The organism is Brevundimonas sp. UBA5866 (assembly GCF_002432125.1).
In the GTDB taxonomy this organism is placed as follows: Bacteria; Pseudomonadota; Alphaproteobacteria; order Caulobacterales; family Caulobacteraceae; genus Brevundimonas.
Genome location: NZ_DJFS01000064.1, coordinates 1 through 43967, shown reverse-complemented (window position 1 = coordinate 43967; position 43967 = coordinate 1). Strand labels below are relative to the sequence as shown.

Here is a 43967-nt window from a genome sequence, read left to right as displayed (position 1 = left end):
GGCGGGAGCCTGGGCCGGTGCGGGCTGCTGCGTGGCAGGCTGTCCGCTGGCCGGCGCGTCAAAGGCGTTGGGTAGGGTCGCCGCCGCACCCGGATTCTGCGATGCGCTCTGTGCCACAGCGGAAGAAGCCAGCAAGCTGGCTGCAAAACCGATGGAAACTGCGATGTTCTTCATGGGGAGGGTCCTCGGCTGTGGTCCCTCGGGACCGTTGGTCAGCCCAGAAGATTGGGCCAAAGCGTCAAGATCAAGGCGGCCGCAGAAGCACATGCCGAGACAGTGGCCGTGACCACCACCCAGGTTGGCACCCGTGCGCGCTCGACAATCAACGTCTGGGACTGCGGAGGGTTCTGTGCGAGATTGGACAAAGCCTTCAGCGTGTCGCGCGCATCATCCAGCAATTCCTTGGCCTGTGCCTGAACGCCCAGCTCGCGGCGGATCCAGCGCTCCACAACAGGCTTGGCGGCTTCCCACAGGTCGTGATCGGGGTTCAGACGACGTGCCACACCCTCGACTGACACCATCGTCTTTTGCAGCAGCACCAGTTCGGGGCGCAGATGCATGTCGAACAGGGCGGTAATCTCGAACAGCTGGCCCAGCAGGCGGCCCATTGAAACCTGAGAGGCCGCACGGCCGATCACCGGCTCGCCCACGGCGCGAAGGGCCTGTGCGAACGTATCCACCGAATGGTGCGGCGGTACATAACCCGCCTCGAAGTGGATGCGGGAAATACGGTCGTAATCGCGGCTGATGAAGCCCCAGAGGATTTCCGCCAGATAGCGTCTCTCGGCGGGGCCAAGGCGCCCGACGATGCCGAAATCGATTGCCGTTACCTTGCGGCTGCCGTCTGCGAACAGATTGCCCTCGTGCAGGTCGGCGTGAAAGACACCATGATCCAGCGCCTGTACGAGGAAGGCACGTACCACCTTGTCAGCCAGCAGGTTGCGCTCTTGCTCCGACAACTGCGCCATCGCCGGATCTGTCATCGGCAGGCCGTCGGCCCATTCCAGCGTCAGCACCCGTTTGCCCACGCCATCCCAGATGACGCCGGGCGCGGACATATAGTCGTCCTTGCCCATGACCTCGGCCAGCTCCGAAGCCGCAGCGGCTTCCAGACGCATGTCCAGTTCCAGTTGCAGGGAACGGGCGATGATTTCGACAAAGGCGCGCGGTTCCAGACGGCGGGCCGGTTCGACCAGACGGTCGACCAGTCCCGCGCCCAGACGCATGGCATCCAAACCCTGATGGACCTTCTTCTCGATGCCGGGACGCAGAACCTTGACCGCGACCTTGCGGCCATCCGCCAGATAGGCCGGGTGGGCCTGTGCCAGGGAAGCGGCACCCACCGCAGGACCGAACTGGCTGTAAAGGCTGTCCAGCGGGCGACCGATCGACCGCTCGATCTCGCGCTTTGCTTCCTCCACCGAAAAGGGCGGCAGCTTGTCCTTCAGGTGGCCAAGGTCCTGTGCGAACTGCAAACCGAAAATATCGGCACGCGTCGCGAGGACCTGCCCCAGTTTGATGGCCACGGGGCCCAGTTTTTCACACGCGGCACCGACGCGCTGGCCGGGACGACCGGCGCGCAGCCTGCGGCTGGAAAAGGCTTGGACCAGACCCGCGAACGGACGGCTCCAAGCCGGTATCAGGCTGTTGGCCTCACGCGGGATCAGCGCGTCGTGACGCGCCAAAACCCACCCCCACTGCATCAGTCGAAAGGCTGAACGCAGGGGATGTTTGATCCTGACCGCTTCCGGTTTGGGCGGCGGAGTTCTGAAAGTCAGCCGGCTCAGATCGCCCACCCGTGGTGAATGGCGGCCACGCCGCCGGTCAGATTGGTCACGCTCACCCGGCTGAAGCCGGCGTCCTCGATCATGGCCTTGAAGGTGTTCTGGTCGGGGAAGCGGCGGATCGATTCCACCAGATATTGGTAGCTGTCGCGGTCCTTGGCGATCAGCTGGCCGATGCGCGGAATGGCGTTGAACGACCAGGCGTCATAGGCCTTGCGCATCACGGCCGTGGTCGGGCGCGAGAATTCCAGACACATGAAACGGCCGCCGGGCTTCAGCACACGGCGGGCTTCCTTCAGGGCGACGGGGATATCGGCCACGTTGCGGATGCCAAAGCTGATGGAATAGGCATCGACCGAGGCGTCCGGCAGCGGCAGGCTCATGGCGTCGCCGACGGTCCAGACCATTTCCGGCTCGCCGCCCTTGTGCACGCCCGCAAGGATCATCTCGGCGTTGTAGTCCAGCACGATGACCTGGGCGTCCTTGCCGCCGCGACGCTCCTGTGCCGAGCGGGCCATCTTGGAATAGCGGCGGGCCATGTCGCCGGTACCGCCAGCCACATCGAGGATAACCTCGCCGGGGCGGGCGTTGAGCTTGGCCGCTGCGGCATCCTTCCAGATGCGGTGCACGCCGCCGCTCATCAGATCGTTCATCAGATCATAGTTGGAGGCGACGGAGTCAAAGACACCACGCACCATCTTCACCTTTTCCCGCGCATCTACATCGCGGAAACCGAAGGACGAGGTCTTGCCCGACAGCTTGTCGGAAGGGTTGGCGGAGGACGCGTCGGAGGAGGTCATTCGCAAGGTTTAGCGCCTGTATTGCGCCGCGTCATCCGTCCATCGGCGAGAATGCGACAGGCTGCGACTTGTCGGCTGTGGGTAGGGCGGGTTACGCCTTGGGAAAATCATATAGGGAAGAGAAGTTTCATGGTGCAGACTCCGCAACAGATCGCGCTTGAAGCCGTGCTGGCGCAACTACCCGCCTGGCACAAGGCCGACGATTCCCGTCCGGCCATACGCCGGGTGCTGGAGTTTGCCGATTTTAACGCAGCCTTCGGTTTTATGAGCCGCGTGGCCATTCAGGCCGAAGCGGTACAGCACCATCCCGAATGGTCCAATGTCTGGAACCGCGTGGAAATCGTCCTGACCACCCACGATGCGGGCGGCGTGACCCAACGCGACATCGATCTGGCGCGCTTTATCGACAGCATTGCCGAGGGGCAGGTGAAATGAACCGTCAGGGCCGCGTAGAGGGGAAGGCGGCCCTCATCACGGGTGCGGCAGGCGGACTGGGGCAGGCTATGGCCCGCCGTCTTGTCGAGGAGGGGGCAAAGGTCGCTCTGACCGACCTTGATCTTGAAGGCGTACAGGCGCTGGCGGATGCGCTGAACGCCGCCCGACCGGGCTGCGCCTATGCCTATCGCCACGATGTCACATCGGAAGAGGACTGGGTGACTGTGGTCGCGCAGGCGGCCTCGGACCTTGGCGGGCTGTCGGTGCTGGTGAACAATGCCGGCATCGGCGGCAATCTGGTCTTTGCCGAACAGGATACGCTGGAAAACTGGCGCCGGGTCCAGGCGGTGAATATCGAGTCCGTCATGCTGGGCTGCAAGCATGCCATGCCGCATCTTAAAGCGGCTCCGGCCGCCAGCATCATCAACATATCCTCTATTGCCGGTCTGGCGGCGGCACCTGGAATGGGGGCCTATAACGCCACCAAGGCTGCGGTCTGGCTCTATACCAAAACCGTGGCGCTGGAATGCGCCAAGGCTGGCGGTACCGTGCGGGCGAATTCGGTCCATCCGGTCTTTATCAAGACGCCCATCCTCGATCCTTTCATCGCCATGTCCGGCGGCTCTGTAGAGGTGGCCCACGAAAAACTGGCGCGCGGCATACCTCTGAAACGCATAGGGGAGCCGGATGATGTGGCCTATTGCGTGCTCTATCTTGCCTCTGACGAAAGCCGTTTCGTGACCGGCTCGGAGTTCAAGATCGACGGCGGCATGACCGCTCAATAGGGCGCTTATGTACAGCTTCGGTGACGGCGCGCACGATCAGGGTTGAGGCCGTCACCGCCTTGCTGTAACACCCGCCTTTCCGGCCTCGCGCCGAAGCCGCACCCGTAGCTCAGCTGGATAGAGCGTTGCCCTCCGAAGGCAAAGGCCACAGGTTCGAATCCTGTCGGGTGCGCCAGTTTTTCCCAACATATTCAAATCGCTACGAAAAAACCGTCCTCGGGACCGTTCGTCGGGTTGCGCGGCCTGCTGCTCTTGTGCGCCTTCTGAACCGGAAGGCAGGGCGTTCTGACCCGGGATACGCCCGTACGACCATTTCGTCGGGAGCGTTTCTCCACTTGCGGAGTTAGTGTCCGGTAGGGCGTCCAGGTGCGGCGAAAACGCCGCCAAATCTCCAATTGCGCCTGAATTTCAATACTTAATAATACTCAAGCTTCAGCATATAATACTGATCCTGTACTCGCATGGTATTAGGGTCGAAAGAGATAGCATAACTTCTCCGCAAAAGCGGTATTTCGGAGAAATTTGTTAACTTGCAAACCTGCGAAAACTAGAAAGCTATCGCCTAGAAATTAGGAGTACCGGGAAAAATACAGTTAACTTTGGCGTAATAACTGTAAAATGTTGTCAGTGACATATTGCATTTTGCGAGGTCGTAAAAGGGTCCTGTCTAGGCCTCAATTACGGAACTCCCCTTATATTTGTTGAGGAAATCAAAAAGCTTGACCATAAGTATTGGTTTTCGTTTTGCCAATATTTGGTGCTGATTTTTTCAATCTGATATAGTTTCACCCATCGACCTTTGTCGAGGATTCGCGTTTGGGGACCTGATGTTCAGGGTTCCGAATGACGCCATGATTAACCGTATAAAGCTATACTGTATAGTAGCCTTTGCTATTGTACTGAACGTGTTCCTCCTCGGAGGAGCGCCTGCGCACGCGCAAACCAGTGTCAACAACAGAGCGACTGTGACGCTGCATCCTGCGCTGATTGATCCCACCCCCGGGAACAACAGCTCTACGGCGACAGCGAATGTTACGCCCTTGCCAAGAGTCACTTTCGGGAAGACGGCAGCGCCGCTCACACCCGTAAGGGTCGGCGAGCGCGTCACATTCACAGTGAGTGTGAACGTGACGCAGGCGGCAACGCTGAATGCGCTCACACTGACAGATACGCTAGGGCCTGGCCTTGGAGATTTGCAGGTCACGTCTGCCGGACAGTTCAACTGCTCCGGCACTTCGCCGTTGATCTGCGTGCTGCCGGCGGGAAGGGCAATCGGAACCTATACCCTGACCTATACGGCGCTTGTTCTGCCTTCGGCTGTTGGTACCGTAACCAATACGGTGGTCGGTACCGGTGGAGATAACCCGACCTGTGTCACCGCTGACGGTTGCCGCACGACCACCAGGGTCGCGGACCCCGCTGTAAGGTACAGCAAGACGGCCTCGCCTTCGGGTGCTGTCTCGGTCGGTGACCTGATCACCTATACCCTGACCGCTGAAGTCATTAACTCACAGACGATTGTGGCTGTGCCCCTGACCGATACCATGGGGCCGGGTCTGGCGTTTGTGTCGGTGACCAACCCGGGCATCTTCAACTGCGGAACGGGCAATCCCCTTACGTGTACCCTGCCGAGCGGAACGGTGCCGGGTACCTACAGCCTGACCTACCAGGCCCGTGTGACCCCTGAAGCGACCGGCAAGGTCCGCAACAATGTTGTCAGCACGGGTTCGAACACCAGCTGCTCGGGCATCTGCCAAACCGAGAATGACGTCCGGGCTCCGCGCGTCACCTACAACAAGCGTGTCAACGGCAACTCGCCGGCGGCGTCTGTTGGCGACACTCTGTCCTACACTCTGCGTGTTGTGGTCGAGAACTCGCGAACCACCGCCGTTGTGACCCTGACCGATACGATGGGCCCGGGCCTGACCTTCTCGCAGGTCACGGATGCAGGTGTGTTCACCTGTAATGCCGCCAATCCGCTGGAGTGTACGCTGCCGGCCGGTACGGTTCCGGGTGAGTACACCCTGACCTATGAGGCGAGCGTCAACCCCTCGGCTAGCGGACAGGTGCGTAATGCGGTGGTCGGTACCGGTGGTGACAACCCCCTCTGCGTGGGTGCCTGTACGACGGAAACGACCGTGCTGGCTCCGGCTGTAAACTATTCGAAGTCGGTGAATGCACCGGCCACTCAGCGTGAGGTCGGCGATATTCTGACCTATACGCTGACGGCTCGTGTTTCCAACTCACGTACGACCGCCGACCTGACCCTGACCGATACGCTGGGCACCGGTCTGGACTTCGTGGCGGTTACGGATGCGGGCATTTTCACCTGTAATGCCGCCAATCCGCTGGTGTGCGTCCTTCCGGCCCAAACCGTGCCGGGCACCTATCGCCTCACCTACACCGCACGTGTGAACAGCGAGGCAAGCGGTGATGTGCGTAACGTCGTTGTTGGCGGGGGCGGTGATAATCCGACCTGCGTCGGCAGCTGCGAAACCATCACCCCGATCCAGGATCCGGAAGTCGGCTATTCGAAGACGGTAAGCGGCCCGGCTCAGGCCGCGGTCGGAGACGTCCTGACCTATACGCTGAACGTTGCTGTCACGAAGTCTCAGACGACGGATATCGTCCGTCTCACCGATACGCTGGGCGCGGGCCTGGACTTCGTAGCGGTGACAAATGCGGGTGCCTTCACCTGTAATGCCACCAACCCGCTGGTCTGCACCCTGCCGGCCGGTACGGTTCCGGGCAACTATGCACTGACCTATACGGCGCGTGTGAATACCCAGGCGACGGGCAATCTCCGCAACGCCGTGGTCGGCACCGGTGGTGACAACCCCAGCTGCTCGGGCGTGTGCACGACCGATACGCCGCTTCGTCCCTCTGCCGTTGTCTACCGCAAGGCTGCTGTAAACCGTCCGGCTTCGGTCAAGGTCGGTGACGAGGTTCAGTTCGAGCTGCGCGTCTCGGTCCAGTATTCGCAAACCAGCGACGCTGTGACCCTGATCGACAACCCGGGTGTGGGTTACGAGCTGGTATCGTTCGATAACGTCGGCATCTTCAACTGCTCGGGTACCAATCCGCTGACCTGCGTTCTTCCGCGCGGCACCCTGCCGGGTCAGTATGATGTCCTCTACACCTTGCGTGTAACGCCAGAAGCTGTGGGTCGCGTCACCAATGCCGTTGTCGGCTCGGGCGGTGATAATCCAACCTGTACAGGTATCTGTACGATCGAGATTCCGCTGAGCGATCCGTCGGTGACCTACACCAAGTCTGCCAACACGGCAGGTCCGGTGAAGGTGGGTGACACCATCACCTATACGCTGACGGCTGAGGTCACGAACTCGCAGCTGACCCAGGTCTTCACCCTGACCGATACGCTGGGCACGGGTCTGGACTTCGGTGCGGTGACGAGCGCAGGTGCCTTCACCTGTAACGCCACCAACCCGCTGGTCTGTACGCTGCCGGCCGGTACGGTTCCGGGCACCTATGCCCTGAGCTACACCGCGACGGTGAACGCCCAGGCGACGGCCAATGTCCGCAACGCCGTGGTCGGCACCGGTGAGAACCCGGTCTGTACGGTGAACTGTGACGTGGTCGTGCCGGTCCTTGATCCGCGCATCGCGCTGAACAAGACGATCGACCTGGCTGCCAATGCAGTGGCACGCGTGGGTGACGTCCTGACCTATACGGTCACGGCGACGGTCACGAACTCGCAGCTGACGCAGGTCTTCACCCTGACCGATACCTTGGGTGCAGGTCTGGACTTCGGTTCGGTCGTGAATGCGGGTGCCTTCACCTGTAACGCCGCCAATCCGCTGGTCTGTACGCTTCCGGCGAACACGCCTCCTGGCCAGTACGCTGTCGTCTACACCGCAGTGGTGAATGCCACCGCCGCCAACACGGTCAAGAATGCCGTCGTCGGTACGGGTGGAGACGAGATCGTCTGCGAGGGTTCGTGCGAGGTGATCACCCCAATCGTCGATCCGACGATCAAGCTGGTGAAGACTTCGAACCCGCCTGCAGGCACCGAGGTCAAAGTGGGCCAGACCATTGACTACACGGTCACGGCCACGGTCGAAGGTGCGGCACTGTCGGCTCCGCTGACCCTGATCGATACACCGAGCCAGGGTCTGACCATCACGTCCACGCCGAACGGCTGTACGATGAATGGCCGCGAGTTGAGCTGTGTGCTGCCGGCTGGCACGACTGTGGGTAGCTACAGCTTCACCTATCAGGCTGTGGTCGGCGCGGATGCAGACGGTCGTGTTCGCAACCAGATCCGCGGTGAAACCCCGGCTGGCAACAAGCCCGAGTGCGTGACCTGTGAGGTCGAGCACAAGGTCGAGGATCCGCTGATCCGTCTGACCAAGGTGGCTGGCGTCAAGACGGTCAAGGTCGGCGATCTGGTTCGCTACACCCTGACGATCGAGAACCTGTCGGGTCCGAACCTGGTCAATGCGACCGTGATCGATACCCCGGCTGCCGGTTTCACCTATGTGGAAGGCTCTCTGGTGGTGGCTGATGCCGACAACTTCGGCTCCGTCACCGGCACCGGCCCGATCCGGATCGGCGGCATTGACGTCGCTTCGGGCGAGCGGGCCACGGTGAGCTACCTGATGCGTGTGGGTGCGGGTGTCCGTCAGGGGACCCACATCAACACCGCCATCGTCACGGACAAGGACGGCAAGGATATCTCCAACCCTGCGACCGCCGAGGTCTCTATGGATGGTGATCCGGTCTTTGATGACAGCCTGATCTTCGGCACGGTCTTCGACGACCGCGACGGCGACGGCTGGCAGGATGCGGCTTCGATGAGCGGCATCAAGGTCCAGGGCGGCTTTGCTCCGGAGGTCTATGTCGCCGGTTCGACGACGATGGACCGCGGCGCAGGTCCGGCACCGGTGGCAGATGCCTCCTCGCCGATGCTGCACGGCATCCAGATCGGTGACCTTGCCGGTCGCCAGTCTGAAGCCACGGCTCCGGCCACGGTCGTGATCCGTCAGCGCCTGACCGCGCCGACCTTCACGGACGACTTCGTCCTGACCAACCGCCAGGGTGTGACGGTCCGCATGGATGCGGCTGGCAACACCTCGGTCGAGAAGTCCGGCGATGCGGCCCGCGGTCTGAACGGTGCCGACCCGCAGGTCGAGCGTCGTATGACCCGAGACGGCGATGGCTATGTGGTGGATTACATCATCCGCAACATGGGCATCGATGAGCGCGGTATCCCGGGCGTCCGCATCGGTACGGTCGAAGGTCTCATCATCGAGACCGACCAGTTCGGTCGCTTCCACCTGACCGATATTCAGGGTGGCGATACGGGTCGCGGTCGCAACTTCATCATGAAGGTCGATCCCGCGTCCCTGCCGCACGGTGCGGAGTTCACCACGGAGAACCCGTTGGTCCGCCGCATCACTCCGGGTGTTCCGGTCCGCTTCGACTGGGGTGTCCGCTTCCCGTCGGCAGTGATCCCGGGTGGCCGTCAACTGATCGAGCTGGAGCTGGGTCAGGTGGCGTTCGCCCCGGGAGCGGCCAATGTCGCCCCCGAGCACGAAGGTCTGCTGGACCAGATGGCTGAGCGTGTCCGTGAATACCGCGGTGGCGAAATCGTCATCGTCGCCAACGGCGAGAGCGAGGGCCTGGCCCTGGCTCGCGCCCAGGGGGTGAAGGCGGCTCTCGAAGCCAAGCTGGCACCTTCGGAGCGTACCAACCTGACGGTCGCGGTACGCACCGAGGTCCGCGCGCCGAACCTGGTGTCCCTGTCGGGCGAGAGAGTTCGTCTGGGCACCGTGCTGTTCGACACGGACAAGGCGGATATCCGTCCCGAGCATAAGGGCCTGCTGGATACAATCGCTGACCAGTTGAAGGGGAACCTTCACCGTGAGGTGACCATTGTTGGTGGTGCCGATGTTCGTGGCGCGTCCGCCTACAATGCCGAACTGGGAATGCGACGCGCACAAGCCGTGTCCCGCGCCCTGTCGGAGCGTCTGCCTGCCAACACCAACGTGCGCGTAACAGTCGAAGATGTCGGGCTTCCCGCATCGTCCGGCCCGGCTGCCGGTCGCTAAGGGGAGATGAAAGTGAAGATGAAACGTTTTGATCTGACTTTGGCAACGCTGCTGGCCAGCGTTTCCCTTCCGGCACTTGCGGCAGCGCAAAGCCAGCCTGCACAAACGGTGCCTGCCGAATGTGCGGGCGAGGCCTGCACTGCCCGCGGCGAGGTGCTGTTGCGCCTGCGCAGCGTCGGTGACCAACAGCCGGTCACACGCGGCACGGACGAGCGTTCCAGCTCGTCCGAGCTGCAGGCCGACCGTCGCGCCGACATCTACGCACCGGCCCAGGCGCCTTCGGCTCCTGCCGAACCGGGACGGGCCGATGTCGCGGGCCGGTTCGGTATCGATCTGCCAAATGGCGGGCGTATCTGGGCGGTCGAGGATCCTAATCCCGGTGTACCGGAAATGGCGATCTCGGCCTCCGGACTTGTGCCCTTCGACGGCGAACGGGTGATCAAGCCGGTCACCTTCATGATCCGGACCAACTATCCGTCGTTTGTCGACCGGATGGAGATTTCCATCTATCGCGGCACCGATATCGATCTGGTGCGACCGCTGGCGGTATTGCCGGTGGAGCCCGCTGCGATAACGCAGGTCGATTGGGACGGGCAGATGTCGTCCGACCGCCTGCCGCGCGTGGGTGACGAGCTGATCTATGTCCTGCGTGCCTTCAGTGCCGACGGTGCGCGCGACGAAACCTACCGTGCCCGCCTGCAACTGGCGCGTCCGGAGGATGTGGATCGCCAGCTCAATGCCCTTCGCACGACCTATGAGCGCGCTACCGGTATTACCGGCACGGTCGAGCAGGCGCTTGGCCGCAGCCTGACCGACAATGTGTTCTCGGGTAACGGTCTGCGTCTGCAGAATATTCCGATCAACGCTTCGCGCGTGCGGATCATGGGCTCGGATGTTCCGACCGACCGTGCCGTGACGATCAATGGCGAAAACTATCCGGTCGACCAACAAGGCAAGCTGGCCGCAGAGTTCCTGATGCCGCTGGGCCGCCATACGTTCGATATCGGCATCGGCGGTCGCGGTCAGCCTCAGACCTACCGTCTGGATACCGACCTTGATGGCAAATACTTCTTCGCCGTCGCGATTGCCGATGTGACCATCCAGCAGAACGATGTCTCGACCTCGGGTCAGGCCTCGATCCAGCAGCGCGAGGACGACATCCTGACCGATGGCCGTCTGGCCTTCTATCTGAAGAGCCGGTTCAAGGAGCGCTACCTCCTGACCGCGCAGATGGATACGACCGAGCGTGAACTGGACCGCCTGTTCAATGATTTCGGTCGTGCGTACCCGTACGACATCTTCCGCCGTCTGGACCCGGATATGTACTATCCGACCTATGGCGATGACTCGACCGTCTATCGCGATGTCGACACGATGGGCCGTTTCTACCTGCGCATGGACTGGGACAAGAACCAGGCTGTGTGGGGGAACTATCAGACGGATCTGGAAGGCACGGAGTTCGCCCAGTACACTCGTTCGCTCTACGGCGGCGCACTGAGGTGGCGTTCGGAAGAGGCCAACCGCTGGGGCGAGGCCGTCACCCAGGTCCGCGCCTTCGGTTCCGAGGCACAGACCCTGCCGGGCCGCAACGAATTCCTCGGCACGGGCGGCAGCCTGTACTACCTGCGTAATACCGACATTCTGCCCGGCTCCGAGCAGGTTGTTGTCGAGGTGATCGATCCGGTTTCCGGCCGCAGCGAGGCGCGTGTGCCGCTGCTGCGTGGCGTGGACTACGAGATCGACCACTTCCAGGGCCGTCTGATCCTGACGCGCCCGCTGGCCCAGATCACCCGTGCCAACACCATCTCCATCTCGCGCAATACGCCGCTGGAAGGGATGACCCAGAAGCTGACCGTAGACTATGAGTGGGTCCCCAGCGGCTTCGATGCCGACGGTATGACCTGGGGTCTGCGCGGCAAACACTGGTTCGGCGACCATATCGGCGTCGGTGCCACCTATGTGGATGAAGACCGCGCGGGTCAGGACTATACGCTGTTTGGCGCGGACGTGACCTTGCGGGCAGGGGAAGGGACCTACCTCAAGGCCGAGTATGCCGAGACGGAATCCCTGTCCGCCCCGTCATTCTTCTCGAGCAATGGCGGACTGAGCTTCCAGCCTCTGGGTACCAACAACGCGCAAAGCGGCGATGCCAAGTCGGTTGAGGGTCGTGTGAACCTCAACGAGCTGGGTCTGACCTCGCTGAACTGGACCGCAGGGGCCTGGTGGCGCGAGACGACCAACGGCTACTCCACCTCACTGTATCCGAGCGGCGAGCCGCTGGAGCAATACGGTGCAGAGGTTTTGGGCGAGCTGTCGCCTTCGCTGGAACTGTACATGCGCTATGCGCGCAACCGTCTGGGCCAGGAAAGCCTGACACAGGCGCAGGCGCTGCTGGACTGGCGTCTGGACGTCGACAACAGTGTCACCGCCGAAGTACGCCGCGTCGAGGAGAAGACCCAATTCTCCAATGGCACGGGCGTACTGGGCGCACTGCGCTATACCCGCCGCCTGAAGCCGGGCCTTGAGGTCTTCGGTCAGGCCCAGTTGACGCTGGACGATGATGGCGGAGCCTATGCGGATAATGACCGCTACATGCTGGGTGCCCAGTATCAGTTCGGTGACCGTTCGACCGTAGGTGCCGAAGTCAGCACCGGTGACCGTGGCGATGCGGCGACGCTGAACGCCGAATATCGTCTGGGCAATGACCGTACGATCTACGGCTCTTACACCACGTCGCCTGACACTCTGGAATACCATCCGGTTCTCAACCCGGTATCCCAGAACGGTTGGACCATCGGCCAGCGTTCACGCCTGTCTAACCGCCTGAGCCTGTTCAACGAGAGCCAGTACATCAAGGAGCCGAACCGCTCGGGTCTGGCGCATACTGTGGGCCTGGACTTCTATCCGGGGCGCGGCTGGACTACTGGCCTGACCATTCAGGACGGTGAGCTCACCAATGAAGCGGGTGGCAAGGTCGATCGCTTTGCGATCAGTGGCCGCCTGGGCCATACCTCGCCGCGCACCGAATGGCAGAGCCGCATCGAATGGCGCCAGGACAAGGGTGCCGAACAGCGCGAGCAGTGGGTCACAACCAACCGCATCCACCACAAGATCAACGAAAGCTGGCGCGTGGCGGGCCGCTTCAACTACTCGGAAACCGAGGACCAGTTGAACCCGGCGCAGGGCGCGAAGTTCATCGAGGGCAATGCAGGCTTCGCCTACCGCCCTTGGGACAACAGCCGTTGGGGCGTCTTCGGTCGCTACTCCTACCTGCACGATATGGCCTCTGCTGGCCAGTTCGGCGGCGCACAGTACGACCAGAAGACCCAGATCCTGTCGATGGAAGGCGTCTACCAGTTCGACCAGCGCTGGGAAGTCGCCGCCAAGGCCGCCCGCCGTATTGGCGAGGTGCGCATGCAACGTGGACAGGGCCAATGGTTCGAGTCCGATGCCACCCTGCTGGCGGGTCAGCTTCGCTACGACCTGCGCAACAGGTGGCACGCATTGGCGGAATACCGTCACCTGTCCGTTGACAACGGTGGCACCCGCCAAGGCTTCCTGGTGGGCGTCGATCGCGACCTGACCAAGAACTTCCGTATCGGTGTCGGCTACAACTTTACAGAGTTTTCAGACGACCTGACCAACTTTGAATATGACCATCGCGGATGGTTCATCAATCTCGTGGGTTACTATTGATGGCTGGGCAATCGGAAATGCTAGTTTACCGTGAGCATCCTCAGAATAGAGGCAAGCAGATTGCGTGTGCTGTCGTGGCGGCTACGCTGGCAATGCTCGGTGCCGACAGAGCCTATGCTCAGGCCGGTATCGGCGTGCAGCAAAATGCGACGGTCACCGGAACGATCGGTTCGAACAAAGGCGACCCGGGTACGGGGGCCGTGGCGTGTCCTTCCGGACAGATCATGACCGGCATCTATCACCGGGATAAGGGGGTCGGCGGGACCTCCAGTACGGTCGGTATGTCGGCGCAGGTGGGTATCTATTGCTCGACGGTTGCGACGGATGGCAACACCGTTACGCTGACCCAGACTACCAGCAATGGAACACCGGGAGCCTCTACGTCATCCTATAATTTCGCCTTGGCCCCTCAAAGTGCCTATTGCAACACCAACCTTGTCGGGCGCAGCTTCTTCGGTACGGAACGCAACACCAGCAATGCACCGTGGACATCGTCGATCGGCCTGAACTGTGCCGCAATCACGGTCTCTGCCGGTACCAACTGGTTCGATGTTCCGGGACCGGATTCCCAAAGCATCACGGCCGGCACCATCGAGACCCCCCTCAATCACGTCAATCGCGGACCATTCTGCGGCACCGCCGCGAACCCGCTGGTTACCGGTCTGTTCGCGCAGGCCGGCGGTGAGGGCTGGGACGGTCTCAACGTCTATTGCGGTCGCCTGATCCAGGCGCGCCATTCGGCGATCATGACCTTCAGCGACTTCGCCTGGGACAAGACGCTGAGTGCGACGGGATGGCGGGTCGACCTGCGCCGCGGTTCTACCCTGCTTGTCTCCGGCACCATGACGGGTTCCCAACGCATCCCGTATGCGGCGGCGGCCAATAATGGACAGGGGTATAACTCGGCGTCGGAAGTCTATGTCGTTCCGAACTCGGGCTATGGGGCGATTGTCTCCGGGCGTCCGTCCGCATTCGCGGGCGGTGCCTATGACAATGCCTATGTCACCACGGGCAGCTGCGTTACGGGTATTACCCTGACTGACAGACAGGATAGCTCGTGTACCCTGAACGTCGACGGCCGTCCCGATCTGACGCCGACGGTGGTATCGCCGCCGCAGACCTATACCGTCTATGGCCAGACCCAGCCGGTGACCATCACGGTCAGCAACCTGGGCCCGGGCGCTACGGTCGCAGGTGACCAGTTCCGCGTGCGCGCAACCATCCCGACCAACTGGGTCGCTTCCAACCTGCCGACCGGATGTACTCAGGCTGCGAACATTGTCACCTGCTCGGTGGGCGCGCTCAATGCGGCTGCATCGCCGGGTGCGACGGGCGGCACGCAGAGCTACACCTTCAACGTGGCTCCGGCTTCGCCAGCGGCAACGGGCACATTCAACATGCCTGTCGAAGTGGATCCTTCGATCCCGAATGGTGACAGCGATTCTGCCAACAACGACTATAACGCAGCGAACAACACTACAAACGGGACGCTGGTCCTCGCGCTGAATGCAACGCTACGTCTGAGCAAGACTTGGGTAAATGCGAACGTCGGTGATACGGCGCAACTGAGTGCCACCTCTTCGACCACGCCATCGGCGACCTTGACTACGACCGCCAGTACCCCATCGGAAAGCCTGTTTGGTTCCGCGGTTCAAGCGCCGCTGGGGGCTCAGTTCAATCTGAGCGAGACCTTGGGCGCTTCGAACGTGGGTCGCTACAACGCCAGCGCCTGGTCCTGCAATGGCGGCACCGTCAACGGTGCTGTCCTGACGATCGCTCCGGGTGATAGCGGACGGCTTGTGACCTGTTCGATCACCAATACCCGCCAGGGTGCGGATGTTCGCGTGACCAAAACCACGAGCACCCCGACTGTCCGTTCCGGCCAGAATATCGTCTGGACTATCACGGCGGTTAACGCCGGTCCGGATGCGGCAAACAACACGGTCCTTCAGGACACCCCGGGTGCGGGCATGGATTGTTCCGTAACGCCGCCGCCTACCTGTACGGCGACGGGAGGCGCGACCTGTCCTTCAAACATTACCGCCCAGACCCTGGCCAGCGGTGTCACCATTCCCACCTTCCCCAACGGTGGTCAGGTGGTGGTCACGCTGACCTGCCGTGCAACGGCAAGCGGCCTGTAACCCGTGCGTTCATAAAGGGCGCGCCANNTTCAAAAGGGGCGCGCAAGAGATTTTCTCTCTGGCGCGCTTTTTTGTTTCAGTCGGATGAGCCAGCGGCTTTCAACCGGGGTGACGGTTCTATTTTCGACGCATTTCACAGTGAACCATCATGTTCGGCTTAATGTGCGTAGTAACCCGTAGTTGGCGCAATACGACTGGCAAAAGGGCATTCAATTTAGCAGTTTGGTCTCAAGGCCTTCCGTTATCCCCCAGCGAACCCTGTCCATTGCGCCGCCAGACCACAGCCACACTGTATCTGCGAGGCGCATTGTTTTATCGGTTCGCTAAATGGGGGTGCTGGGGGTAGGGTAAGAAGAGTACGTAGTGGCAGTGACTATACAGCAGGAAAACAGGGCAAAAACCGCTCCGGATGGTCGCCACCTCCGCAGCGAGCGCAGCCGCGCTGTGATTGCCTTGGCGATGTTGGAGCTGGTTCGTGAAACCGGCACCATGCCGACGACTGACGCGGTGGCGGATCATGCGGGCGTGTCACGTCGCTCGATCTTCCGCCACTATGCAGACGTAAGCGAGCTGCTGACAGCCGCATACCAGCTTCAGCGCGAAGAGGCCTTGCGTCGTTTCCCGCGCCGCGATCCTGCGGACGGGTCACTGGAAGAGCGTATACTGGCCTTCTCGGAGCGGGCGAGCGAGCTGTACGAATACGTCATGCCGGTTCGCAGTGCGGCCATGCACCTGGCGCGTGACTATCCCGTGCTGTGCGAACTGATGCAGGGTGACGACGCAGTCCACCGCATGACCGTCGAGAGCCTGTTCGCCCAGTATTTCGCCGGCCTGCCGGATGACGAGGCAGGGCTGTATATCTCGAGCCTGGTGGCCGCCACCAGCTGGGCAAACTGGCAGGGTTTGCGACGTGAACAAACCCTGCCCTTGGAAGTTGCCCGCGAGGTTGTCCGCACCCTTATGCGCGGCGTGATGGCTGTCGCCGTCAAGGGATCGGACGCCTGATCGCGCCGATCCCCTCGGGGGTTCACATCTTCAGGGCGATATCGGTGATGCGCTTGGCCAGCTTGCCATAGGGCGGCGCAACAAGTCGCGTCGAATGCCAGCGTCCGGCTTTGAAAACGGCACGCGGGTGGGTCAGTTCGTCAAAGCCGAACCTGCCGTGATAGGCCCCCTGACCGCTGGGGCCATTGCCTCCGAATGGCAGTTGATCGTTGGCCAGATGCAGCATGGCGGCATTGACGGTGACACCCCCCGAATGGGTGTGGTCCAGAAGCTGTTCGACCTCGCGGCTGTTTTGCGAAAACACATAGAGGGCCAGAGGTCGGTCATGGCTGTTCACATGGTCGGCTGCGGCCTGAAGGTCCGGCTTGGATATGACCGGAAGGATGGGGCCGAAAATCTCCTCGCGCATCATGCGTGATGTTTCGGGGGGATTGATCACGACGGTGGGCGGGAATTTGCGCGTCTGACGTACCGCGTCCGCATCGTGAGCGGGCTGGATTACCTCCGCTCCGGCGGCGCGGACCTCCTCGACCATTGATTCCAGCCGCGCGAAATGCTGGCCCGCAATCACGCTCGAATAGTCGGGATTATGGGCAAAGTCCGGATAGAAGGCGGCGGCTTTTTCGGCGACGGCGCGGCCAATGGCCGTGGCCCGCTCGGGGCTGCCGACGGCCAGCACATTATCGACCGCCACACAGGTCTGCCCTGCGTTCAGGAAGCGACCCCATGCGATGGAATGGGCGGCATCGTCGAGGGGATAATCCGGGGCGACAATGGCCGGCGACTTGCCGCCCAGTTCCAGCGTGACCGGCACAAGGTTCTGGCCTGCGGCGGCGGCCACACTGCGCCCGACACGGGTGGATCCGGTATAGAAGAGATGATCGAAGGGCAGGGCGCAAAAGGCCTCTGCCACGTCCGGACCGCCCTCGACGACCGTGACCTGATCGGCCGGAAACACCTGGGCCAACAAACGGGCCATCAACGCGTTTGTCGCCGGCGTCAGTTCCGAGGGTTTGATGATGGCGCGGTTACCGGCAGCCAGTGCGGTGGCCAGTGGCAGCATGGCCAGTTGCACCGGATAGTTCCACGGCGACACAATCCCGACCACGCCCTTTGGATCGCGACGCACATATGAGCGGCCCGGCTGTACCATCAGCGGTGTCGGCACGCGTTGGGGCTTCATCCAGCGGGCCAGCTTGTGACGCATGTCCTTGGTGCCGCGAGTGACGACGGACAGTTCCAGCAGTCGGGTCTCTGTCTCTGCCCGGTGGCCGAAATCGGCGCTGACCGCATTCACCCATTCCTGTTGGTGGTCGGCCATCAGGGCTTCGATCTTCTTCAGATCGGCCCTGCGCAGATCGAGCGCGCGGTTCGGCTCGGCCAGAAAGGCGGAACGCTGGGCATCCAGCAGGGCGTTGAGGGAGGCGATGTCGTGGCTCATGGTGTCAGTCCTGACCCGAGAGGATGATATCCGCGGCGCGGGTGGCGATCATCATTGTGGGGGCGTTGGTGTTACCGCCAATGAGGCGCGGCATGACCGAGGCGTCAACAACGCGCAGCCCCTCGGTGCCATAAACCTTCAGTGAGGGATCGACGACGGCCAGTTCGCCACGGCCCATCGCACAGGTTCCGACCGGATGGTACAGGGTTTCGGCACGGGCGCGCAGGTCATCGGCCAACTGGCTGCGGCTCGTATAGGCGGGATCGGGCCAGATTTCGGCTTTGCGGTCGAAATCGAAGGCGCTGTTTCGCAGCACCTCGCGGGCCATCTGCATCCCGTCCAGCATGACTTCCAAGTCCTCCGGATCGGACAGGTAGTTGGGATCGATCAGGGGATGCTGTGCAGGATCGCTGGAGGTGATGCGCAGTTCGCCCCGGCTGTGCGGATAGAGCTGGCAGACGTGCAGCGATGCCCCGTGGCCGAACGGCAGGCGGGCACCATGTGGAGCGACCTTGGCCGGGATGAAGGCAAACTGAAGGTCCGGCAGGTCGCCCGCCCGCGAGGATTTGAAGAAGGCACCGCCCTGAACCGGATTGGTGCTGAGCAAGCCGGGCCTGTCTGCGAGGAAGCTGACCACGCTGCCCGCCCACGCGCCCAGCGTCGCGGGGGAAATCCCCAGCGAAGTGGTGCTGCGGGTGGTGATCTGCCCCAGAACATCCAGATGGTCCTGAAGGTTGCGACCCACGCCCGGCAGGTCAATGAGCGGGTTGACGCCGGCCTCGCGCAGCCAAGCTGCGTCACCGATCCCCGACAGTTGCAGCAGTTGCGGCGAGTTGATGGCCCCGCCGCTGAGGATCACCTCGCGGCGGGCCGTGAGGGTGTGTGTGCGCTTGTTCTTGCGGTACTCCACCCCCGTGGCCCGTGTCCCTTCCAGCAGGACACGGCTGGCCAGCGCATGGGTCAGCACGGTCAGATTGGGGCGGCTCATGGCCGGGCGCAGGAAGGCCACCGCCGCGCTGCACCGTCTGTTGCCCTTCTGGGTCACCTGATAGGGGCTGCATCCGTACTGGTCGGCCCCGTTCATGTCATGGATGCGGGTAATGCCATTTTCCGCGCACGCCTCGAAAAAGGCTTCGGTCAGCGGATTGAGAGGATCGATATCCTGAACCGACAGCGGGCCGTCATGGTTGTGCCAGTTGTCGGCCCCCGCAACGCGGCCTTCCACCTGTTTGAACGCAGGCAGTACCGCGTCCCAGCCCCAGCCATCCGCCCCGTAGACATCGCGCCACTCGTCATAGTTGGCCGCCGCGCCGCGGATATAGTGCATGGCATTGATGGAGCTGGAACCGCCCAGCACCTTTCCCCGCGGCCAGAACAGGCGGCGATTGTTCAGCTCTTTCTGAGGGGCCGTATAGTGGTGCCAGTCCAGCGTCTTGGAGGCGATGGCCTGACCGACCATCAGCGGCGCTTCGACCAGCAAGTTTTTGTCGCTGCCGCCCGCCTCCAGAACCAACACCGAAACCGACGGATCGCGCGACAGTCGATCGGCCAGAACACATCCGGCCGAACCGGCACCGACGATCACATAATCATACACCTGGGTCATCGCAGCGTGCCTCCATCACCTACGCCTACTCAGGCCAGTACACATGATTTGCTGCGCCAAGAGAGGAAAATTATGTGTTTCCTCACCCTATTATTACCAGCAGATGTGAATAGTGGTCTCTTATCTTGACCTAGCGAAAAGTTTCATGCCGCAGGTGCAGGCAATATTTCTGCACAGCAAGAAAACTTACATGAGAACAGAGACTTGTGTCTCTACACTTGCTGAATCTTCGGCATCTATCCGTCAGGGCCGCTTACCAGGGAGCTTTTCCGGCGGGTTCGATAAAGCCGCCGCTGCATTCGGGATTTAGCGCGTATTGCGCGGGCAGGCGTGCGCCTTCTTCGGGAGACATGTCTCCATAACCGCCGGTCAGATCTGTTCTCACGAAACCGGGGCTGATCGCGTTCACCTTGATGGCCGTATCCCGCAGCTCTTCGTGAAGCTGGATCGTCAGCATGTTTAAAGCGGCCTTGGAGGCGTTATAGCCGATGAACTGCTGTGAATGGTAGGTCGAGCCGGGGTCTGCGTTCAGCGACAAAGAACCTAGAGCGCTAGAGACGTTGACGATGCTCGCAGCGGGCGACAGGCGCAGCAAAGGCAGCATGGCCTGAGTGACGGCCAGTGGGCCGATGAAGTTGACCTCCATCGTACGGCGGACGGCCTCCAGAGAGGCTTGGCTGGGTGGGGTATCGGCAAGGTCGAAGATGCCCGCATTGTTCACCAGTATGTCCAAACGACCATGGTCCGCGGCGATGATCTCAGCGGCCTCGGAAAGCGTTTGCGGCTGATCGAGATCGAGCCGGATCGCTGTGGCCTGCAAGCCTTGTGTGGCCAAGGTTTCGGCAGCCTGTGCGCCGCGCGAAAGATCGCGGCTTCCGATGAAAACCCGCACACCGGCCTGTGCCAGTTTGCGCGCGATCTCCAGGCCGATGCCCTTATTGCCCCGGTCACCAAAGCGATGCGGTTTTCAACCATTTGTGCGTTTCCTTCATAAGCTTGAGCGCAGTATATGAAGGAATATTCGCATTTAGGATTCGCATATGACGGCCCAAGGTGCTGCGGCGGCAAAGCCTCGAAAACTGCCGGTTCAAACCCGATCGCGGGTCACGGTGGATGCGATTTTCGAAGCCACGATTCAGGTTTTACTGTCCGATGGCGTTGATAGGCTGACGACCACGCGGGTGGCCGAACGCGCGGGCGTCTCGGTGGGCACCCTGTACCAGTATTTTCCGAACAAGCAGGCGCTGATCATCGCGCTGAATGCGCGTTATCTGGACACACTGGCCGAGCGCGTCGAGGCAACCTGCACCGTCATGGCTGGACAGCCTGCGGCTAAGATGGTCGCGGCGCTGACGCATACCTATTGGACCACCAAAACCGAGCGCGCCGAGCTGACGCAGGCGCTTTATCGGTCAGTGGCGACGCTGGATAATAATGCGCTGATGAAGGCGTTTGCGGCGCGGGTGGATGCGGCGACCATGTCGATGTTTCGCCAAGCCCCCGATCTTCCTTCGGAAGGGGTAGAGGCGATCAATCTGGCCCTGACCACAGTCATATACGGTGCGGTCCGCAATGCCTTAGAGCGTGAACTGGACAAGGCGCAGATCGCGGCGCTTCAAGATCGTTTGAACGATATGTGCCGCGCCTGGCTGGCCAGTCTGCAAAGTTGACGCGTGCGGCAGGAAGCGTGACCACAGCGACGCAATCCGTGTAAATCAGAGCCTAAAACGCAAAAAACGCCACGAGACAGTGTCGTGACGTAATCGATATTCTGTCTGCTGATTCAGAGAGGAAAGATGGCGCACCCGAAGAGATTCGAACTCCTGACCCTCAGATTCGTAGTCTGATGCTCTATCCAGCTGAGCTACGGGTGCGCATTGTCTTTTTCGTCTCGACCGTGGTGCAGTGCCCCGCGGCGAGGTGGGCTATCTAGCTTTCCGCTTTTGAGATGGCAATAGGAAAATCGAAAAAAGCGAAAGAAAATCTTGGGTTGGCGGAACTGACCTCACGGCTTAGGCATAAGTCTCTCATTGCGCGGTAGGAGTATGGATTATGGCGGCAATTTTTGACCGGACAGGCGGGAGCGCGCGCAAGACTGCGCTTTCGATAGCCTTTTTGGCGGCGACGGCCCTTTGTCTGCCTTCTCCGTTCGCCGTGGCCCAGACAGCGCCTGTGGCCTCGGCACGGGCGGACCAATCGCCTTCCAAGGCACGGGGGCCGTTCGTGGCGGCTGCCAATCCGCTGGCCGCAGAAGCCGGCATGCAGATTCTGCGCGATGGGGGTTCGGCAGTGGATGCCGCTGTGGCGATCCAGTCCGTACTCAGCCTCGTTGAGCCGCAGTCCTCCGGTCTGGGGGGCGGGGCCTTCATGATGGTCTATGATGCGCAGACATCCCAGATCACCGCCTATGACGGCCGCGAGACGGCTCCGGCTGCGGCCTCGCCAGAGCTTTTCTATGAGGACGGTAAGCCGCTGGCCTTTATCGATGCTGTGCTGTCGGGACGCTCGACAGGGGTGCCCGGCGTTGTGGCTATGCTGGGTATGGCCCATAAGGACCACGGTACGCTGCAATGGAACCGGCTGTTCGCGGAGGCGGAACGTCTGGCCAGTGACGGCTTTGCCGTGTCGCCGCGTTTGGCCGGGTTCATCAATGCCGGCCGCAACCAGTCCATCAGCGAATGGGCCACCCGTTATTTCACCAAGCCTGACGGCACGCGCTATCAGGCGGGCGATATCCTCAAGAACCCTGAATATGCCCATACCCTGCGCCGACTGGCCGCCGAGGGGCCGAGCGTATTCTATCAGGGGGAACTGCCCGAGCAGATGATTGCCGCCACCCGCGCCGATCCGCGCCCCGGTGTTCTTACCATGAGCGACTTCGCCAGCTACCGCCCGTTGCGGCGCGATCCGCTGTGCCGCCCCTATCGTGTCTATCTGGTGTGTGTCCCCGCACCGCCTTCCAGCGGTGTTGCCATGCTCCAGTTCCTGGGTATGGCCGAGCAGACGCCTGACCTCGCAAAGGGCAAGGACAGCCCGGAGGCATGGGTGGCACTGGGGCGCTTGCAACGACTGATGTACGCTGACCGTGACCGCTATGTCGGTGACGCGGACTTTGTGGGCGTGCCGATCTCGGGCCTGCTGGACAAGGACTATGTGGCCTCGCGCGCGGCCCTGGCCCCGCATGTCAACGGACCGGTCGAGGCAGGCCGCCCTACGGGTTCGGCCCCCGCCCTGTCGGATGCCACCCACGAGCCCACTGGCACCACCCATTTCGTGGTGGTCGATGCGGCGGGTAATGCCGTGAGTATGACCACGACGGTAGAGTCCTATTTCGGTTCTGGCCGGATGGCGGGGGGCTTCTTCCTCAACAACCAGCTGACCGACTTTTCCTTCACCCCTAACGAGGATGGACATCCCGCACCGAATGCCGTGGCCGCCGGCAAGCGCCCGCGTTCGTCCATGATCCCGACCATTATTCTGGACCGCGAAGGCAATCTTGTCGGAGCGATCGGATCACCGGGCGGTTCGTCCATTCTGGCCTATGTGGCCAAGACACTGGTGGGCGTGGTCGAGTGGGACATGACGATGCAGGACGCCATTGCCCTGCCCAATCTTGTCGTTCGCGGACAGATGGTGGGTGCCGATACCGACCAGATCTCGCCCGCTATCCGCGATGCTCTGAAGGCCGCGGGAATGGAACTGCGCCCCAATGCGACGGAAACCTCGGGCCTGCATGGCGCAATGTGGCGTGACGGTCGTTGGGATGGCGGTGCCGATCCGCGCCGAGAAGGCGTGGCTCTCACACAATAAGGACACTGGAGGGCCGGATCACTGATCCGGCCTTTCCTATTGCGGACGTATGGTCAGTTGGAAGGCCAGAACGCCTTCGTCTACGTCGGTCCTGAGGCCGTCATAACCGCGCAGACCCTGGATATCGACTTCACGATAGGCGATGCCGACCGTGCTCTGGATCGGTCCTTTGCGCCACGCCACGCCCACAGCCGCATCGCCCAGGGCGCTTTGACCCAGGTCGTTGCTCAATCCCTCGTTCGAGATTCCTCCATCGCGGTGGCGCATGAAATTATAGCCGATGGCCCGCTTCGAGCCCGAGGCAAACAGATACCAGCGCGCTTTTTGTCCGAAGCGTAGGTCGCCATTGGGAGCAATCCGGTCCAGACCGCGACCGACGCGCAGGGTGGCCCCGGCCACAGCCGATGATCCGCGTTCATGCCAGTCGATTCCTGCATGTGGCGAAAGCGACAGCTCAAGCCCCGAGGCTGCGGTTTCGTGCAATGCCGTCCAGTCGTGTCTCCATGTCACAGAGACATCGCGCTTGTGCGCATCGGGCCGACTGAGGGCCAAGGGCGTATCGAGGGGCAGGGTGCGGCGCACCGTCCAGCGGTCGCCCGCGGTATTGGTGAAGCTCTGTTGCTCGTGGTTCCAGACCTCGCCCGAAGGCAGGGCGGTGAGGGTGCGTCGGTCCAGATCGACGGACCAGTCGCTGGACTGGCAGAGGGCTGCACCTGCGGGAGCCAGAAATGCCATCGCGCAAAGGGCGACACAGTACGGCGAAGCGGGCGTGGCCCCTCCCGCATGTCTTTCGCCCTTTGTGTACAGCACGCCTCGCATCAAAGCCTCCCAACCTTGCGCATATCGACGGTCGCCCATTGATGGGCCCATGTCAAACGAACGACGCCGCCCGAGAGGAGGTTCCCGGACGGCGTCATCGGTCAGATATCGGGCGAAAGCCTTACTGGCAGGCCAGGCACTCGTCGTAGTCGGTGCGGGCGGCAGAGAAGAGGTCCGGTTGGTTCGGATCGATCTCTGCTTCTTCCTTGTCGGCGGCGCCGGCGAAGGCGGCGCGCTGGACCGACTTGGAGCGCAGGTAGTACAGCGACTTCACGCCGCGTTCCCACGCCGACCAGTGCAGCATGTGCAGGTCCCACTTGTTGACGTCACCCGGCACGAACAGGTTCAGCGACTGAGCCTGGCAGATTTCGGGCGCGCGGTCGGCGGCCAGTTCGATCAGCCAGCGTTGGTCCAGTTCGAAGGCGGTCTTGTAGATGCCCTTCTCGTCGTCCGACATGAAGTCGAGGTGCTGGACCGAGCCTTCGTGCTCGAGGATCGAACTCCAGACGGCGTCGGTGTTCTGGCCCTTCTCCTCGAGCAGGCGCTCCAGATACGGGTTCTTGACCGCGAACGAGCCGGACAGGGTCTTGTGGGTATAGATGTTGGCCGGGATCGGCTCGATACCCGCAGAGGTGCCACCGCAGATGATCGAGATCGAGGCGGTCGGGGCAATCGCCATCTTGTGCGAGAAACGCTCCATCACACCGCGATCGGCCGCGTCGGGGCAGGGGCCCTTTTCCTCGGCCAGCAATTTGGACGCTTTGTCGGCCTCGCGGCGCAGATGTTTGAACAGGCGCATGTTCCACGACTTGGCCATAGCCGACTCGAACGCCACGCCCTGCGACTGCAGGAAGGAGTGGAAGCCCATCAGGCCCAGACCCACCGAACGCTCGCGCATGGCCGAATAAACGGCTTGCGACATCGACGACGGGGCGCGGTCGATGAAGTCCTGAAGGACGTTGTCGAGGAAGCGCATCACGTCTTCGACGAAGCGCGGCTCCTCGCGCCATTCAAGGAAGGTCTCGGCATTGACCGACGACAGGCAGCACACGGCGGTGCGCTCCTTGCCGAGGTGGTCCTTGCCGGTGGCCAGCATGATTTCGGCGCACAGGTTCGATTGTTTGACCTTGAGGCCCAGCTCCTGCTGGTGCTTGGCCAACTGGCGGTTCACCGTGTCCGAGAAGATCAGGTACGGCTCGCCCGTCTGCATGCGGATCTCGAGGATCTTGGTCCACAGGGCGCGGGCATCGACGGTCTTGCGGACCTCGTTGTTCTTGGGCGAGCGCAGGTCGAACGACTTGCCGTCGCGGACCGCCTCCATGAACTCGTCGGTGATGTTGATGCCGTGGTGCAGGTTCAGCGACTTGCGGTTGAAGTCACCCGACGGCTTGCGGATTTCGAGGAATTCTTCGATCTCGGGGTGGTGCACATCCAGATAGACAGCCGCCGAGCCGCGACGCAGCGAGCCCTGCGAAATGGCCAGCGTCAGCGAGTCCATCACGCGGATGAAGGGGATGATGCCCGAGGTCTGGCCCGCGCCCTTGACCTGTTCGCCGATGGAGCGGACCCCGCCCCAGTAGGTGCCGATGCCGCCGCCGTTGGAGGCCAGCTGGACGTTCTCGTTCCAGACGTTCTGGATGCCGTCCAGGCTGTCGTTCACCGCGTTCAGGAAGCAGGAGATGGGCAGGCCGCGATCCGCGCCACCGTTCGACAGGACCGGCGTGGCGGGCATGAACCACAGTTTGGACATATAGTCGTAGACGCGCTGGGCGTGGTCGGCGTCGTCGGCAAAGGCGGTCGCCACGCGGGCGAACATGTCCTGATAGGATTCCCCCGGGAGGAGATAACGGTCCTCAAGGGTCTTCTTGCCGAAATCCGTCAACAGATCGTCACGGCTGCGGTCCAGTTTCAGGCCGCCAGCGACCAATTCAAGTCGGGGCTTGAAAGCCTTCAAACCTGTTGAAACTGCCGGATAATCCGTCGTCTGTAGAGCTTCGCCGCCTGCCATCGCTACAACCCGTCAACCTGTGGATAACGCCAGATGTTGTGGGGACAACACCATTTACACCTAAATCTTGGGTTAAGACCGGGCCGAGTTCAAATCTTTTAATTTCGATTTTCCGAAATTTTTCGCTTGCCATAGGCTGCGGTTGAACGGGCTTTCCAGAACACGAAACCTATGCCACGGTTTTGTCGCAATTAATCGGGAATCGTCCCGAAACGGGACGGAACACAACGCGTAACGGAGCCGTTGACGCCGTATGACTGCGCATCCCATTGCCTTCGCCGCCCGTGTCCTTCGCGTGGCCAGAGCCGAAATCGGACTTGTGGCCCCGCTGCTCCTCGGTGCGGTCGGACTGGCCGTGTTCGCGGGTATCGCCGACGGGGTCGCCAGTGGTGACAAACAATCTTTCGACTGGTCTGTGCTGATGTGGCTGCATCCCTATGCGGATGAACCTGCGCGTATGCGCGGACCGTGGTGGCTGCATGAGGCGGCCATCGATATCACCGCGCTGGGCGGCATATCGGTGCTGATCGTTTTCGCGATGATCTTTGGCTTCTTCCTGCTGGTGCATGGCAAGAAGCTGTCGGCCCTGTTGCTGGCCGTCGGGCTGGCGGGCGGTGTGGTCTTGTCCGAAGGGTTGAAGGCGGTGTTCGACCGCCCGCGCCCGCCGGTTGAATATCAGGCGGTGGAGACGCTGAACGCCAGTTTCCCGTCCGGTCACGCGCTATTGGCGACCGTATTCTATCTGACGATCGGCGTGATGCTGACGCGGGCTTTTCCGCGCGCCCGTATGAAGGCCTATGCCGTGGCATGGGCGGTGGTGGTTGTGTTCCTGATCGGTATTACCCGCGTCTATCTGGCCGCTCACTGGGCCACGGATGTTCTGGCGGGATGGGGTATCGGCGCCTTCTGGGCGGTGCTGCTCTGGATGTTCGCCTACGCGGTTGAACGCCGCCAGCGCGTCCACATGTCGCGCCTGCAGGACGAGCCATAGACCAAGGTCTAAAAAGTCACCCGCCCTGCTACCGAGTACCAATTTGCCTCTATGCGCACCGGAGAGCCCGTATCGGGCTCTTCTCTGAGAGGCACCCCAATGACTGATTATGCGGCTGAATATTCCAAGCGTCTGACCACGGCCCCCGAGGCCGCTGCCCTTATTCCTTCGGGTGCGAAAGTGGCGATGGGTCTTGGGGTGTCACAGCCGCCGGCGCTTCTGGCGGCACTGGCTGCCCGCGCCGAGGCCGGTGATGTGGCCGATGTGAACATCTATTATCTGCTGTCCACCAAGACGGCGGGCGAGACGGTGCTGCGCTATGAACTGACCGACCGCCTGCGTCCCTACAGCCTGTTCCACGGTGCCATCGAGCGTGCGCTGGATAAACGCGGCCGCGAGGAGGGCCGTCAGGCGGTGTGGTTCATCCCGTCGGGCTTCCAGCAGGCTCCCGATGTTCTGGTCAATCAGGTCAAGGTGGACACACTGGTAACGACCGTGTCGGCGATGGATGAGGACGGCTATTTCTCGTTTGGCATCAATGCGGACTATTCGGTGGCTGTGGCCCGCTCGGGCGCCCGCCTGATTCTGGAGGTGAACGAGAACTTCCCGCGCCTGGCCGGTGACAACCGCGTCCACATCTCCGAAGTGGCCGCCATCGTCGAGAACAATGTGCCGGTCATCGAGGCGGGCAAGGCCCCCGGCCTTCCGCAAGACGAGATTATCGGCGGTATTATCGCGGATATGATCGCCGATGGCTCGTGCCTGCAAATGGGCATCGGTGCGCTGCCGGATGCCGTTTGTGATGCGCTGAAGAATCACAAGGATCTGGGCGTCCACACCGAACTGATGACGCCCGGCCTGATCAAGCTGATCAAGGACGGTGTGATCAACAACAGCCGTAAGACCATCCATAAGGGCAAGTCGGTCCTGACCTTCGCTATGGGCACCCAGGCGGACTATGACTTCATGCACAACAACCCGGACTTTGAGTCCTATGGTGTCGAGTATGTGAACGACCCGGCGGTGATCAGCCAGAACGACAATGTTGTGTCGGTGAATGCGACGCTGCAGATCGATCTGTTCGGTGCCTGCTGCTCTGAATTCCTCAACGGGCGTCAGTTTACGGCCTCGGGTGGCCAGCTGGACTTCGTGCGGGGCGCTTCGCGCTCAAGGGGCGGCAAGTCGATCATCGCCTGCCACTCGACCGCGGCCAAGGGAACTGTGTCTCGCATCGTGGCGCGTCTGGACGGTCCGGTGACGACGCCGCGCAATGATGTGCAGTGGGTCGTGACCGAGCATGGCGCGGTCAATCTGCGCGGTCTGACCGACGGCGAGCGCGCCCGCGCCCTGATCAGCATTGCCGCCCCCGATTTCCGTGAGGGACTTGAAGCGGACGCCAAGGCTCTGGGTCTGATCTAGAGCCCGTTGTTCCGCCTTTTAAGGCCTAGCCCGCCGTGCCTGGCAGCGGCGGGCTTTTTTGTCCCCAGCACACCCCACAGTTGAATCGTCTAAAGACCCTATATGTTGTGGTGGCTAGAAATTTGATCGCAAAATAGACCGTCAGGCGGGTTGCGGAGCAGGGGCTATTGGACGCATGGTAGGGACAACGAATCCCACCCTACAGTTCCTTGTCAGGACCACGCGATGAATGCCCATTCCTCGATCATCCAGCCCGGCACACCCGGTCTGCTGACCCCGTCGGCCGCCTACAAGCCCTTCCGCTATCCGTGGGCCTTCGACATGTGGAAGAAGCAGCAGCAGGTCCACTGGATGCCAGAGGAAGTGCCGCTGGGCGAGGACGTCAAGGACTGGGCGGCCAAGCTGGATGACAACGAGCGCAACCTGCTGACCCAGATCTTCCGCTTCTTCACCCAGGCGGACATCGAGGTCCAGGACAACTACATGGAACGCTACGGTCGCGTGTTCAAACCGACCGAGGTGAAGATGATGCTGGCGGCCTTCGCCAACATGGAAACCATCCACATCGCCGCCTATGCCCTGCTGCTCGAAACCATCGGCATGCCCGAGAGCGAGTTCGGCGCCTTCATGGAATACGAGGCCATGAAGGACAAGCACGACTACATGGGCCAGTTCGGGGTCGAGACCGATGCCGACATCTGCCGCACCCTGGCGATGTTCGGTGGCTTCTCCGAAGGGCTGCAGCTGTTCGCGTCCTTCGCCATGCTGATGAACTTCCCGCGCCAGAACAAGATGAAGGGCATGGGCCAGATCGTCTCGTGGTCGGTGCGCGACGAAAGCCTGCACTGCGAAGGCATCATCAAGCTGTACCACGCCTTCAACAAGGAAACCGGTGCCGTCACTAAGGCCGTGGCCGACGACATCGTCGACAACTGCAAGACGGTTATCGAGATGGAGGACAAATTCATCGACCTGGCGTTCGAGATGGGTCCGGTGAACGGCATGACGCCGCACGACATCAAACAATATATCCGCTTCATCGCCGACTGGCGCCTGCGCCAGCTGAACCTGCCGGAGGTTTACGGGGTGACGGAAAACCCGCTGCCGTGGCTGCAGGCGCTTCTGTCGGGTGTCGAACACGCCAACTTCTTCGAAGCCCGCGCGACCGAATATTCCAAGGCCGCGACCCAGGGCTCGTGGCACGGCGCCGATGGTGTCTGGGACAGCTTCGATGCCCTGATGAAGAAGCGTCAGGAACAGGCGAGCGCGGAATAATCCATCGGGATGGGTTCATGCCCGATACTGAAAGTACCCGACGCACGATGATGGACATAAAAGAAGCAGAGCTGGCTCTAGCAGCCATCTCTGCGAGGGTTTCTAAGAGCGATTTGAGCGAGATGGAACGTGCTCTTCTCGAAGCAAAATCAGCTCAGGAACGTCTGGAAGCCAGAAGGCGCCAAGTGATCGAAACCGGTCACTTGGCTATCGACAGGCCTGAAGACTGGTTGGTTCAAATCGAACGGGCCAGGACGGATGCCCTGGCCCGTTTTGAAGCCATTTTTGAAACCTGTTCCGCAGTCAAAGCGTCCTGATTACTGCGGTGTGGTGGCGCAGCGGGTCTTGTCGCCACCGACACAGGCCCGCCAGTCTGCCTGGGCGCGCTCATAGGCCGCCAGCTCGGCCTTGTATGCAGCCTCGCGGGCCGCCGCCTCCTGCTCGATGCGGCGGGTCTCCATCTCCATCAGGTCCAATTCTTCCTGATACTCGGCCTGTGCCTTGGCATGGGCGCGCTGGTTGGCGCGGTCCTGAAGCTCGGCCAGATCATTCTGTTCCAGAATCTCGGCATTGAGGGCCGAAGTGGTGCGCATCTCCTCGGGGTCCTGCACTTCGTCGGAACCCCGGCGATAGGCCTCGCCGCGCGCGCGCATGGCGTCGGCGACAGGATCGCTTTGCGCGGGGGGCGTCTGTGCCGAGACCACGGGGGCCATCATGGCGAGGGCGGCAGCGCCGGCCAGTGCTGTCAGGGTGTATTTCATAGGCGTTCACCTTCGGTCAGTTCTGCCGCTTCTGCGGCGGCGGTTAGCTCGGTGGTATCAGAATAGGTGCGCGCACCTATCTGTGGCAGTCGCAATTCAAACGCGGCCCCCTCTGGACCGGTTTCAACAAGCCGGACCTGACCGCCGTGGTTGGCGGCCAGTTCCTGCGAAATCGTCAGGCCCAGACCTGTGCCATCAGATTTGGAGCCGGAAACAAAAGGCTCGAACAGGCGTCCGGCCAGACGTTCGGGAATGCCCGGACCATTGTCGCGAATGTGGATGACGGCGAAACCGTCGTCTTCGCGGGCGCTGATGGTGATCTGTCCATGACGGTCATCCTGCACGGTTTCGATGGCTTGCCGCGCATTGCGCATCAGGTTCACGAAGATGCGGTGCAGTTGATCGGGGTCAGCCGTTACGACGAAGCGCGAGGGGAGATTGGCCACCAGCCGCACACCTTCGTCCGACAGGCCGGCATCCTCGGCAGCCGCCGCCACAGCGCGGGCCAGAAGCAGGCGCCGCCGTTCGGGCGCAGGCTCTTCGGACTTCCCGTACTCCAGCACATTGCGCGCCAGACCTGCGGCGCGCCCCAGCGCGCGTTCGAGCCTGGGCAGAGCCTTGGCCACCAGCGGGTCAGATGAGGACGACAGGCGTTCGGAGGCGATCTGCGCCGAGGTCAGCATATTGCGCAGGTCGTGATTGATCTTGGCCACCGCCTCGCCCAGTGCGACCAGACGGGCGCGCGCCCGCAGGGATTGTTGCACCTCTTCCTGCATACGGGCCAGTTCGCGCTCTACGCGGCCAATCTCGTCGTGACGATCGGAAGGCGTGTCCACGATCCCTTCCGGATCGGCGGCGAAGCGTTCGATCGAACGGGTCACGCGGCGCAGGGGCTGCAGCACGAGGAAGGACAGGCCCAGCCAGAGCAAGCCGCCCGCAACCAGTGCAATGACGACCGACACCATGAGATTGTTCAGGATGAAGGTGCGCAATTCCAGTTTGAGCGGCTGGGCCGGTGCCAGAATCTCGATCAGCTCGCCGGAGCGATAGCGGGGCGTGGCCTGCACCCGCAGGGACCGGTCGGGGTGGCCGAACAGGGTGCGCCACGGATCGATCAGTTTGGAGCCGGTGCTGCGGTTGCGCAGATCGATGAGGTCGGGCGTGCGCGGCAGGTTGGGGGCCTGCAACAGAAGGCGGCGTACACCCTGTTCGCCGACAACGACGGACTGAACGCCGCCAATGGTCAAAAGCTGCTCGGCCGTGCTGTCCTGAACGGCGGAGTAGGGCAGGGCCTCCACGCCGACAGATGCCAGTTCTGCGGCTTGCAGACGATCCCTGAGCCACCGCTCCTGGAAGGACGAGGCGCTGGGGACAAGGATCATGCCCGCCACCAGAAGGGTGAAGGCAACCGTCAGCATCATCAGTCGGGCGGTCAATCCGTCTGGCCCGTGTGGCCGGATGCGCTCGCCCGAGCCAAGACGGGCCTTGAGGGCCTCGCTCATCTTTGTCAGGGGCGTGTTGGTTTTCAGCACAGACGTTCCGGTTTTGCGTTCAAGACCCGTCACTGGCCGTCCCCCGCAGGATCTTCCGGTGAGCGTCCATAACGCGCTTTGATCAGCTTTAGACCCATCGGCAATACCATAGACAAAAAGCCTACGCCGATCAGCGGCCACATAAATTGCCTGAATAGCGACTGGATGTCGGGGTTCGGATCATTGATCAGGACTTCCTGCAAACCGCTACCGATCCAGCAATATATGATGTGGGCAGGTAAAAGTCCGATAAAGGTCGCCAGTACATAGGGACGCAGGGGGGCAGACATGATCCCCGCAGCCACATTGATCATGTGGAAGGGCACCGAGACGATCAATCGGGCCGTCAGCACATAGCTGAAGGTGTTTTTCTCGACGCCATCGCAAATTTTCTTCAGCAGACCTTGGTCGGACGCAGCCTTGCGTCTCAACGATTCGCCAAGTGCCGTGCGGCCCGCATAATACACTGCCAAGGCCCCGACCGTGGCGGCAAAGGCCGTCGCGATGCCGCCGACCCACGGGCCGAACAGATAGCCGGCCGTTACGGTCACAAACACTACGCCGGGGACGACGCTGGCCGTCAGAACGGCAAAAATCACCATTAATCCGGCCAGAACCAGCCAATAATGCTGTTGCGTCCATCCGTTCAGCACAGCGCCGTGGTCCCGCAAGGTGTCCAGCGACAGATACCGGTTCCATCCCGTGGCGAAAATCAGGGTCGCCGCCGCAGCCATGAGAAGCAGGGGTATGAAGCGGGCGAAGCGGTGCAAACCTGTGGCTCCGAATGACGGTGTTATGAAAAACCTGAACGAATCTGGCTTTTAACGGACGAAGTTGGGTGGCGGTGCCGTTGACTCCGCCGCGGCGTCGATTTATACGCCCGCCTCTCTTCTGCGGTGAACGATCGTGTTCATCGCTTAACCCCAGAAACCCGGAGTCGACCGTGAAGCGGACCTACCAGCCGTCGCGTCTCGTGCGCAAGCGCCGTCACGGCTTCCGTTCGCGGATGGCCACCAAGAACGGTCAAAAAATCGTTGCGCGTCGTCGCGCTAAAGGCCGCAAGCGCCTGACGGCCTAAAGTCACGCGCCCATCAACCCTATATGGGAGGGCGCATGACCGATACGATGAAAATCGATCGCCTATTGCGGCGGCCCCAGTTTCTGGCGGCCGCCAAAGGCGTTTCTCAGGCGAGAGGCGCCGTGGTCATACAAATGCTCGACCGCGCCGATGGTGATGATGCCATTCGCGTCGGCTTTACCGCGACCCGCAAGGTCGGCGGATCGGTGGTGCGTAACCGCGCCAAACGCCGCCTGCGCGAGGCTGCGCGCCTGATTTTGCCCGAATATGGCCAGTCCGGCTGCGACTATGTGCTGATTGCGCGCATGGGCACGGCAGAGCGTGACTGGGAGCGATTGCTTGACGACGTGAAATCGGCCCTTACAAGGCTGACCAAGATGCGTGCCGATCCATCCGTGCTTAAGGATGGGCGCTCCGGTGCGACCCCTAACGATCAACCGCGCCTCTCCGGCCAGGACCGCTGATCCCGATGCAGAACGAGAACTCGCGCAACACACTTATCTTCTTTGTGTGCGCGGCCCTGATTATGGGCATCTACTATTTCACCGTGATGCGGCCCCAGGCCGAGCAACAGCGTGCTGCACGTATTGCCGCTGCTGAACTGTCGCAGGAGGCAACGACCGATGCCGACCCGACCCTCACCGGCACCGTCAATGTATTCAAGGACCGCGCCACTGCCCTGACGGGCGCTGGCCGCGTGCCGATCGAGAGCGACACGGTCAAGGGCTCGCTGTCGCTGCTGGGCGGTCGTATCGATGATCTGTTCCTGACGCAGTACCGCGAGAAGCTGAACGATCCGACCCCCGTCGAACTGTTCCGCCCGCAGGGTATGGAGCACGCCTATTTCGCCCAGTTCGGCTGGCGCGGCGCGAACGTGCCGGGCGGCGTTCCGGGCCCGAACACGGTCTGGACCCTGTCAAAGGGTGACAAGCTGACCCCGACCACGCCGGTTGAACTGACCTGGGACAACGGTAACGGCCTGCGCTTCACCCGCGTGATCTCGGTCGATGACAAATACCTGTTCTCGGTCAAGGACACGGTTGCCAACCTCGGCACCAACGCCATTACGATCGCGCCGTATTCGCGCGTCGAGCGCCAGGGCATTCCGGCGGATCTGGGCAAGCAGATGATCCTGCACGAAGGCGCCATCGGCACTTTCGGTGAAGGCAAGTCCTTCAAGACCGAACAGATCAAATACAAGGACTGGGCCAAGAAGACCAAGGTCGAGGAAGACTCGACCGGTGGCTGGATGGGCATCACCGACAAATACTGGCTGGCGGCCCTGATCCCGGCTCAGGACGAGAAGGTTACGGCCCGTTTCACCGTGCGTCCTGTCGGTGAAATGAACATCCACGAGGCAAACCTGCTGGGCGCGGCGCACACCATCGCGCCGGGCAAGCAGATCACCGAAACCCAGCAACTGTTCGCGGGCGTCAAGCGCAACGAGGTGCTGAAGCAGTATGAAGAGCAGCTGGGTCTGCCGCGCTTCGTCTATGCGATCGACTGGGGCATGTTCTGGTTCCTGACCCGTCCGATCTTCCAGGTTCTGGAGTTCTTCTTCGGCCTGCTGGGCAACTTCGGTCTGGCCATTCTGGCCCTGACCGTGGTGGTCAAGCTGGTCCTCTTCCCGCTGGCCAACAAGTCGTACGCTTCGATGTCGAAGATGCGCATGCTCCAGCCCAAGATGGAGGAGATCAAGAAGAAGCACGGCAAGGACCCGCAGAAGCAGCAGCAGGAAATGATGGCGCTGTACCAGCGCGAGAAGATCAATCCGCTGGCGGGCTGTCTGCCGATCCTCGTGCAGATTCCGGTCTTCTACGCCCTGTACAAGGTGCTGTTCGTCACCATCGAGATGCGCCACGCGCCCTTCTTCGGCTGGATCAAGGACCTGTCGGCGAAGGACCCGACCACCATCTGGAACCTGTTCGGCGCCATTCCGTATGACCCGTCGGCCGTTCCGCTGCTGGGCGGCATTCTGGGCGGACCGCTGCACCTCGGCGTCCTGCCGCTGGTCTATGGTCTGACCATGTGGCTGCAGATGTCGATGAACCCGCCGGCACAGGATCCGATCCAGCGCCAGATCTTCTCGCTGATGCCGATCCTGTTCACCTTCATCATGGCACCGTTCGCGGCCGGCCTGCTGATCTACTGGGCATGGAACAACATCCTGTCGATCCTGCAGCAGTACGTCATCATGCACAAATACAAGGCCGAGAACCCGATCGACACGTTCTTCGCCCGCTTCAAAAAGGGCTGATCGACCGTGATGGACGAACCCAAGACTGGCGAATATTCCGCCGAAGAGATCGAGGCCGCGCGCGTCCTGTTTTCGCGTCAGGCCACCTTCATGCTCGGCTGCGCCAAGATCGAACAGCTTCCCGAACCCGATCTCCCCGAGATCGCGTTCGCGGGGCGTTCGAACGTGGGCAAGTCCAGCCTGATCAACGGGCTTGTGGGCATGCACAAGCTGGCCCGTGCCTCGAACGAGCCGGGCCGTACCCGCGAGGTGAACTTCTTCAACCTCGACGACCGTATGCGTCTGGTCGACCTTCCCGGCTATGGCTGGGCCAAGGCGTCCAAGACCGAGGTCAAGCGCTTTCAGGACCTCGGCCGCGACTATCTGCGCGGTCGGGTGACCCTGAAGCGTGTCTATCTGCTGATCGACAGCCGTCACGGTCTGAAGAAGGTCGATGACGAGGCGCTCGATGCGCTCGATCTGGCGGCGGTGTCCTATCAGATCGTCCTGACCAAGGCCGACAAGCTGAAGAAGGGCGAGGCCGAAAAGGTTCAGGCCGCGACCCTCAAAGCCATCTCCAAGCGTCCAGCCGCCTATCCCTATGTGGCGATCACCTCTTCGGAGAAGGGCATCGGTATTCCCGAATTGCGCGCCGAAATCATGCGTACAACGGGTGTAATTCTTGATTGATTCCAGTCAAGGTTGAACCGGGGCTGGGTTTGCGAGTTTTCCGTTTCTCCATGCTGGGGAAGGGAAAATATCATGAAAAAAATCGCAATGACGGGTCTGGCTTCGGTCATGGCTCTGACTTTTGCTGCCTGCAGCCCGGGCAGCAACAAGGCCGAGGGCGATGCCGCGGCACCGGATGCGGCCGACAAGAACGCCGCTGCGGCCTCGCTGGAAGGGCCCAAACCGGGTCTTTGGCGCGTAACGACTGCGGTTGAAGGTGCGGCAGCAGCGGGCGCGGGAGCCATTCCTGCCCAGGAAGTCTGCATCAAGGAATCGAAACTGGAAGCTCCGGCAACTGCTGAACAGCAGGGTGCACAGTGCACCAGCACGCCCTTCACCCGTCAGGGCGACGCAATGGTGGGTTCGGCCCAATGCACCATGCCGGGCAATATCAAGACCGAGAGCACCATCAGGGTCAGTGGCGATTTCAACAGCCGCTACACCACCGAGGTTACGACCAAGATGGACCCCGCACCCATGCCGCAAATGGCAGAAACCAAAATGACCATGACGGCAGAGCGCGTCGGCGATTGCCCGGCCGGTAGCTGAGACTGAAAATGGTTGTCCTGCCGGTATGGCGATGTCGTGCGGCGTCACCATATCGGTAGGATGACCGCCTATTCCATTCTTGATCTCGCTCCCGTTCCCGAAGGCTCCGACGTTGGTCAGGCGCTAAGAAATACGGTCGAGCTGGCGACACACGCAGAAACGGCGGGCTTCACCCGCTACTGGCTGGCTGAACACCACAACATGCCCGGTATTGCCAGTGCGGCGACATCGGTTGTGATCGGCGCGGTCGCTGCGGCCACGAAATCCATTCGTATCGGCGCGGGCGGTGTCATGCTGCCCAACCATGCCCCTCTGGTCATCGCCGAACAGTTCGGCACCCTGTCAGCCCTGTATCCCGGTCGGATCGACCTTGGCCTTGGCCGTGCGCCGGGCACCGACCATGCGACGGCCCGGGCCCTGCGCCGCACCCTCCAGGGAGACGTAGATAGCTTCCCGCAGGATGTGATGGAGCTGATGCACTGGTTCGAACCGGCTCAGGCCGGCCAGCGCATCGCCGCCTATCCGGGTGAAGGGCAGGATGTGAAAATCTGGATTCTGGGTTCATCGACCTATGGGGCGCAGCTGGCCGCCCATCTGGGTCTGCCCTATGCCTTTGCCAGCCATTTCGCCCCCGGCGAAATGATGCGGGCCGCAGACATCTATCGAAAGACGTTCCGCCCATCGGCGCATCTGGAAAAGCCCTATCTGATGCTGGGCTACAATGCCTTTGTGGCCGACACCGATGCCGAAGCGCGTGACCTGTTCACCTCGGTCCAGCAGGCCTTTGTGAACCTGCGGCTGAACAAGCCGGGCAAGCTGCCGCCTCCGCAACCGGGCTATTACGAGCAACTGGACGGCACCTCCAAGGCCGTTGTGGATTCGGCCCTGTCCTGTGCTGCGGTCGGATCGGTCGAAACGGTGCGACAGACCATTGCCGGGTTTGTCGAGCGTACCGGCGCGGACGAACTGATGATCACCAGCCAGATCTGGGATCCGGCTGCGCGTATCCGCTCTGTCGAAAAACTGGCACAGGCGGTTGGCCTCACGGCCTAATCTTCAGCCTCGTCTTCCACGGCATAGAAGCTGAGCGGGGCATGTGGCTCGGCCGTTGCGACCTGGGAAGCCCCGCTCATCAAGACGCCCGCCGCTGTGCCCAGCAGCATGGCGTCCGCGATGTCCTGTGCGGTCACGGGGCTTTCGCCCGAAAGCTTGCGGCGAAGCTGGTCGCAGGTGGCCAGCAGGGTCGAGGCGTTTCGCACTTCCTCATGCGGGCTCTGACGCCCCAATATCGAACGATCGCCAAAGCGCCAGCCCGCGCCTGCGGGCGCGGCGTTGACCATGTTCCACTTGTCGGCGGGCGTCAGTCCGGCGGGCAGGACTTCCCACGGCGCGTCCGGTCCGCGCTTCAGATAACTGACCGGATCCGTCGGTAGATTGTGCCGTCTATAGATGGCCAGAGCGGCCTGTTCGACCGTATGAATCTGGTCCGGCAGGCCGTCGGGAAGCTGCAGTTCGTCTTCGAAGGGGTCTTCCTGGTCCGCGGGCAGGGACGCGGGCCTGAAGCCCAGCGCCTTGCGAATGCGGTCCAGTACGATCATCAGTTCGTCAGGGCGGTATTGGTTACCGACACGTCGTAGACGACGCGGGTCAGGCTCTGGACGACTTCGAAGAATTTACGCGCTTCGGCGGCACCGGCGCGCGGGGCATAGATGATATCGTCCGGCTCGATCTGGAAATTGCTGGCGATAAAGAAGCCCTGACCTTCGTTCAGGTTAAGGCGATACACCACGGGCACGCCGCGTGAGGATACCGGTTGGGCAATGCCCAGGGCCTGAGCCACTTCCGGACGCTCGAAGCGGAAGACCAGCACCGAGCGGGCATTCGCCTGATTGGAATCCAGACCGCCGACACCGCTGAGGGCCTCGGTCAAGGTCAGCGGGCCCGGCGGCAGCTCGCTGCGCGCCACGGCATTGAACGCGCCGAAGGAGGAGAAGCGACGCGGGCGATAGGTCAGATTGATCTGGTCGCCGCGCTGCAGGCGGATGTTCTCGTCGAACTTGGTCGTCACCACCGATAGCGGGGCCGAATAGGTCTGGCCATCGCGCATGATCACGACATCGACGTCATAGGGCGAACGCGAAGAGCCGCCGGCGGCGGCGATAATGTCCAGCAGGCGGTCGTGGTTGGCGTTAAGCGCCTGACGGCCGGGGCTGCGGACATCGCCCAGGACGGTGACGGAGTTGGAAGCGGCCGTCGCCTGGCTGACGACAACCTGCGGATTGCCGACCTTGCCGGTCAGGGCGCGGCGGATGGCCGTTGCGGCCTGACCGGGGGTCATGCCTTGAACATTGATGCTGCCGGCATAGGGGACGGAGATGGCCCCGTTGCGGTCTACGACCAGCGGCGGCAGGGCGCTGTTGTTGTCACCCGATGCGAACAGGGTCGAGCCCGGCGACAGAATGCTGACGGCAAGGGAGTCACCGATGCCGATGATATCAGTCGGTTCATTGCTGTCGGCCAGGGCAAGACCGGCAAAGGAGCGCGGCGGCGCATTGCGCAGGCGCTCGCTCAGTTCGAACGACAGATCGACAATCGCATAGCTGCGGGTCTGTTCGGCGGTGGATGCTCCCTGCACCACGCCCGCGCCGGACGGCCCGTCGCGCGGCAAGGTCTGACAACCTGCGAGAAGGGCAAGAAGCATCAGGCTTGCGGCAGTTCTGGTCATAGTGGGCTCTATTCCGTTTCCCTGAGACTTACATCTCTTGGCGAGAAGTCGCCAGAGGGCTGAGTATCCGTTGCTCGACGATGGAGAAATGCTGTTCCCATCTCGGAGCGGTATATTGGGCGGCAACAGGCTTTGCTTGAGTGTATTGTTCAATCGCGCGCAGCCAGCCGGGACCATCGATGGGATCAATAAGTCTGGCCTGTGGTGTCAGTTCCCTGTGCGGCGCGATATCGGACGCAATCAGTGGAATACCCATCGCGCTGGCTTCGACGGCAGGCAGGTCGAAGCCCTCGACACTGGACGGCGCCAGTACCGCCTGCGCGCCCAGCATGATCCGCGCCAGCGTGGCATCGGCCATGCCCTCGGCCTGATGGACGTGGCCGCGCAGGGCGGGGCTGCGGTGGAGCAGATCAAGGACCGCCTCGTTTTCCCAGCCATATCGTCCGATCAGGACGAGGCCCGGCGTATCGGCACCATGCTTCTCGGCCAGATGACGCCAGACCGTAAGCAGGAAGGCCAGATTCTTTCGGCCCTCGATGGTGCCGACATGCACGAAATACGGGCGCGGGGTCTTTAGCGGCTCAACAGCCTTGAGATGGCTTTCCAGACCCAGATGGGCCACATCAACCGGAGGGCACGCCAGCGATCTGGCCTTGGCAAAGCGGTCGATTTCCCGGGCCGTATAGGCGCTGTTGGCGATGATATGGCTGCCCAGGGTCAGGGCATGCTCCATACGCCGTGCATGCTTGGCGTCGTCACCATCGCGGCAGTATTCGGGGTGGGTCACCGGTATCAGGTCGTGCACCAGAATGATGCGCGGTATGCCGCGATCCTTGACCGACTGGAGCAGTTCCGGCTCGTCCAGTCCGGTGTGGCCTACATTCAGATAGGCGAGCGCCGAGGGAACGCCCGTGCGGCGGGCACGGAAGAATTGGCGCGTGGCGCGCTTCTTCGAGGGGGCCGTTTCCAGGGGCAGCGGCGTCAGTACAGATCGTGAGGGGGGCCGGGCCGAGCACAGGGCAGCGATCAGATCACGGTCCTGTGGCCGCTCCTCGGCTCTGGCCAGGCCGTTCCAGCGGTGCCTCAGTTCGGCGATCCTTTTGCGGAACCAGTCATCATCCACCAGCGCCAGCTGGCCCTTGCGGCTGCGGACCGGAACCATCCGATAGACCGGATGCGCGATCAGCCACTCGGCATAGGCCAGACATACGCGGTCGATACCCGTCGGCGCAGACCGCTCTGTCCGGCTCAGAAGCCGGCTGGCATCGAGCAGGATGGTGTGCACCATCAGGAGACGTAACCCGCCTGCATCAGTTCGGCGATGTGGATGACCGCAACCGGCTTGTCGTCCTCGACAACCAACAGGCTGGAGATCTTGTTGGCGGTCAGCAGGTCCACAACGTCGCGCATGCGCTGGCTCGGATCGACCGTGATGGGCGAGCGGCTCATGATATCCTGCGCCGTCAGGGTCTGGATATCGCGGGCAAAGGCGCGGCGCACGTCACCGTCGGTAATCATACCGGCCAGGGTGCCATCGTCGTTCACGACCGCGACCGTGCCCTTGCGGCCCTCGGTGATGGCATAGACCACATCCGTGAACGGGGTCTGGGCGGTGACCGTCATCGGCGCAGCCGCGTGGTCCATCATCCATTCGCGCACGCTTTGCAGGCTCATGCCCAGCGCCCCACCGGGGTGGTGCATGCCGAAGTCTTCACGGGTAAAGCCCCGCTGCTCCATCAGAACCATCGCCAGAGCATCGCCCAGCGCCAGTGTCATCAGGGTCGAGGTGGTAGGTGCCAGGCCCTCGGGACAGGCCTCTGCAACCTTGGGCATGGTCAGCAGAACCTGGGAGTGGCGGCCCAGAAAACTGGTCGGTCGTTGGGTGATGCCGATGACCGGAATATTGTTGCGTTGGCAGAAGATCAGCGGATCGCGCAGTTCGCGGCTTTCGCCAGAGTTCGAAATCGCCAGAACCGTCACATCCGAGCGCAGCATGCCCAGATCGCCGTGGCTCATTTCCGCCGGGTGGACGAAAAAGGCATTCGTACCGGTCGAGGCGAGGGTCGCGGCGATTTTGCCGCCGATGTGCCCCGACTTGCCCATCCCTGTCACGACGACATAACCCGGACGCGACAGAATGATCTGGCTTGCGCGGGCGATCGACTCGTCCAGCGAGCGTTCGAGCGCCTGCAGAGCCTCGATATTGAGCTGGATGACGTGGCGCGCGCGCGCGGTCATGGCGGCAATAGGTGTTTCGCTGGGGGAAGGCGGGGTCTGGGTCATTATAAAGCGCAATCCTTAGCCCGTGGGCGAGCTAACAAGGGACCGATTAACCGCTTTTCGCGTCGAGGTACAATCGTTCGCTCAAGCAATATGCAAGAGAGGCAGGGTTCAACCCTGCCTCTATCACTTTATAATTATCCGCCGGTATGGGCCTTCTGCGCCTTGGCCAGTTCAATCATGGCTTGTGCAGCGCCCATGTCGGGAACGATCTCGCCCTCGCGGTCGGAGATTTTGTCGAAGCGGGCGGCCACCTGCTCGGCGGCATCCGGCCCTGTGATGAAGTCACCCTGGGTCAGGGTTATATAGGCACGCTCGAACCCGCCCCCGCCAGCGGTCAGTATGCAGCGGCTGGGCGCATCGCGGCTGACCAGATGCAGCAGGCCCGGCGTGACCAGCTTGGCCTCCAGCGCATCGAGTGGCAGGCCGAGGTCCTCGGTCATGCGGGTATAGGCCGTGGGCGCAAGGCAGTTCACGCGGATGTCGTTCTTTGCACCCTCGATGGACAGGGTCTGCATCAGGCCGACGAGCGCCATTTTAGCTGCGCCATAATTCGACTGACCGAAATTGCCGAAAAGGCCGGAAGACGACGTCGTCATCACGATGCGGCCATAGTTCTGGGCGCGCATGATGTCCCAGACGGCCTTGGTGCAGTTCACCGCGCCCATCAGATGGACGTCCATCACCAGACGGAAATCGTCCAGATCCATCTTGGCGAAGCTCTTGTCGCGCAGGATGCCGGCATTGTTCACCAGAATGTCGATCCGCCCCCAGCGCTCCATCGTTTCGGCCACCATTTTTTGCACTGCGTCAAAATCGGTAACCGATGCCGCATTGGCGAAGGCCTCGCCGCCGGCAGCCACGATTTCGGCAACCACTGCCTCGGCCGCGGACTGGGATGCGCCCGATCCATCGCGCGCACCGCCCAGATCATTGACCACGACCTTGGCCCCCCGTGCCGCCAGGGCCAGTGCGTGTTCACGCCCCAGGCCGCCACCGGCGCCGGTAACAATGGCCACCTGGCCCTTGAACGCATCAGCCATTCAGCTTCCTCCCTCAGAGTCTTCGTTATTTGAAAACGGGTTTATGGGCCGTTCCGCGAAATATGTGTTGGAATGGCGCCACACTTGTCACATTCGACGCTATTCCAAGGAACCTGCTTGCTGCAATGCCGTTCGTTGCTGGAGTGCTTTTGCGGGAACGCATCGGCATCGGACTCATAACTTCAGTGAGAGAGGACACCATGAAGCTGAAACTTCTGGCCAGTGTCGCCGCTGCTGGGCTGTTTGCGGCTGGTGCCGCATCTGCCGAGCCTAACGGCTGGTACGGCGCGATTGATGCGGGTTACCACATCATCGACGACATCAATGCCGAATCGTCGACCACCGGTCACAACTGGAACTGGGAAGTCAACGATGGTTGGGCTGCTTTCGCCCGCCTCGGTTACCGTTTCAACCCGAACTGGCGTATGGAACTCGAAGGCGGCTACCGCTCGGGTGACATCGGTCGCGTTCGTGCAGTCACCGGCCCGCAAGGCCTGTGCAACCTGACCCCGGCTACCGGCCCGTGCCACTCGCCGGAAGGTGACATCACCTCGACCACCCTGATGGCCAACGTGATCTATGACTTCGGCAACGAAGACTGGAATCTGCGTCCGTTCGTGGGTCTGGGCGTTGGTGCAAACCGCGTGAACGTCGACACCATCGGCCGTCTGCGTCAGGCTCCGGGCGGCGCTTTCGCTGCTGACGACACCTCGACCAAGTTCGCTGCTCAAGCGATCGCCGGTCTGGCTTGGGCCATCTCGGACCGCGCCAACATCGACCTGACCTACCGCTATCTGACGGGCGACGCCCGTTGGGACTCGGTGGTTCCGGCTTCGGTTACGCCGGCATTCGGTGAATGGTCGGGCGACTATGACCAGTCGCACACCGTAACCCTGGGTCTGCGTTACGCCTTCGGTGCTCAAGACGCTCCGCCGCCGCCGCCGCCGC

Annotated in this window: 34 protein-coding genes and 2 tRNA genes; 20 read left to right on the top strand and 16 right to left on the bottom strand. The window is 61.9% G+C overall.

The features are described 5' to 3' along the window. Positions 1-212 precede the first annotated feature (212 nt). The gene (ubiB, locus tag B3H86_RS07100; protein ID WP_292052351.1) at positions 213-1796 is read right to left on the bottom strand and encodes a 2-polyprenylphenol 6-hydroxylase; all 1584 of its coding nucleotides are present in this window, start codon (positions 1794-1796) and stop codon (positions 213-215) included. Continuing rightward, positions 1784-2584: a class I SAM-dependent methyltransferase gene (locus tag B3H86_RS07095; protein ID WP_409450244.1), complete on the bottom strand. Its 801-nt coding sequence runs from the start codon at positions 2582-2584 to the stop codon at positions 1784-1786. The genes ubiB and B3H86_RS07095 overlap by 13 nt, the downstream gene beginning before the upstream one ends. Before the next feature lie 129 nt (positions 2585-2713). Here B3H86_RS07095 and B3H86_RS07090 point away from each other — a divergent pair, with 129 nt between their 5' ends. The 7 genes from B3H86_RS07090 to B3H86_RS07060 all read left to right on the top strand — a co-directional run bounded on the left by B3H86_RS07090 (position 2714) and on the right by B3H86_RS07060 (position 16717). Then, a complete protein-coding gene (locus B3H86_RS07090) occupies positions 2714-3019 on the top strand; it encodes a 4a-hydroxytetrahydrobiopterin dehydratase (RefSeq protein WP_292052349.1) in 306 nt (101 codons plus the stop codon). Beyond that, a complete protein-coding gene (locus B3H86_RS07085) occupies positions 3016-3804 on the top strand; it encodes an SDR family oxidoreductase (protein ID WP_292052347.1) in 789 nt (262 codons plus the stop codon). The genes B3H86_RS07090 and B3H86_RS07085 overlap by 4 nt, the downstream gene beginning before the upstream one ends. A gap of 98 nt (positions 3805-3902) precedes the next feature. Further along, positions 3903-3979, top strand: a tRNA-Arg gene (locus B3H86_RS07080). Between the two features lie 1018 nt (positions 3980-4997). Next, on the top strand, positions 4998-9875 hold the full coding sequence (locus B3H86_RS07075; RefSeq protein ID WP_292052345.1) for an isopeptide-forming domain-containing fimbrial protein: 4878 nt from the start codon (positions 4998-5000) through the stop codon (positions 9873-9875). Between the two features lie 18 nt (positions 9876-9893). Next, positions 9894-13571, top strand: coding sequence for an outer membrane protein (locus B3H86_RS07070; RefSeq protein WP_292052343.1), 3678 nt, complete (start codon positions 9894-9896; stop codon positions 13569-13571). 74 nt (positions 13572-13645) lie between these two features. Beyond that, entirely contained in the window at positions 13646-15712 is a 2067-nt protein-coding gene (locus B3H86_RS07065) for a hypothetical protein (RefSeq protein ID WP_292052341.1), read from the top strand. 363 nt (positions 15713-16075) lie between these two features. Then, entirely contained in the window at positions 16076-16717 is a 642-nt protein-coding gene (locus B3H86_RS07060; RefSeq protein ID WP_292052339.1) for a TetR/AcrR family transcriptional regulator, read from the top strand. Between the two features lie 22 nt (positions 16718-16739). Here B3H86_RS07060 and B3H86_RS07055 read toward each other — a convergent pair whose 3' ends face one another. From B3H86_RS07055 to B3H86_RS07045, 3 genes are all read right to left on the bottom strand, one after another. Further along, positions 16740-18158: a coniferyl aldehyde dehydrogenase gene (locus tag B3H86_RS07055; RefSeq protein WP_292052337.1), complete on the bottom strand. Its 1419-nt coding sequence runs from the start codon at positions 18156-18158 to the stop codon at positions 16740-16742. Positions 18159-18162: 4 nt separating this feature from the next. Beyond that, entirely contained in the window at positions 18163-19764 is a 1602-nt protein-coding gene (locus B3H86_RS07050; RefSeq protein ID WP_292052335.1) for a GMC family oxidoreductase, read from the bottom strand. Between the two features lie 253 nt (positions 19765-20017). Next, positions 20018-20656: an SDR family NAD(P)-dependent oxidoreductase gene (locus B3H86_RS07045; protein ID WP_292052334.1), complete on the bottom strand. Its 639-nt coding sequence runs from the start codon at positions 20654-20656 to the stop codon at positions 20018-20020. A 148-nt stretch (positions 20657-20804) separates the two neighbouring features. Here B3H86_RS07045 and B3H86_RS07040 point away from each other — a divergent pair, with 148 nt between their 5' ends. After that, entirely contained in the window at positions 20805-21434 is a 630-nt protein-coding gene (locus B3H86_RS07040; protein ID WP_292052332.1) for a TetR/AcrR family transcriptional regulator, read from the top strand. A 127-nt stretch (positions 21435-21561) separates the two neighbouring features. Here B3H86_RS07040 and B3H86_RS07035 read toward each other — a convergent pair. After that, positions 21562-21638 (bottom strand) — tRNA-Arg (locus B3H86_RS07035). 178 nt (positions 21639-21816) lie between these two features. On the opposite strand from B3H86_RS07035, the gene B3H86_RS07030 reads away from it, so the two are divergent. Then, positions 21817-23574, top strand: coding sequence for a gamma-glutamyltransferase family protein (locus B3H86_RS07030; protein WP_292052330.1), 1758 nt, complete (start codon positions 21817-21819; stop codon positions 23572-23574). A gap of 36 nt (positions 23575-23610) precedes the next feature. On the opposite strand, the gene B3H86_RS07025 is transcribed toward B3H86_RS07030, so the two are convergent. Next, positions 23611-24309 (bottom strand): lipid A-modifier LpxR family protein, encoded by a 699-nt coding sequence (locus B3H86_RS07025; RefSeq protein ID WP_292052329.1) that lies wholly within the window; start codon positions 24307-24309, stop codon positions 23611-23613. A 205-nt stretch (positions 24310-24514) separates the two neighbouring features. Beyond that, a complete protein-coding gene (locus B3H86_RS07020; protein WP_292052327.1) occupies positions 24515-26401 on the bottom strand; it encodes a ribonucleoside-diphosphate reductase subunit alpha in 1887 nt (628 codons plus the stop codon). Between the two features lie 253 nt (positions 26402-26654). Between B3H86_RS07020 and B3H86_RS07015 the strand changes: the two genes are divergently transcribed. The 4 genes from B3H86_RS07015 to B3H86_RS07000 all read left to right on the top strand — a co-directional run bounded on the left by B3H86_RS07015 (position 26655) and on the right by B3H86_RS07000 (position 30403). Further along, a complete protein-coding gene (locus B3H86_RS07015; protein ID WP_292052326.1) occupies positions 26655-27392 on the top strand; it encodes a phosphatase PAP2 family protein in 738 nt (245 codons plus the stop codon). 99 nt (positions 27393-27491) lie between these two features. Further along, complete coding sequence (locus B3H86_RS07010) at positions 27492-28811, top strand: acetyl-CoA hydrolase/transferase family protein (protein ID WP_292052325.1); 1320 nt, start codon at positions 27492-27494, stop codon at positions 28809-28811. Positions 28812-29036: 225 nt separating this feature from the next. Beyond that, the gene (locus B3H86_RS07005) at positions 29037-30086 is read left to right on the top strand and encodes a ribonucleotide-diphosphate reductase subunit beta (protein ID WP_292052324.1); all 1050 of its coding nucleotides are present in this window, start codon (positions 29037-29039) and stop codon (positions 30084-30086) included. 17 nt (positions 30087-30103) lie between these two features. Beyond that, a complete protein-coding gene (locus B3H86_RS07000) occupies positions 30104-30403 on the top strand; it encodes a hypothetical protein (protein WP_292052323.1) in 300 nt (99 codons plus the stop codon). Here the strand turns inward: B3H86_RS07000 and B3H86_RS06995 are convergent, their stop codons facing one another. From B3H86_RS06995 to B3H86_RS06985, 3 genes are read right to left on the bottom strand one after another with little or no spacing between them, the layout of a single operon-like run. Continuing rightward, on the bottom strand, positions 30404-30847 hold the full coding sequence (locus B3H86_RS06995) for a cell wall hydrolase (protein ID WP_292052321.1): 444 nt from the start codon (positions 30845-30847) through the stop codon (positions 30404-30406). It lies immediately after the preceding gene. Continuing rightward, positions 30844-32412 (bottom strand): sensor histidine kinase, encoded by a 1569-nt coding sequence (locus tag B3H86_RS06990; protein WP_292052320.1) that lies wholly within the window; start codon positions 32410-32412, stop codon positions 30844-30846. The genes B3H86_RS06995 and B3H86_RS06990 overlap by 4 nt, the downstream gene beginning before the upstream one ends. Then, complete coding sequence (locus B3H86_RS06985; protein ID WP_292052319.1) at positions 32409-33149, bottom strand: TVP38/TMEM64 family protein; 741 nt, start codon at positions 33147-33149, stop codon at positions 32409-32411. Before B3H86_RS06985 ends, B3H86_RS06990 begins: the two co-directional genes overlap by 4 nt. Before the next feature lie 173 nt (positions 33150-33322). Between B3H86_RS06985 and rpmH the strand changes: the two genes are divergently transcribed. From rpmH to B3H86_RS06955, 6 genes are all read left to right on the top strand, one after another. Continuing rightward, positions 33323-33457, top strand: coding sequence for a 50S ribosomal protein L34 (gene rpmH / locus B3H86_RS06980; RefSeq protein WP_003164000.1), 135 nt, complete (start codon positions 33323-33325; stop codon positions 33455-33457). Between the two features lie 35 nt (positions 33458-33492). Further along, positions 33493-33921 (top strand): ribonuclease P protein component, encoded by a 429-nt coding sequence (rnpA, locus tag B3H86_RS06975; protein ID WP_312821230.1) that lies wholly within the window; start codon positions 33493-33495, stop codon positions 33919-33921. Positions 33922-33926: 5 nt separating this feature from the next. Beyond that, on the top strand, positions 33927-35714 hold the full coding sequence (gene yidC / locus B3H86_RS06970; protein ID WP_292052317.1) for a membrane protein insertase YidC: 1788 nt from the start codon (positions 33927-33929) through the stop codon (positions 35712-35714). Between the two features lie 9 nt (positions 35715-35723). Continuing rightward, positions 35724-36383: a ribosome biogenesis GTP-binding protein YihA/YsxC gene (gene yihA / locus B3H86_RS06965; RefSeq protein ID WP_292052315.1), complete on the top strand. Its 660-nt coding sequence runs from the start codon at positions 35724-35726 to the stop codon at positions 36381-36383. 72 nt (positions 36384-36455) lie between these two features. Then, positions 36456-36971, top strand: a complete 516-nt coding sequence (locus B3H86_RS06960; protein ID WP_292052313.1) for a DUF3617 domain-containing protein — start codon at positions 36456-36458, stop codon at positions 36969-36971. A 60-nt stretch (positions 36972-37031) separates the two neighbouring features. After that, positions 37032-38024, top strand: a complete 993-nt coding sequence (locus B3H86_RS06955) for an LLM class flavin-dependent oxidoreductase (protein ID WP_292052311.1) — start codon at positions 37032-37034, stop codon at positions 38022-38024. On the opposite strand, the gene B3H86_RS06950 is transcribed toward B3H86_RS06955, so the two are convergent. The 5 genes from B3H86_RS06950 to B3H86_RS06930 all read right to left on the bottom strand — a co-directional run bounded on the left by B3H86_RS06950 (position 38021) and on the right by B3H86_RS06930 (position 43019). Beyond that, positions 38021-38569: a hypothetical protein gene (locus tag B3H86_RS06950; RefSeq protein WP_292052309.1), complete on the bottom strand. Its 549-nt coding sequence runs from the start codon at positions 38567-38569 to the stop codon at positions 38021-38023. The genes B3H86_RS06955 and B3H86_RS06950 overlap by 4 nt on opposite strands. After that, the gene (locus B3H86_RS06945; protein ID WP_292052307.1) at positions 38569-39696 is read right to left on the bottom strand and encodes a polysaccharide biosynthesis/export family protein; all 1128 of its coding nucleotides are present in this window, start codon (positions 39694-39696) and stop codon (positions 38569-38571) included. The genes B3H86_RS06950 and B3H86_RS06945 overlap by 1 nt, the downstream gene beginning before the upstream one ends. Positions 39697-39724: 28 nt before the next feature. Continuing rightward, positions 39725-40984 (bottom strand): glycosyltransferase family 4 protein, encoded by a 1260-nt coding sequence (locus tag B3H86_RS06940; protein ID WP_292052305.1) that lies wholly within the window; start codon positions 40982-40984, stop codon positions 39725-39727. Then, the gene (locus B3H86_RS06935) at positions 40984-41979 is read right to left on the bottom strand and encodes a KpsF/GutQ family sugar-phosphate isomerase (protein WP_292052303.1); all 996 of its coding nucleotides are present in this window, start codon (positions 41977-41979) and stop codon (positions 40984-40986) included. Before B3H86_RS06935 ends, B3H86_RS06940 begins: the two co-directional genes overlap by 1 nt. Before the next feature lie 134 nt (positions 41980-42113). Further along, positions 42114-43019 carry an SDR family NAD(P)-dependent oxidoreductase gene (locus tag B3H86_RS06930; protein WP_292052302.1) on the bottom strand — a complete coding sequence of 302 codons (906 nt, stop codon included), beginning with the start codon at positions 43017-43019 and terminating at the stop codon, positions 42114-42116. Positions 43020-43219: 200 nt separating this feature from the next. On the opposite strand from B3H86_RS06930, the gene B3H86_RS06925 reads away from it, so the two are divergent. Further along, positions 43220-43967, top strand: a 748-nt coding sequence (locus tag B3H86_RS06925) for an outer membrane protein (protein WP_292052300.1), incomplete at its 3' end; no start/stop codon positions are given.

Bases quoted from the DNA above. Each gene is read 5' to 3' on its own strand.
- B3H86_RS07095 (WP_409450244.1), bottom strand. From the start codon at position 2,584: ATGACCTCCTCCGACGCGTCCTCCGCCAACCCTTCCGACAAGCTGTCG.
- B3H86_RS07090 (WP_292052349.1), top strand. From the start codon at position 2,714: ATGGTGCAGACTCCGCAACAGATCGCGCTTGAAGCCGTGCTGGCGCAA.
- B3H86_RS07085 (WP_292052347.1), top strand. From the start codon at position 3,016: ATGAACCGTCAGGGCCGCGTAGAGGGGAAGGCGGCCCTCATCACGGGT.
- B3H86_RS07070 (WP_292052343.1), top strand. From the start codon at position 9,894: ATGAAACGTTTTGATCTGACTTTGGCAACGCTGCTGGCCAGCGTTTCC.
- B3H86_RS07055 (WP_292052337.1), bottom strand. From the start codon at position 18,158: ATGAGCCACGACATCGCCTCCCTCAACGCCCTGCTGGATGCCCAGCGT.
- B3H86_RS07050 (WP_292052335.1), bottom strand. From the start codon at position 19,764: ATGACCCAGGTGTATGATTATGTGATCGTCGGTGCCGGTTCGGCCGGA.
- B3H86_RS07040 (WP_292052332.1), top strand. From the start codon at position 20,805: ATGACGGCCCAAGGTGCTGCGGCGGCAAAGCCTCGAAAACTGCCGGTT.
- B3H86_RS07030 (WP_292052330.1), top strand. From the start codon at position 21,817: ATGGCGGCAATTTTTGACCGGACAGGCGGGAGCGCGCGCAAGACTGCG.
- B3H86_RS07025 (WP_292052329.1), bottom strand. From the start codon at position 24,309: ATGGCATTTCTGGCTCCCGCAGGTGCAGCCCTCTGCCAGTCCAGCGAC.
- B3H86_RS07020 (WP_292052327.1), bottom strand. From the start codon at position 26,401: ATGGCAGGCGGCGAAGCTCTACAGACGACGGATTATCCGGCAGTTTCA.
- B3H86_RS07015 (WP_292052326.1), top strand. From the start codon at position 26,655: ATGACTGCGCATCCCATTGCCTTCGCCGCCCGTGTCCTTCGCGTGGCC.
- B3H86_RS07010 (WP_292052325.1), top strand. From the start codon at position 27,492: ATGACTGATTATGCGGCTGAATATTCCAAGCGTCTGACCACGGCCCCC.
- B3H86_RS07005 (WP_292052324.1), top strand. From the start codon at position 29,037: ATGAATGCCCATTCCTCGATCATCCAGCCCGGCACACCCGGTCTGCTG.
- B3H86_RS07000 (WP_292052323.1), top strand. From the start codon at position 30,104: ATGCCCGATACTGAAAGTACCCGACGCACGATGATGGACATAAAAGAA.
- B3H86_RS06995 (WP_292052321.1), bottom strand. From the start codon at position 30,847: ATGAAATACACCCTGACAGCACTGGCCGGCGCTGCCGCCCTCGCCATG.
- rnpA (WP_312821230.1), top strand. From the start codon at position 33,493: ATGACCGATACGATGAAAATCGATCGCCTATTGCGGCGGCCCCAGTTT.
- yidC (WP_292052317.1), top strand. From the start codon at position 33,927: ATGCAGAACGAGAACTCGCGCAACACACTTATCTTCTTTGTGTGCGCG.
- yihA (WP_292052315.1), top strand. From the start codon at position 35,724: ATGGACGAACCCAAGACTGGCGAATATTCCGCCGAAGAGATCGAGGCC.
- B3H86_RS06960 (WP_292052313.1), top strand. From the start codon at position 36,456: ATGAAAAAAATCGCAATGACGGGTCTGGCTTCGGTCATGGCTCTGACT.
- B3H86_RS06955 (WP_292052311.1), top strand. From the start codon at position 37,032: ATGACCGCCTATTCCATTCTTGATCTCGCTCCCGTTCCCGAAGGCTCC.
- B3H86_RS06950 (WP_292052309.1), bottom strand. From the start codon at position 38,569: ATGATCGTACTGGACCGCATTCGCAAGGCGCTGGGCTTCAGGCCCGCG.
- B3H86_RS06945 (WP_292052307.1), bottom strand. From the start codon at position 39,696: ATGACCAGAACTGCCGCAAGCCTGATGCTTCTTGCCCTTCTCGCAGGT.
- B3H86_RS06940 (WP_292052305.1), bottom strand. From the start codon at position 40,984: ATGGTGCACACCATCCTGCTCGATGCCAGCCGGCTTCTGAGCCGGACA.
- B3H86_RS06935 (WP_292052303.1), bottom strand. From the start codon at position 41,979: ATGACCCAGACCCCGCCTTCCCCCAGCGAAACACCTATTGCCGCCATG.
- B3H86_RS06930 (WP_292052302.1), bottom strand. From the start codon at position 43,019: ATGGCTGATGCGTTCAAGGGCCAGGTGGCCATTGTTACCGGCGCCGGT.